Below are 56,727 nucleotides of genomic sequence, written 5' to 3'. Positions count from 1 at the left end.
CTGCTGCAGCATCTTCACGGCGGCGTCGAACTCCTTGTCGTCGAGCCCTGCCTCCAGTTCTTCGAGACCGCCGCGCGAGGCCGCGATGAACTCGCGCGCCACCGAACCGCCGGACAGCGCGCCCGGCTTCTCGTCGATCAGCTTGCGAATGCGCTGCTGATAACTCGGCGACGAACTGCCCTGACCCGTGTAAGCCTGCCGAAACACCGCCTGCAGATCGGAGAAACCGGAAAAACCGAAGCGCTGCGCAAAACGCACCACGGCGGACGGATGCACGCCGCAACTCGCGGCGATGTCGCTGGTGCGATCCACCATCACGCTGGAGCGATGCTGCTCGATATAGGTCGCGACATTCTTCAACTGACGCGGCAACGCGTCGTAGTTTTCCGCGATGCGCTGCATCAATTCTTCGACGCTAGGCAATTCCTCGGTGCTCTCTTCCGCCATGGCTCTCTCTCGGGTGCTTTATTGCAGTGCCGCAGACGCTCCGAACGCCCGCCGCACGGCCTCCTGACGCTGCCGATTATAGGCAGGCGCCCCGTCAAATGGAACGTATTTTCTATTTTTATTTGTAATGAAATTTTCATTGCAACGACTTGGAAGATCGCCTAATCTTGGTCGTGAGCGATGGTGCTTTGGTGGCAACACCCGGGTTGGCCAGACGCTCCCTTCAAAAACGACATACCGAGAAAGGTGGAGACAATGAGACTTTGCAAGGGCAAGGCTACGCTCAGGATTCTGGTGACGGCACTGACGTTGGCGACGGGATTCGGCGCGGCCTCGGCCGCCCGCGCGGCTGACGCTCACTTCGTGCTGATCAGCCACGCGCCGGATTCGGATTCGTGGTGGAACACCATCAAGAACGCCATCAAACAGGCCGACGAGGACTTCAACGTCGAGACCGACTACCGCAATCCGCCGAACGGCGACATCGCCGACATGTCGCGTCTGATCGAGCAGGCGGCCGCGCGCAACTACGACGGCGTGATCGTCACCATCGCCGATTTCGACGTGCTGAAAAGCTCGATCAACAAGGTGACCGCGAAGAAGATTCCGCTCGTCACGATCAATTCGGGCACGGAGGAACAGAGCGCGCAGCTCGGCGCGATCATGCATGTCGGTCAACCCGAATACGTCGCGGGCAAAGCGGCCGGCGAGAAAGCCAAGGCCGCGGGCGTGAAGTCGTTCCTGTGCGTGAACCACATCGCCACCAATACGGTGTCGTTCGACCGTTGCCGTGGTTTCGCCGAAGCGCTCGGCGTCGACTACAAGGCTTCCACTATCGACTCCGGCCAGGATCCGACCGAGATTCAATCGAAGGTCAGCGCGTATTTGCGCAACCACCCGAACACCGGTGCGATCCTGACGCTCGGACCGACCCCGGCTTCGGCCACGCTGAAAGCGGTCACGCAGATGGGTCTGGCGGGCAAGATCTACTTCTGCACGTTCGACTTCTCCGACGACATCGCCAAGGCGATCCAGAACGGCACGATCCAGTTCGCCATCGACCAGCAGCCGTACCTGCAGGGCTACATCCCCGTGGCGGTGCTGGCGATCGTGAAGAAAGAGCACACCACCGACCCCGCGAAGATCCGCCAGATTCTCGAAGCCAATCCGAAGTTCAAGGAACGGCTCGCAACCTATGGCCTCGCACCGTCTTATGGGCCGAAGAACATTCGCTCGGGCCCGGGCTTCATCACCAAGGAAAACCTCGACAAGGTTATCAAGTACGCAGGTCAGTACCGCTGATTCTTTACGCTAGTTAGTCACGCGCACGGCGGGCACCGCTTCGATACAGGCGGGCCGCCCGCCGCCACCGCGCATTTCACCGGCTGTTGTTCTCGCCGCGCATCCTCGCGTGCGAGTCGCACACGGCCGGGCTCCAAGGAGACATCATGGGTGTAGCCGGCAAACACTTCCCACCGCACGTCAAGACGAATTCCGGCGAGGCAGCGCCCTCGGTGCCCGATTCGGATGAACGGCTGCGCAAGGAATCCAGGTTCGGCCATGTGCTGAACCGCCCCGAATTCGCCGCGATTTCCGGCGCGGTACTGGTGTTTCTCGTCTTCGCGCTGACGGCCGGCAACTCCGGCATGTTCAATCTCGACGGCGTGATGAACTGGTCGCAGGTCTCGGCGTATCTCGGCATCCTCGCCGTGGGCGCCTGCCTGTTGATGATCGCCGGTGAGTTCGATCTGTCCATCGGCTCGATGATCGGTTTCGCGGGCATGATGGTCGCGATTCCCTCGGTGTATTTTCACTGGCCGATTTCGCTCGCGATCCTCTTCGCGTTCGCCGGCTCCATGCTGCTCGGCGCGCTGAACGGCTATCTGGTGATGCGAACGCGCCTGCCTTCGTTCATCGTCACGCTCGCGTTTCTGTTCATCTTGCGCGGCCTCACGCTCGCGCTCTCGATCATGTTCGCGGACCGCACGATCGTCTCCGGCGTCGGCGACCTTGCGCAGCAGGACTGGCTCGCGGATACGCTGTTTCACGGCGTCGCGCTGAACGGTCTCTTCACGATGCTCGCCCGCCATGGCATCGGCACCATGCTCGATAACGGGCACGCGCTCGTGCCGGGCATTCCCAAGGTGATTCTGTGGTGGCTCGGACTCGCCGCAGTCTGCGCGTTCGTGCTGGCAAAGACGCGGGCGGGCAACTGGATTCTCGCCGTCGGTGGCGACGCCAACGCGGCCAAGAACGTCGGCGTGCCGGTGCGTCGCGTGAAGATTTCGCTGTTCGTGCTGACTGCGTTCTGCTCGTGCCTTTTCGCGGTGCTGCAAGTGTGCGACATCGGCTCGGCCGCGGCCGACCGCGGTCTGCAGAAGGAATTCGAAGCGATCATCGCCGCGGTGATCGGCGGCACCTTGCTGACGGGTGGTTATGGTTCAGTGGTCGGCGCGTGTTTCGGGGCGTTGATCTTCGGTGTCGTGCAGATCGGCATTACCTACACCAACGTCAGTTCCGACTGGTTCCGCGTGTTCCTCGGCGTGATGCTGCTGATCGCCGTGCTGTTCAATCACTATGTGCGCCGCCGCGTCGCGCAATCGTAACGAGGAGACGACCATGTCAGATACGAATACCGCAGCGAATGGCGTCGACGGCTCGAACACCAACGCGAGCGCCCCGCAGGAAGACGTGATCCTCGCTCTCGAGAACGTCAACAAATACTTCGGCAAGGTAATCGCATTGAGCGGCGTGACCTTGCGCCTGAAACGCGGCGAAGTGCATTGTCTGCTCGGCGACAACGGCGCAGGCAAATCGACGCTGATCAAGACCCTCGCAGGCGTGCATCAGCCCTCTTCCGGCCAGTATCTGGTGGATGGCAAACCGGTGCTGTTCGAATCGCCGAAAGACGCGCTCGACCTCGGCATCGCCACCGTGTATCAGGATCTCGCGCTGGTGCCGCTGCTCTCGGTGGCGCGCAACTTCTTCATGGGACGCGAGCCGCAGAAGAAACTGTTCGGCTTCCTGAGCGTGATGGACCTCGAAACCAGCGCCACCACCGCGCGCGACAAGCTCGCCGAAATGGGCATCAACGTGCGCGACGCGCATCAGCCGATCGGCACCATGTCCGGCGGCGAGAAACAGTGTCTGGCGATTGCGCGGGCGATTCACTTCGGCGCGCGCGTGCTGATTCTCGACGAGCCGACCGCCGCGCTCGGCGTAAAGCAAAGCTTCAATGTACTGAAGCTGATTCACAAGGCGCGCGCCAAGGGCATCTCGGTGATCTTCATCACGCACAACGTGCATCACGCGTATCCGATCGGCGATTCGTTCACGGTGCTCAATCGCGGCAAATCGCTCGGCACGTTCACCAAGGAAACCATCAGCAAGGACGAGGTGCTCGACATGATGGCCGGCGGCGCCGAGATGCAGAAGATGATCGGCGAACTCGAAGGCGCGACGATCTGATTCATTCGCGCGACGGTTTTGGCGCAGCCGCGCCGGCCGACGCGCCCAGCTATTCAGGAAACTTCATGAATCACTCCAGCACATCCAGCGGGACCCCGTCCGCTTCGGCGCCGGCGAGCGGCAGCCGTTTCGCGCCGGGCCGCAGCCGCGACATCGTCTGCCTCGGCCGCCTCGCCGTCGATCTGTACGCGCAGCAAGTCGGCGCGCGGCTCGAAGACGTGTCGAGCTTCGCGAAGTATCTCGGCGGGTCGTCGGCGAATATCGCGTTCGGCTGTGCGCGGCTCGGCCTCGCGTCGTCGATGCTGGCGCGCGTCGGCAACGATCATATGGGCCGCTTTCTCACCGAGACGCTCACCAGAGAAGGCTGCGACGTCAGCCACGTGCGCATCGATCAGGAGCGTCTGACCGCGCTCGTGCTGCTCGGCCTGAAAGACCGCGATACTTTCCCGCTGATCTTCTATCGCGAGAACTGCGCCGACATGGCGGTCGATGAAGCGGATTTCGACGAGGCCTTCATTGCGTCGTCGAAAGCGCTGCTGATCACCGGCACGCACTTTTCCACCGAACAGGTGAACCGTACGAGCCGCCGCGCGTTGGATTACGCGCGCCGCAACCAGGTGCGCACGGTGCTCGATATCGACTATCGCCCGGTGTTGTGGGGTCTTACCGGCAAGGCGGACGGTGAAACGCGCTTCGTCGCGAGCGAAGGCGTCACCGCGCATTTGCAGCGCATTCTGCCGCTGATCGATCTGGTGATCGGCACCGAAGAGGAATTCCGCATTGCCGGCGGCAAGACCGAACTGGTCGACGCGCTCGCGATGGTACGCGCCGTCACACCGGCCACGCTGGTGCTCAAGCGCGGACCGCTCGGCTGCCAGATCATCGACGGCCAGGTGCCCGCCTCGCTCGACGACGTGCCGATTCACGGCGGCGTGGAAGTCGAAGTGCTGAACGTGCTCGGCGCAGGCGACGCGTTCGCCTCGGGCTTTCTCTCCGGCTGGCTGCGCGATCAGCCTCTCGAAGCGTGCGCGCGCGCCGCGAACGCAAGCGGCGCGCTGGTCGTCTCACGGCACGGCTGCGCGCCGGCCATGCCGACGCCCGCCGAACTCGACTACTTCCTGCGCGAAGCGAAAGCCGATCCGCAGCGCATGCGCCGCCCGGATCGCGACGCGACGCTCGCACGGCTGCATCGTGTCTCGCCGGCCCGCAAACAATGGGACGAAGTACTCGGCTTCGCGTTCGACCATCGCAACCAGTTCTTCGAACTCGCGCAGCAAACCGGCGCCGACGAAGCGCGCATTGCGCGCCTGAAGGGCTTGTTCGTCGAAGCCGTCGCGCAGACTGAAAGCGCGTTGGGTTTGCAGAACCGCATCGGCGTGCTGATCGACGACCGTTACGGACAGGACGCGCTGAACGCGGCCACCGGGCGCGGCTGGTGGATCGGCCGGCCAGTGGAACTGCCGGGCTCGGTGCCGCTCGTGTTCGATCATGGCCGTTCGATCGGGACCACGCTGATCCCGTGGCCGCAGGAGCATATCGTCAAGTGCCTCGTGCAGTTCCATCCCGACGAACCCATCGAGCAGCGCCTCGAACAGGAAGCGCAACTGCGCGCGCTCTATGACGCGACGCAAGCAAGCGGCCACGAATTGCTGCTCGAAGTGATTCCGCCGAAACACGCGCATCTGCCGCAGGCGCCGGACACCGTGTATCGCGCGTTGAAGCGCCTGTACAACATCGGCATCTATCCCGAGTGGTGGAAGCTCGAACCGATGGACGCCGCGCAATGGCGCAACGTCGACGCCCTGATCGCCGAGCGCGATCCGTATTGCCGGGGCGTGGTGCTGCTCGGTTTGTCGGCGGCCGTCGAGCAACTGGACGAAGGCTTCCGCGCGGCGGCGCAATCAGCGACGTGCCGCGGCTTCACGGTCGGGCGCACGATCTTCCACGAACCGAGCCATGCGTGGCTCGCCGGAGAAATCGGCGACGACGAACTGATCGCGCGCGTGCGCCGCACCTTCGAAACGCTGATCGCTTCGTGGCGCGCAACACGTGGCGCGAGTGCCGCGCAGGCCAGCGCGCCGAACCATGTCCATCAGGAGCAAGCCGCATGAATCAGCGCGTATTGCATCACGACGCGGCGTCCGCCAACGACGCCAGCCACGCTCGCGCGGGCTCGGGCGGCACGGTGCGCCTGACGACCGCGCAGGCGCTGGTCCGCTATCTCGCCGCGCAACGCGTCGCGACCGAGGACGGCCAGGGCACCGAGCCGCTATTCGGCGGCGTGTTCGCCATCTTCGGTCACGGCAACGTGGCGGGGATCGGCGAGGCGCTGTATCAGCACCGCGACGAACTGCCGACGCTGCGCGCCCACAATGAACAGGCGATGGCGCATAGCGCGATCGCCTATGCGAAGGCGCATTTCCGCCGCCGCATGATGGCCGTCACGACGTCGATCGGACCGGGCGCCACCAACCTCCTAACCGCGGCGGCGCTCGCCCACGTGAACCGTTTGCCGGTGCTGCTGCTGCCCGGCGACATCTTCGTCTCGCGCGCACCGGACCCCGTGTTGCAGCAGGTCGAAGACTTCCACGACGGCGGTGTCTCCGCCAACGACGCGTTCAAGCCGGTGTCGCGCTACTTCGACCGCATCGTGCATCCGGCGCAGTTGCTGAACGCGCTGCCGCGCGCCGTGCGTGTGCTGACCGACGCCGCCCTGTGCGGACCCGTCACGCTCGCGTTGCCGCAAGACGTGCAGGCGCAGGCGTGGGATTTCCCCGTCGATTTCTTCAAGCCGCGCGTCGTCACGTTTTACTCGCCCGCGCCGCGCGTCGATGAAATCGAGGCCGCGGTTGCGTGTCTGCGGCATGCGAAGCGGCCGTTGATGGTCGCGGGCGGCGGTGTGCTATACGGCCGCGCCACCGATGCGCTGCACCGTTTCTCGACCACGCACGGTATTCCGGTCGCGGAAACGCAGGCCGGCAAAGGCGCGCTTGCCTGGAACGATCCGCTGAACGCGGGTGCGCTCGGCGTGACCGGCTCGCCCGCCGCGAACGCGCTCGCGCACGACGCCGATTGCGTGCTGGCCATCGGCACCCGCTTGCAGGACTTCACCACCGGCTCGAACACCTTGTTCACGCAGGCCGATGTGATCGCGATCAACGCCAATGCGTTCGACGGCCTCAAGCATCGCGCGCAGGTAGTCGAAGCCGACGCGCGTCTTGCGCTCGACGCGCTCGCCGAACCGCTGCAAGGCTGGCATGCGGATCGCACATGGACCGCGCGCGCGCACAAACTCGCGGCGAGCTGGCGCGATACGGTGAGCACGCTCACGCATGCGCCGCAGCGCGACACCGTGCTGCCCTACGAGGGCGATGTGATCGGCGCCGTACAACGTTCGAGCGCCAGTTCGCCTGCGAACGATATCGTCGTCTGCGCGGCCGGCACGCTGCCCGCCGAATTGCACAAGCTGTGGCGCGCCGGCAAGCCGGGCGCGTATCACGTCGAGTACGGCTATTCGTGCATGGGCTACGAGATTGCCGGCGGACTCGGCGTGAAGCTCGCCCGGCCCGCGCGTGAAGTGATCGTGATGGTCGGCGACGGCAGTTACCTGATGATGAACAGCGAGATCGCCACCTCGGTGATGATCGGCGCGAAGCTGATCGTCGTGGTGCTCGACAATCGCGGCTATGGCTGCATCAACCGCTTACAGCAGGCCTGCGGCGGTGCGCCATTCAACAACCTGCTCGAAAATTGCGTGCAAGGACCGCTCGGCGCACCGAAGATCGATTTCGCCGCGCATGCGCGTGCTCTCGGCGCGCAGGCCGAACACGCGGCGAATATCGCCGAATTCGAAGCCGCAATGGAACGCGCCCGCGCGGCGGATCGTACGTATGTCATCAGCATCGACACCGATCCGGCCCGCACCACTGATGACGGCGGCTGGTGGTGGGAAGTGGCGGTGCCGGAAGTGTCGGCGCGCCCCGCTGTGCGCGACGCGCGTGCGAAATACGAAACGCAACTCGCGGCCCGCTCGGAGCCGGCGAGTTCCGCGCAAAACACCGGCCCCACCGACAACGAATGAGGACGCCCGCATGACTGCTTTCGACGTACGTATCGGCATCAATCCGCTCTCGTGGATGAACGACGATCTGCCTTCGCTCGGCGGCGAGACGCCACTCGAGGTGGCGCTGACGGAAGGCCGCGCGATCGGCTATCAAGGCTTCGAACTCGGCAACAAGTTTCCGCGCGAACCCCAGGCATTGAAGACGCTGCTCGCGCAATACGATCTCGCGCTGGTCTCCGGCTGGTATTCCGGACGCCTCGCGCGACGCAGCGTGGAAGAGGAAATCGCCTCCGTCGGTCCGCATCTCGAGCTACTCGCGCAAAACGGCGCGACGGCGATGGTGTATGGCGAGGTCGCCGATTCGATTCAGGGCGCGTCGCAACCGCTTTACCAACGTCCGCGTTTTTTCAGCGACGCACAATGGGCCGAGTACGCGGCGCGCGTCGACGAATTCGCGCGTTATACGTTAAGCCGTGGCGTGCGGCTCGCCTATCATCATCACATGGGCGCTTATGTCGAGACGCCAGCCGATGTCGATCAACTGATGTCGCGCACCGGCGACGCCGTCGGCCTGCTGTTCGACGCGGGACATATCACGTTTGCCGGCGGCGATCCATTGGCCGTGCTCGACAAACATATCGGGCGCGTTTGCCACGTGCATTGCAAGGACGTGCGCCCCGCCGTGATGAAGCTCGCGCGCAACCGAAACTGGAGTTTTCTCGACGCGGTCATCGCCGGCGCCTTCACGGTGCCGGGCGACGGCGCGGTGAATTTCCCCGCGATCATCGAGCGCTTGAAGCGGCACGGTTATTGCGGCTGGCTGGTGGTGGAAGCGGAACAGGATCCGGTCGTGGCGCCGTCGTTCGAATATGCGCAGAAAGGCTACAGGACATTACGCACGCTGGTCGATGCGCCGCTGGGCGGCGCCGGCGGCTCTGAGCAGGAGGCAGCATGAGTTTATTGGTGAAGGCGCAGCGCGAAGGCCAGACGATCGCGCGAGTGACACCCGAGTCGGCGTGCTGGCGGTATGTCGGTTTTGCCGCTTACCGGCTGGGTGAGAACGAGGTCGTGCACGTATTCGAACCGTCGCGTGAAGTGTGCATCGTCGTGCTCACGGGTGCGGTGGATATCGAAACCGCGGACACTAAATGGAGTTCGCTGGGTTCGCGCGACAGCGTGTTCGAGGACGCCGCACCGTACGCGGTGTATTTGCCGCCGAACGTGCGGGTGACGGTTCGCGCTTGCCGCGACGCCGAAATCGGCGTGGCGAGTGCACCGGCCAAAGGCGAATTCCCGGCGAGGTTGATCGAGCCTGGTTCGATGAAGCGCTCGACCCGCGGCAAAGGACTGAATACGCGACACGTCTGCGATATTCTTCCTCAGACCGAGCCTGCGGAGTCACTGTTGGTGGTGGAAGTCAGGACGCCTGGTGGACACGCTTCGAGCTACCCGCCGCACAAGCACGACACCGACAATGTCCCGCACGAGAGTTCGCTCGAAGAGACTTACTATCACCGGCTCGATCCGCCGCAAGGGTTTGCGTTTCAGCGCGTGTACACCGATATGCGCGACATCGACGAATCGATGGCCGTCGAGAATCACGACGTCGTGATGGTGCCGCGCGGCTATCATCCGGTGATCGTGCCGTACGGGTATGACTCGTATTATCTGAACGTGATGGCGGGTGGGCAACGAGTCTGGCATTTCCGCAATGATCCGGCGCACGAGTGGATCATCAATAAGGACGCTTGATCTTGCAGCCTGCGCGGCGCTTTCCAAAAGCACCGCGCAGGCTACTGTCTAACGGCCAGATCGACCTCGAGGCCGCCGTCCTCGCCCATCTTCACCGTTCCCTTCGAGACGTCCTTGCGATAGCCGTACAGATCGAACTTCATCACGCCGGGGTTCGAACTGTCCTTGATGAACGTGCGCGTATTCGTCACCAGCGAGTTGAACATCTTCACGTCGCCGGACTCGATCCAGACGAAGCTCTTCGCTGCGGCAAGTGAGTGGAAAGCCGCGTGCACGGGGCGTGAGCGGCGTGTCGACTAATGAGATTCAAACGCCATGATTGGCGCAATTTGGGCGCAGAGCGCGGGGCACGCGACTCTGCCGACGCATGCGGGATTTACCTGGACAGCAAATCGATCAGCAAGCCGCCACGCCGCACCGCAATAGAACGTCGTGCGTTCGCTCAACCGACGCCGAGCCATTCCCGCATCACGTCGGTCCGCTGCAAGAACGACGCGAGCGCACCGTCGAACACGATTTTGCCGTGCCCCATCACCGCGACGCGGCTGGCGATGTCCTCCGCGATCACCAGACGCTGCTCGATCAGCAGCATCGCCACGCCGCGATCGCGCAGCGTCCGCAAGCATCGGGCGACCTGCTCCATCACCAGACTCGCGAGACCCTCGCCGGGTTCGTCGATGACGAGCAGATCGGGGTCGCCGAGCAGCGCGCGGGCAAGCGTCAACATCTGCTGCTCGCCGCCCGACAGCGCACCCGCGCGCGTGCGCTTCCGTTCGCGCAGCACGGGGAAAAGCGCGTACGCATCGTCGATGGTGAAGCGCGGCGCGCGGCCGCGATCCTGTGGCGCGACACCGAGTTGCAGATTCTCGTGCACGCTCAGCGTCGGAAAAACGTCGCGATGCTCGGGCACATAGCCGAGGCCGAGGCGCGCGATCTCGAAGGTGCGCAGGCCACCGAGCGCGTGTCCCGCGAACCGCAACTCGCCTTCGCTCCGTACGAGACCCATGATCGCGCGCGCGAGCGTCGAGCGGCCCGAACCGTTACGGCCGACCAGTGCCAGCACTTCGCCCGCCTGGATGCTGAGCGTGACGCCGTGCAGCGCCTGGCTCGCGCCGTACCACGCGTTCAGCGCGCGAATGTCCAGCAGGGCGCTCATGAGCCGAACCCTTCGCCGAGATACGCGGCGCGCACCGCTGCGTCCGCGCGAATCGCCGCCGGCGTGCCGCTCGCGATGATGCGTCCTTGCACGAGCACCGAAATGCGATCGGCGATCGCGAAGACCGCGTCCATGTCGTGCTCGACCATTAGCAGCGTGCGGCCCGCCGTGGTCTCGCGAATCAGTTCGATGGCGCGCGCCGCTTCCGCGCGATTCATGCCGGCCGTCGGCTCGTCTAGCAGCAAGGTATGCGCGCCGCCCGCGAGCGCGATGCCGAGATCGAGCGCGCGCTGCTCGGCATAGCTGAGCGTGCCGGCCTGAACGTGGCGGCGTTCGCTCAAGCCCACCGCGTCGAGCACTTGTGAGGCGCGCGCGTCGACCGTGCGCGAGCCGCTGAAACGCTGCCACCAGCGCGTGCGGTCACGCTCGGCCAGCATCGCCGCACAGCGGAGGTTGTCGAACACGGAGAGGCGCGTGAACACGCTGGTGCTCTGGAAGCTGCGCGCGAGGCCGCGACGCGTGATCGCGGCCGGCGCGAGGCGCGTGATCTCCGCGCCGAAAAGATCGATGCGCCCCGCGTTCGGCCGCGCGCCGCCTGCGATCAGATTGAAGAGCGTCGATTTGCCCGCGCCGTTCGGACCGATCAGCGCGTGACGCTCGCCGGGTTGAATCGCAAGATCAACGCCGCGCAGAATCTGCGTGGCGCCGAAGCGTTTTTCGACGCCGTAGAGCGCGAGCGCGGGGATCATTGCGAGGCTCCGGTGGTGTGCGTGGTGTTCGAGCGTGTGGCCGCGAGAAGCGTTTGCGCGCGAATCACAAGCGTCGGGATCATTGCGAGGCTCCGGTGGTGTGCGTGGTGTTCGAGCGCATGGCTGCAAGAAGCGTTTGCGCGCGAATAGCGTAATGCGCGGAGAGTCCTCCCAACACGGCCAACACAAAGATTGTGGCGCCGAAGTAAAGCGGAGACGCGTTGATCCATGAGGGCACGCCGGGCACGTTGAACACCGCGCCGTCGTCCGCACCGAATTGCGCCGCGTAGGCCCATTGCACGGCGAGCACAGCGGCCACAGTCCACAACAATGCGGCAGCCATGCCCCACACGTACGCCGCGCGGCACCGGCGCCAGCCGTGCGCGGCCACACTCGCCGTAAAACGCCCCATGAAGCCCGCCAATCCATCTGGCGAAATCACCACGACCACGATGAAGAACAGCCCCAGATAGAACAGCCAGGCCCGAGTCACGCTCGCCACCGCGACACTGAAAAACGTCAGAACGACCGCGCCCGCGACCGGCCCGAAGAACGCCGCCGTCCCGCCTATCACCGTGGCGATCAACACCGCGCCCGAGCGCATCATGCCGACGCTCTCCGTCGACACCAGTTCCACATTGATCAGCGCCAACGTCCCCGCGATACCCGCGAAAAACGCCGACATCACCACTACGCCACAGCGAATGCGACGCGGGTAGCAACCGATCGCTGCAGCCCGCACCGGGTTGTCGCGTACGGCGTTGGCAAGGCGCATGAATGGCGTACGCGAAAGCACGAACATCGCCGCGCACGCGAGCAGGCACCACACGGCGATCAGCGCATAAGCCTCGCGCGCCGGGCCGAAGGTCCAGCTTCCCAGCAACGGTCCGCTCGCGCGATCGATCGCCACGCCCGCTTCGCCGCCGAACCAGTCCGGCAGCGTCCACGCGGCGGCCGCCACGAGTTCGCCGAGACCGAGCGTGATCATCGCGAAGGCCGTGCCGGCGCGCCGCGTCGAGATGAAACCGAACAGCACGCCGCACAGCGCGCCGCCGATCCCGCCGACCAGCGGCAGCAGCACGAGCGGTACGCCGATCCGGTTGAACACCTGCGCGGCCAGCAGCGCGCCGAGGCCGGAGTAAGCGGCATGGCCGAACGACAGCAGTCCCGTCTCGCCGAGCAGCAGGTTGTATGAAAGGGCGAACACGATCATCGTCGCGGTCTGCGCGAGGTAGGCGAGCAACCAGCTTTGCGGCCAGATGAAAGGCGGCACCGCGAGCAACAGAATGAGCGCAAGCCACGGCGCAAGCATGCGCCACAGCGCGCGCGGCGCGGTCACGGACGGCGCTGGCGATTCGTCGGCCTCACGCATGGTCGTCGCGCCGCCCGAAAAGCCCGCGCGGGCGCAGCGCCAGCATCGCCACCAGCAGCAGATACGGAATCAGCGGCGCGAGTTGCGCGAGCGTCAGTGCGTCCCATTCGACGGGCAGCGTGGCGTCGAATATCGACAGCACGTCGCCCAGCGACACGCTGCTCGCCACGGCCAGCGTCTGCACGCAACCGACCAGCAGCGACGCCACCAGCGCTCCGCTCAGCGAACCCAGTCCGCCGATCACGACCACCACGAACACGATCGAGCCGAGCGACTCCGCCATCCCCGGTTCGATCACGAAGAGCGGCGCGCCGATCACGCCGGCCAGCGCGGCGAGCGCCGTGCCCGCCGCGAATACGCCGGTGAACACGCGCGGCACGTTGTGGCCGAGCGCTTCGACGGCGCTCGCGTGCGTCAGCGCGGCGCGCACGATCAGGCCCGCCTTCGACACGCGCAACACCGCGAACAGCACGCCCAGCATGGCGAGCGACACCGCCATCATGAACGCCCGGTAGCGTGCGAACGCCGCGCCGTAGACGGTGAAGAGCGGCCCGTCGAGCACGGCGGGCACGGTCGCGGACAGCGGGTTCAAGCCCCACCCGAGCTTGACCAGTTCGCCGAGCAGATACGCGGCGCCGAACGTCAGCAGCAACTCGGCAAGATGGCCGTGCCCACGCACGCGCCGCAACAGCCACCGCTCCAGGGCCGCACCGATCAGTCCGACGACAAGCGGCGCCACGACCAGCGCGCTCCAGAACCCCGCGCGCGCCGCCACCGATAACCCGACGTAAGCGCCGAGCATGTAGAAGCTCGCGTGCGCGAAATTCAGCACCCCGAGCATGCTGAAAATCAGCGTCAAGCCCGCCGACAGCATGAACAGCAGCAGGCCGTAACTGATGCCGTTCAGCAGGTTGATGACGAACGACTGCACGCGCCTAGTCCGGCTGTTCTGCGACGCTCAACGGTTCGAGCGCCGCGCGCAATTCGGCGGGCAGATTCACCGGGCGCCTTGTGACACGATTCACATACACATGCACGAAGTGTCCTTGCGCGGCGGGTTGATCCTCGCCTTCCTTGAAGAGACCGACCTGATAGCGCACGCTCGACGTGCCGAGCCGTATGACGCGCAGGCCCGCGTCGATCCGGTCGGGAAACACCAGCGGCGCGAAGTAGTTGCATTGCGTCTCGACCACGAGACCGATCGTCTCGCCCTGCTCGAAATCGAGCACGCCGGTGCGGATCAGATACTCGTTCACCACGGTGTCGAAGTAGCTGTAGTAGACGACGTTGTTCACGTGACCGTAGACGTCGTTGTCCATCCAGCGGGTGGGAATCGTCAGGAAATGCGGGTAGGCGCTGCGCAAGGCGGATGCGGGTTTGTTCATGCTGGTGTGGTTGTCTCGGGCGTGGTTGTCTCGGGCGTTATCGTGAACGTTGTGTGGCCGGTTGTTTTGGTCAATGCCACTCGGTCAGCATGCGGCACGAGCGCCTTTGCTACCGGCGCACGGTCGGACAGGAAATATAAGCCATGCCGCGCTCCTCGCTGAGCGTGGGTTCATCGCACCGCTCATCGACGTGTTTGTCGGCTGGCTCACTGCCCCGGTCTTTCGACGAACTCGAACGGCAGGCCGCGCCGCCGCATCCATTCGCCGAGCGCCTGGCCGGTGCCCGCGCGCCAAGGCCGCAGCTTGGCCGGCTCGACCAGCCGGTACTCCAGCAATTCCGGCGACAACGCAATCGTTCCGTAAGTCTTCACGTGATACGCAATGATCAGTTCGTTCTTGCGGATGAATTCGTACACGCCGATCAACTCGACCGTCTCCGCGTGCAACGAGGTTTCCTCGAGCACCTCGCGGGCAATGCCCTCTTCCGGCGTCTCGCCGTTTTCGAGGAAGCCCGTGATCAGCGCGAACATGCCCTCCGCCCAGGCGGCATTGCGCGCCAGCAGAATCTTGCCTTCGTACTCGACGATCGCCGCCACGACCGGCAGCGGGTTGTTCCAGTGGACGTAGCCGCACGCCGGATCGGGACAGGTCTGGCGGATGCGGCCGCCTTCGTGTTCGGCGTCGGCGCGCTGGGTCAAAGGCGTGGCGCAACGTGGGCAAAATCGGTATTCGGTCATGGCGAAGGGGACGTTCCGTTTGTCTTGTGTGATGGCTTGCAGCTTCTGGGTGTGACGCTTGGTTTGCGGTGCCGTTTTAGTCGGCGCGCCCAATGGTGCGCAGGGTCGCGTTCAGGCCGGTGCTCGGGTTGGCGCTCAGGTTAGCGCGCGATCTCGACGCGCTCATGGCCCGGCACTTCAGCGCCTCCGGTCCAACACGGCCTCACGCCGCGCACAACTCGCGCACCTCGGCGGCGAACCGCTCGACCGTTTCCGGTTGCGTATCCCACGCGCACATCAGCCGGCATCCGCCCGCGCCGATGAATTCGTAAAACTTCCAGCCGCGCGCGCGCATGGCCTTGGCGGCTTGCGCGGGCAATTGCGCGAAGACCGCGTTCGATTCTCCGGGAAACATGATGCTCACGCCCGGAATTTCCTGCAACCGCGTTTGCAACAGTTGCGCCATCGCGTTCGCGTGACGCGCGTTGCGCAACCACACGTCGTTATCGAGCAGGCCGAGCCACGGTGCTGAAATGAAGCGCATCTTCGAAGCCAGTTGGCCGGCCTGCTTCAGGCGGTAGGCGAAATCGTCGGCGAGCGCGCGGTCGAAGAACACTACCGCTTCACCGACCGGCAAGCCGTTCTTGGTGCCGCCGAAGCACAGCACGTCGACGCCCGCGCGCCACGTGATCTCCGACGGATGCACGTCCAGCGCGGCGACCGCGTTGGCGAAACGCGCGCCGTCCATATGCACTTTCAGATGACGCCGTTTGGCGATCGCCGCGATCGCCCGCACTTCCTCGACGCTGTAGACCGTGCCGACTTCCGTCGATTGGGTCAGCGTGACGACTTTCGGCTTCGGGTAATGGATGTCGGCGCGGCGCGTGACCACCGCTTCGATCGCGTCTGGCGTGAGCTTGCCGCCAATGCCCGGCGCCGTCAGCAGCTTCGAACCGTTCGAGAAGAACTCCGGGCCGCCGCATTCGTCGGTTTCGATATGCGCGAGTTCGTGGCAAATCACCGAGTGATACGACTGGCACAGCGACGCGAGCGCCAGCGAATTGGCCGCCGTGCCGTTGAACACGAAGAACACTTCGCAGTCGGTCTGGAACAGTTCGCGCAGACGGTCGCACACCTGGTTGGTCCAGGAATCGTCGCCGTAGGCCGGCTCGTGGCCGCTGTTGTTGGCGGCGATCAGCGCGTCGAGCGCTTCGGGACAGATGCCGGCGTAGTTGTCGGACGCGAAATGTTGCATGGCTGGCGGCGCGTCCGGCGATGGACGCGCTGGGATGACGGGAAAGCGGTCATTTTAGTGCGCCCTTCGGTTATTTGTTTTCCGGCTATGGGATTGGCTGGTACGCCTGCATCCACGCGCTTTCAATGGCAGCCGCATTCGGGCATGCGGCCCCGGCCACGCGGCATGCGCGCGACGACGATCAGCCCGGCCGCGCCCAGCAGCAACACGCCCGCTGCCAGCCACAAGGCCGGCGAAAACGATCCGGTCTGCTCGGCGATCGGCGCGGCGAAGAGTGGGCCGATGATCTGACCGACGCCATAGGCCGCCGTCGCGTAGCCCATCAGACCGGCAGCGTCGTCGCCGCGCAGACGCCGCGCCTCGCGCATCGCGAACAGCGTGATCGCGGTGAACGGCAAGCCGATCAGGATGCTGCCGAATGAGAAGCCGCCCGCCGTCGGCCAGACGATACCGAGGGCGATGCCGCACGCCTGCAGCACATAGCAGCCGGCAAGCAGCGTGCGGTTGTCCCAATGCACCGGCAAACGCGCCGCCAGCAGTGCGCCGACGATCAGCGCCGCGCCGAACATCGGCCAGAACAGGTCGGGCCATGCTGAGCCAGGCAATGCGTGACGCGCGATGACGGGCAGGAACGTCGCGGTGATGATGTAGCCGAAACCGGGGACGCCGTAGAGAAGGATGAGCCAGAGGGCGTCGGCGTGGTGATGGGTGGCGTGGTGGTCGGTGCTGGTCGTGGTGGGTTGGGCGGCGGGGCGTTGGATTGGTGTTGCTTGGGTTGCTGCGCGTTGGAATTCAGCGCCGAAGGTTCCGGCGCTTTGAGCTGCAGCGCCGTGAACTGCCGCGCGTTGAGTTCCAGCGCCCTGAAGTTGAGCGCCATAGGTTCCAACGCCATCGATTCCCGCGCCTTGACCTGCGGCGCGTTCCGTCGCGCCGAATTCACCGGTGTCACGTTGGCTCATCGCGCCAACACTCGTCTGATCGCCACGACCAGAACCAACCATGCGAGCGCGCAGATTTATTTCTCCACTGCCGGACGCCGCGCCAAACACCGGCCAAACCACAACCGACAGAGCCGCCGCAATCAACCCGAACCCGAGCCACCCCACCGTGGCCCCATACCCACCCGCCACGCTGACCAGCAGGCCCGTACCGACGATGCCCATGCCCGGCCCCGTGTAGATCACCCCGCCCCATCCATGCGCACCGAGCTCGGCGAGCCGCCGCAAGCCCCACTGGGACGCGAATACGAACGTCCAGGCACTGACCGCGCCCGCGATGAACCGCACCACCGCCCAGATCCAGAACTGGCTCGCCACACCCATCGTCAGCGTCAGCAGCACCGTCGCGACGAGCCCCCAACGCACCATGCGCGCCGGCTCGATCCGCAGCGCCGCGCACGTGACCGCGCCGAGGAAATACCCCGCGTAATTGAACGACGCCAGCCAGCCGCCATGCTGAATATCGAGCTGCGGCTGACCGAACGCGTCGCCGTGAAGCATCAGCGGCAAGAGCGGCGTGAATGCAAATCGCCCGATACCGAGCGCGACGGCCAGCGTGACCATGCAGGCAAGCGCCGCGCGGCGGGCGGGGTGGCGTCCGGCGAAGCTGCCGTGCGTGGTGGAGGCGAGATTGTTCATGAGCGGGCGACGATACGTGCGGTCAATCGATCAGATGGCTTACATCCATAGTAGCTTGACCTTTCAATCACGAAAAATGAATAATTCGGATACCACCCATCGCCTAGAGAGAATCATGGATCTGGCCGCTTTGACCATTTTTCGTGCCGTCGTGCGGGAAAACGGCGTGACGCGCGCTGCTGCCAAGCTCAATCGCGTGCAATCGAACGTCACTACGCGCATCAAGCAGCTCGAAGAGCAACTGGGCACCGACCTGTTCATCCGCGACGGCCGCCGTCTCGTCCTGACGCCCGCCGGCGAGACGCTGCTGCCCTACGCCGAACGCCTGCTCGCGCTCGCCGACGAGGCGCGTCATGCGGTGCGCGAGGACCGTCCGAGCGGGCGGCTGCGTTTGGGCACGATGGAAAGTGTCGCCGCGACGCGTCTCCCCGCGCTGCTCGCGCGTTATCACCAGCAGTGGCCCGCCGTCGCGCTGGAACTCGAGATCGGCACGACCGGCAAGCTGATCGAGCGGGTGCGTGAATTCGAAGTGGATGCCGCGTTGGTGGCGACGCCGTTGGACCCGGCTGCGCTCGGCGAATTATTCGAGTCGGTGCCGGTGTTCAGGGAAGAACTGGTGATGCTGACGCCGCGCGGGCATCGACCGATTCGGGACGTCCGGGACATTGCGCTGTCGACGCTGATTGCGTTCGAGCGTGGCTGTGCTTACCGGTCTTATATCGAGAAGTGGTATCTGGAGCACGGCGTGAGGCCGGCGCGCGTGCTGGAGCTGGGCTCCTACCACGCGATCGTGGCATGCGTGGCCGCTGGTGCAGGGGTGGCGGTGGCCCCCCGGTCGGTGCTGAATTTGCAGACCGATGCCAGCAATATCGCGGTGCATGAGCTGCCCGACATCGGAGTGATCGAGACACTGCTGGTGTGGCGACGCGGGCATTTTTCGTCCGCACTGAATGCGTTGAAACAGGCGCTGGTGATGCGGCAGGATGCGGTGAGCTTGCCCGAGACTGTGACTGCTGCGGAAGGGGCGTCCTGATTTTTTGACTGCACGGTTGCGGCGCTTCGCGCCAGACGCTCAAAAAAACTTAGGCCACGCGACACGCCCAACCTCCCGGCGCTCCGCGTGGCCCAATCACATCAGAATCAAAGCTGGCCTTCGACCCAACCCTTCACGCCGGCCAGTGCCGCCGGCAGATTCGCCGGCTCGGTGCCGCCAGCCTGTGCCATATCCGGACGGCCGCCGCCCTTACCGCCGACTTGCTGCGCCACGAAGTTGACCAGCTCACCCGCCTTGACCTTCTTGCTGGCGTCCGCCGTGACGCCGGCGATCAGGCTCACCTTGCCACCTTCGACCGAAGCCAGCACGATCGCCGCGCTCTTCAGCTTGTCCTTCAGCTTGTCGACGGTTTCGCGCAGCGTCTTGACATCCGCGCCTTCGAGCGTAGCCGCCAGCACGTGCACGCCGCCGACTTCGATCGCCTGACCGGCCAGTTCGTCGCCCTGGCTCGACGCCATCTTCGACTTCAGCGCGCTCAGTTCCTTCTCCAGCGACTTCACCTGGTCCTGCACCTGCGTGATCCGCTGCGTCAGTTCCGACGGTTGCGCCTTCAACACAGCCGCAGCCGCATTGATGCGCGCGTCGAGATCCTGCACGAAGCGCACGGCGTTGTCGCCCGTAATCGCTTCCACGCGACGGATGCCCGCCGCCACGCCGCCTTCCATGACGATCTTGAAGAAGCCGATGTCGCCGGTGCGATGCACGTGCGTGCCGCCGCACAATTCACGCGAGAAGCCCAGGTCGAGCACGCGCACTTCGTCGCCGTACTTTTCGCCGAACAGCGCCATCGCGCCGCCTTTCACCGCTTCGTCGAACGGCATGACGCGCACGATGCCCGGCGCGTTCGCCAGCACCTCGGCGTTGACGATTTCCTCGACACGGCGGATCTGCTCGTCCGTCATCGGCGCGTTGTGCGCGAAGTCGAAACGGGTCTTGTCGGCGTCGACGAGCGAGCCCTTCTGCTGCACGTGCGAACCGAGCACTTCACGCAGCGCCTTGTGCATCAGGTGCGTGGCCGAGTGGTTGCGTTGCGTGCGGGCGCGGCGCACCGCGTCGATTTCCGCCTTGACGACGTCGCCGACCTTCAGCGTGCCCTGCTCGAGCGTGCCGTGATGACCGACCACGTCGGCCTGCACCTTCAGCGTATCGCTCACCGCGAAGCGCACGCTCGCGTTGGCCAGCACGCCCTGGTCGCCGACCTGGCCGCCCGATTCCGCGTAGAACGGCGTGTGGTCCAGCACGACGACAGCCTGCTGGCCGTGGCTCACTTGCTGCACCGAGGCGCCGTCCACATACAACGCGACAACCTTCGCGTCGTCGAAGACGATTTCTTCGTAACCGTGGAACGTGGTTTTCGCGCCCGAGTATTCGAGGCCTTGCGCCATCTTGAACTTGCCCGCCGCGCGAGCCTGCTCGCGTTGACGCGCCATGGCTTCGTCGAAGGCGGCTTCGTCGACCGTCACTTCGCGCTCGCGGCACACGTCCGCCGTCAGATCGAGCGGGAAGCCGTACGTGTCGTGCAGCTTGAATGCGAGTTCCCCGTCGAGCGTCTTGCCGCCCTTGGCTTCGAGGTCGGCCAGCGCGCCCTCGAGAATCGACATGCCGTGCTCGATGGTCTCGAAGAAGCGCTCTTCTTCCTGACGCAGCACGTCGGTGACGCGTTGTTCCGCTTCCTTCAGTTCCGGGTACGCGCCGCCCATCTGCGCGACGAGGTCCGCCACCATGCGATGGAAGAACGAACCCTTCTTACCCAGCTTGTAGCCGTGGCGGATCGCACGGCGCACGATCCGGCGCAGCACGTAGCCGCGGCCCTCGTTGCCCGGAATCACGCCGTCGACGATCAGGAACGAGCACGCGCGGATGTGGTCGGCGATCACCTTCAGCGAATTGTTGGTCAGATCGCTCACGCCGGTTTCACGCGCAGCGGCCTGGATGAGCGCCTGGAACAGGTCGATCTCATAGTTGCTGTGCACGTGCTGCAGCACGGCGGCGATACGCTCCAGACCCATGCCGGTATCGACGCACTGCTTGGGCAGCGGCGTCATGTTGCCTTGCGCGTCGCGGCTGAATTGCATGAACACGAGATTCCAGATCTCGATGTAGCGGTCGCCGTCTTCCTCGGGCGATCCCGGCGGGCCACCCCACACGTCCGGGCCGTGGTCGTAGAAAATTTCCGAGCACGGGCCGCACGGACCGACGTCGGCCATTTGCCAGAAGTTGTCCGACGCGTAACGCGCGCCCTTGTTGTCGCCGATGCGGATGATGCGCTCGACCGGCACGCCCACTTCCTTCGCCCAGATGTCGTGCGCTTCGTCGTCTTCGTGATAGACGGTGACCCACAGCTTGTCTTTCGGCAACTGGTACACGCCTGTCAGCAGTTCCCACGCGTAGTGGATCGCGTCGCGCTTGAAGTAGTCGCCGAACGAGAAGTTGCCCAGCATTTCGAAGAACGTGTGGTGACGCGCGGTGTAGCCGACGTTTTCCAGGTCGTTGTGCTTGCCGCCGGCGCGCACGCTGCGCTGCGCGGTCGTGGCGCGCGAATACGGGCGCGATTCCGCGCCGAGGAACACATCTTTGAACTGCACCATTCCCGAATTGGTGAAGAGCAGTGTCGGGTCGTTGCCGGGCACAAGGCTCGACGAGCGAACGATCGTATGGCCCTTCGATTCGAAGAACTTGAGGAATTTCTCGCGGATTTCGGCGGCTTTCATAGCGGGCGGGGGACGGGTTTGCCAGTTCCCTGGCTGTTACCGGCGGCATCGTGGGATGCGCCAACTGTTTGTTTCTTAAACGACTGATTATACGGGATCGGCGCCCGTGCGCGGCAGCGCGGCCTGCATGGTTGGCCGTTCGGCCAGGTTTGAGCGGGCAACGTAGGACATCGCGGGACTTTGTGGCGCGTGTCATTCGTCCTATGCCGTTCGGCCGACTGCGCCTGCGCGCGGGAATCGCTTAAGATTGCCCCCATTCGCGGCGCCTTGCGCGCCGCTTGGCCACAAAGGAGACATTGACCAATATGGGCGCTCTCAGTCATATCCGCGTGCTGGATCTCACACGCGTGCTCGCCGGACCCTGGTGCGCGCAGACTCTCGCCGATTTCGGCGCCGACGTGATCAAGATCGAACGCCCCGAAGTCGGCGACGACACCCGCCACTGGGGGCCGCCGTACCTCAAGACGCCGGAAGGCGAAGACACGCGCGAGGCCGCGTATTACCTCGCGGCGAACCGCAACAAGCGCTCGGTCACCGTCGACATCGCCTCGCCCGAAGGCCAGCGGATCATCCGTGAATTAGCCGCGCAGAGCGACGTGGTGCTGGAGAACTACAAGGTCGGCCAGTTGAAGAAGTACGGTCTGGACTACGCGTCGCTCAAGGAAGTGAAGCCCGACCTCATCTACTGCTCGGTGACCGGCTTCGGGCAGACCGGCCCGTATGCGCAGCGCGCCGGCTACGATTTCATCGTGCAAGGCATCGGCGGCTTCATGAGCATCACCGGCGAACGCGACGGCCAGCCGGGCGGCGGCCCGCAGAAGGCCGGCGTCGCGATTGCCGACCTCATGACCGGCATGTACTCGACCATTGCTGTGCTCACCGCCCTCACCCACCGTGACCGGACGGGCGAAGGCCAGTACATCGACATGGCGCTGCTCGACGTGCAGGTGGCGATGCTCGCCAACATGAATTCGAACTACCTGGCAAGCGGCCAGCCGCCGGTGCGCTGGGGCAATGCGCATCCGAACATCGTGCCGTACCAGACCTTCCAGACGAGCGACGGCTGGATCATCGTCGCGGTCGGCAACGACGGGCAGTTCCGCAAGTTCGTCGAAGCGGGCGGCCGCCCGGAACTGGCGGACGACGAACGTTTTGCCACCAACCCGGCGCGTGTGCGCAACCGCGAGATCCTCGTGCCGATTCTCGCGGACATGGTCCGCCTGCAAGGCAAGCAGCAATGGATCGCCACCCTCGAAGCCACTGGTGTGCCATGTGGGCCCATCAACGATCTTGGCGAGGTGTTCGAGAATGAGCAGGTGGTGGCGCGCGGGCTACAGGTGGATCTGCCGCATCCGTCGGGCGGCACGGTCAAGCTGGTGCGCAATCCGATCAATATGACCGGTACGCCGCCTGAAGCGCTTGCGCATCCGCCTACGCTCGGGGAACACACCGAGACCATTTTGCGCGACGTGCTCGGGTATGACGAAGCGAGGATTGCGGCGTTGCGGGGGCAGTCGGTGATTTGATTCTGGTGGGCGCGCGGTGGGCGCGTTCAGCGCGGGCGTTACTTAGCGACAGTTTGGCGCGCCAAACGACCCCAGCCACTCGCGCCCTTCGTTCCAATCGCCGAGCCCGCTGTCCGCGTTGATATGGCCGCGCGGGCCGATGTCGATCCAGCGGCTGCCCCACGCGTTCGCACAGGTCTTCGAAAACGGCACGCCGCCGTAGGGATCATCGCTGCTGGCCACGACGATCGACGGAAACGGCAGCCGCTTGAGCGGCACCGGTGCGAAACCGGTCGCGTCCCGCGGAAAATGCGCCTCGGCGGGATCGGGCAGCGCGACCAGCAGTGCGCCCGCCACCTTCGCTAGCTGCGCGGCGCTCGCGTATTGCGACGCCCAGAAAGCCGTCGTCAGGCAACCGAGGCTGTGCGCGGCGAACACCACGGGCGCGTCGGCGGCGGCCACCGCGGCGTCGAGCGTGCGGCACCAGGCGTCGCGCTGAGGGTGCTCCCAATCCGGCATCTGTACGCGCACAAATGCCGGGCTCAATGCTTCCCAGCGTGTCTGCCAGTGGCCGGCGCCGGAGTTCTGGTAGCCTGGCAGCACCAGCGTGTCAGGTTGTTTTTGTCCGCTCATCGCGTTCCCCGTCGTTGATCGTTGTTCGCAGTTTATTGTTTTTGCCCGCGCCGCCGCCAGGCCGCGTCAATGCATCACGCGCCCCACACCCACGCCGCGCGGATCTGCCGCCGGCTCGGGCGTCGTGCCCTCGATGCGGATCAACTGCACGTCGCCGTTGAACGACTGCCCTTCGAGCGTGTAGCCCTTGGCTTGCAATTGCTCGGCCAGCTCACCTGTGATCGGACGATACGGCTCGAAATAGATCGTCTTCTGCGGCAGCAACTGATGGTGGAAACGCATGGCGGCGAGCGCGTCGGTGGGTGACATGTTGAAGTCGTACAGATCGGTCATCACCTGGAAAATCGACGTCAGAATGCGCGAGCCGCCGGGCGTGCCGATCACCAGCGACACCTTGTTGTCCTTCAGCAGAATGGTCGGCGTCATCGACGACAGCGGCCGACGTCCGGGCGCCACCGTATTCACTTCGGCGCTGCTTGCGCCGGACGCGCTTGCGGCAGCGGGCTTGGTGACGAAGTCATCCATGGCGTCGTTCAGCAGGAAGCCGCTGCCGTCCACCACCACGCCTGAACCGAAGTCCCCGTTCAGCGTGTAGGTGTTCGACACGGCATTGCCCCACTTGTCGACCACCGAGAAATGCGTGGTTTGCGCTTTCTCCGGGGCCGTGTCGCCGAGGCCCGGCTTCACCGGCGCCGCGCCCGGCACTTCGTCGGGCTTGACTTCGTCGGCGCGCTGCGCGAGGTAGGCGTCGTCGATCAATTTGCCGGTCGGCACCTTGTACGCATCCGGATCGCCCAGGTATTGCTGGCGATCAGCGAACACGCGGTCCTCGATCTGCGCGATCAGATGGATATACGGCACGGAGTTCAGCTCGAGGCCGTCGAACGCCTGCTTCAGATCGGCTTTCATCTTCAGCATCTGGATCAGCCCAATGCCGCCTGAACTCGGCGGCGGCGCGGTCACGACCTGATAGCCGTTCCAGTCGGCGGTAAGCGGCTGGCGCCACACGGCCTTGTATTGAATCAGATCCTGTTTCGTGACCAGACCGTGGCCGTACATCTGCTGGGCGATCAGATCCGCGGTGCGGCCCTCGTAGAACTCGCGCCCGCCGTCGCTCGCAATGCGCGACAGCGTCTGCGCAAGTTCCGGCTGGCGGTACGTCACGCCCGCCTTGAGATTCGAAAAGTAGGCGTCGAAATTGGTCTTGCCGGCGAAGGTCTTCGCCGCCGCGTCGTGGCGTTGCTGCAACCACGGCTCGACCTGGAAACCGTCGGTGGCGTAGCGGATCGCGGGCGCCAGCACCTGCTTCCACTTTAGCTTGCCGAAACGCTGCTGCGCCTCCCACATCCCCTCGACCGTGCCCGGCACGCCCACTGCGCGATGCCCGACGGCGCTCATGCCAGGCAGCAGGTTGCCCTTGTCGTCGAGGTACATTTCGCGGGTCGCCTGTTGCGGCGCGCGCTCGCGATAGTCGAGAAAGTACGGCTTGCCGTCCATGAACACGGTCATGAACCCGCCGCCGCCGAGGTTGCCCGCATCCGGCGCGGTCACGGCCAGCGTGAAGGCGATGGCGACGGCGGCATCCACCGCGTTGCCGCCGGCGGCGAAGATCTGCTGCGCCGTGTCCGCGCTGTAGCGGTCCGGCACGGCCACCGCCGATGCGTCGAACACGGCCTTCGGCGGCGGCGTTTTTGCCAGCGCGGGCACGGGCGCGACGACGCCGCCGGTGAACGCGGCGAGCATGGCCGACACCGTCAGGATCCGGGCCAGAGAAAGCGAGGTGAAAGGCGCGCGAGGCGCGCCGTGCGTCGGGACAGACATCCGAGAAACTCCGGCAACTAAGGGCGCCATGGTGCACGAACGGCAAGAATTCGTGCAAGGCGACAAAGGGCGGTGCGGCCTGCGTGGACGGCTGCGACGAGTGCACGCGCTGCGCGTCATGGCGCAAGCTGCACTGCCCCGGGAAATGATCGGGCGGCGGGCATGTGGGGCGAGGCGGGACGGCTGATGCGCCTTGCTATACGCGGTGATTTCCCGCCCGCGCGCTCAGGTTGCGAGAAAAGCGGCCTGATGCTGCGCGATGCGGCCTGAACGCGGGCGCACAACGCCTATTGCGGCGTCCGGAAAACCCACGCGGACCTACCATGCGGCCCTCGCGGACGAACCCGCGCCGCTGGCATCCTAAGGCGGCGGCGGGCGCGCGAACAAAACGTTTTACCTCCTGTTACAGCGCCGGCCTGCCCCCTGAATTGCCGCCAAAACCGCTCAAACGTTGGCTGCACGCCGCACTCGCCTGCTGCGACGGGACTCGTCAGGTAGAATTGTCGGATAAGTGGACGCATTGCGCGCCCCCGACAGACTTTCACCTTCTCGCATGAATACCGAACGCAACGACGCGCCAGCGGCATCCAATTTCATCCGCAACATCATTGACGACGACAACCGCACCGGCAAGTGGGGGCAGCGTGTCGAAACGCGCTTTCCGCCCGAGCCGAACGGCTATCTGCATATCGGTCACGCCAAGAGCATCTGCCTGAACTTCGGCGTGGCGCGCAGCTACGGCGGCGTGTGCCATCTGCGCTTTGACGATACCAATCCGGAAAAGGAAAGCGTCGAATACGTCGACTCGATCATCGACGCCGTGCGCTGGCTCGGCTTCGAGTGGGAAAAAGGCGGCAAGGAAGAGCTCTACTACGCGAGCGACTACTACGACAAGCTGTACGAATTCGCCGAACTGCTGATCGAACGCGGCAAGGCCTACGTGGACAGCCAGTCGGCAGAAGAAATGCGCGCGAACCGCGGCTCGGCCACGGAAGTCGGCACGCCGTCGCCCTTCCGCGAGCGTTCGGTGCAGGAGAATCTCGACCTGTTTCGCCGCATGAAGGCCGGCGAGTTCCAGGAAGGCGAGCACGTGCTGCGCGCGAAGATCGACATGTCGTCGCCGAACTTTAATATGCGCGATCCGGTGATCTACCGGATTCGCTTCGCGCATCACTACCGCACCGGCGACAAATGGTGCGTGTACCCGATGTACGACTACACGCACTGCATCTCGGACGCGTTGGAAAACATCACGCATTCGCTGTGCACGCTGGAGTTCGAGGACCATCGTCCGCTGTATGACTGGATCCTGAACGAACTCGCCGAGGCCGGCATTTTTACGCGCCCGCTGCCGCAACAAATCGAATTTTCGCGCCTGAACCTGACCTACGCGATCACCAGCAAGCGCAAGCTGCTGCAACTCGTGACCGAAGGCCATGTGGACGGCTGGGACGATCCGCGTATGCCGACCATTGTCGGCGTGCGCCGGCGCGGCTTCACGCCGGAAGCGATCCAGCTGTTCTGCGAGCGCATCGGCGTGACCAAGGTCGATTCGTGGATCGACATGAGCGTGTTCGAAGGCGCGCTGCGCGACGATCTGGACGACAAGTCGCCGCGCACGGCCGCGGTGCTCGATCCGGTGAAGCTGATCATCGACAACTTCCCCGAAGGCGTGACCGAGCCATGCAATGCGCCGGTCCATCCGCATCACCCGGAAATGGGCATGCGCGAGTTTCCGATTTCGCGCGAACTGTGGATCGAACGCGACGACTACAACGAAACGCCGCCGAAGGGCTACTTCCGCCTGTTCCCGGGCAACAAGGTACGTCTGCGCTACGGCTACGTGATCGAATGCGTCGGCGCGGACAAGGACGAGAACGGCAACATCGTCGCGGTCCATTGCAACTACTTCCCGGACAGCAAATCAGGCACCGAAGGCGCGAACAGCTACAAGGTCAAGGGCAACATCCACTGGGTCAGCGCGGCAGCCGCGTGCCCGGCCGAAGTGCGTATCTACGACCGCCTGTTCAAGGAACCGCAGCCGGACGCCGGCGGCCGCGATTTCCTTGAAGCGCTGAATCCGGATTCGAAGCGCGTGGTCAACGCCTACCTGGAACCGGGCGCGCGCGAAGCGCTGCCGGAGCAACGCTATCAGTTCGAGCGTCATGGCTATTTCGTCGCCGACCGAGTCGATTCCAAGCCGGGTAAGCCCGTATTCAATCGCATCGTCAGTCTGCGCGACAGTTGGGGCAAGCCGGCGTAAGCTGGAACGCACCCTCTTGCAGCGCATCTGAAGTTGGATATGGCGTGCGTCTTGATAGAAAGATGCACGCCGTTTTGTCGCATCATGTTCCATCGACAGCGACGGCGCGGCATCCGCCAACGCCAGTCCGGGAGGTCCGATGAAAGTTGCAGCCCGCCGCAGGGCGAGTACCCGGCGCACAACGGGAAGCACGGCGCGCGCGGCGCGTTTCGTTCAGGGCGCGCGCTGCGCGCTCATGGCGCTGACCACGTTCGGCGCGGCGTCGCTCGCCTGCTCCGCTCAAACGGATGAACTCACCGGCACGCTGAAAAAAATTCACGACGACGGCGTGGTCGTGCTCGGCGTGCGTGAAGCGTCGATTCCTTTCTCCTACTTCGACGGCAAAGGCACGGTCGGCTATTCGCAGACCATCGCACTGCAGATCGTCGACGAGATCAAGAAGACGTTGGGCATGCCGCAACTGAAGGTGCACGAGATCACCGTGACCTCGTCGAACCGTACGCCGATGCTGTTGAACAATCAGATCGATCTGGAATGCGGCTCGACCACACACACAGTGGAACGCGAAAACGTGGCCGCGTTCTCGAACAGTTTTTTCCAGTACGCCGTGCGCATGATCGCGCGCAAGAACAGCGGCATCACGGATTTTTCCGACCTGGCCGGCAAAGCGGTCGTGACGACCGCGGGCACCTCGGATGAACGCCTGCTGCGCCGCCTGAACACCGACAAGCACCTGAACATGCGCATCACCAGCGCGCGCGATCATTCCGAGGCATTTTCCGCGCTCAAGGACGACCACGCCGTGGCCTTCGTGATGGACGAGCCGATCGTGTACGGTTTCAAATCGACCGATCCGCGTCCCGACGATTTCGTCGTGACCGGCACGCCGCTTGGCTATGAAGTCTACGCGTGCATGTTCCGCAAAGGCGATGAACCGTTCCGCACACTCGTCAATGGCGTGATCACGCGCAGCCAGACTTCCGGCGAAGCGGAGCGTCTGTACAAGCAGTGGTTCACGCAACCTATTCCGCCGCACGGCATCAATCTGAACTATCCGCTGTCGGAGCAGAACCGCGCTTTGTTCGCGCATCCGAACGACCGCGCACTCGACTGAAGCCTCGGGCGGCGAACGCAGTGCTGGCCTCGCCGCTATAACGACCGATGCAATTCCGCGAGCGACAGCGTGGTCTGAAAGAGCCGCGTGAGACTGCGGCTCGCATACTTGTCCACTTCGTCAGGCGCGGCCCAGCGGTAGGCATCCATTTCGGGAATCAGCGTGCCGTCGGAGCGGCGCGGAAAGAGCGACGTGCAGGTGCACACGCTCAGATCGAGTTCGTCGACGGTGGCACGCGCGCCGAACAGATGCAGGTCCTTGTCGCGCCGATAGACGAATAGGCCGAGGTCTTTCAGACGCTCGGGCTCGATGGCGATACCGGTCTCCTCGACCATCTCGCGCAGCGCCGTGACGTGCGGCGCCTCGCCTTCTTCGCCATGTCCTTTGGGAATATCCCAGTGCGACGTTTCAGTAGCGTGCGCGAGCAGCACGCGGCCGTCCGGGTCGAGCAAGACGATACCGCACGAGACAATCCGTGTGCTCATTGCCACACCATTTCAAGCGAACGCAACGATCCATCGACACGCACATGCATGGCTTCGAGCCGCGCCGGCTGCCAACCGGCGCGCGCCGCCATCAAGGCCCGCATGCTCAGTGCTTTTTCTGCAATTGCCAGTTGCCGCTGCCGTGCTTGCAGAACTGCGGGCGCAGGTTCATCGATTGCCCTTTGGCGCTCAGCACGACGCCGACGTCGCGGCAGGTGCGGTCGCCGTCCTTGGCCGTGCTGGCCATCGTGATCGCGGCGTCGATCTTCACGCTGTTGCCCGTGCCTTCGTTGACCCAGTTCATGGTTTCGCCGTCCTGCTTGTCGTTCAGTGCGGAGAAGACCGCCTTCTTGACGGAGTCGATGTCGCGTTGCTTCATGTAGCTGATCGGCGTGTCGTTCAGAAAACCAAGATTCGCAGCTTGCGCGCCGATCGCAGCACCCAGCAACAGGCTACCGGCAGTCAGTTGAGACAGGACACGGGTTCGCATCGACATGAAGGGTTCTCCTCGAAAGTGTTCGGCGGTCTCGAGCGCGCGGGGCGCATCGTGATCTGGACCCCAAAAGCATAGCATGTCCCCCTCGAAGGGACCGCGAGAAACTGCCGGGCTCTCAGCCGAACAGGGCGGCCGCCAGCGGAATATGCGGCGCGATCTATTGCTTGAATCACGCGCCACCGGACACAACGAGCGCCGCTAATTTTAGGACAGCTCCCATTCCTAGCAGTAGGACGACTTCTTAAGATTGATTGATTGCGTATCCGCGCCAATCAGAATCTGAAGATGCTCTGCCATGCACACCCTCTCCGCCCTCAAAACTTTTGCTATCGCACTTGCGCTGCTGTGTGTCGCGCTCGTACCGGTTGCGATCAGACGCGATCCCGGACTCGCGCGGCGCGTCGTGCGGATGGACGCGTTGCCTCGCGCTCGCTGGCCGAATCTGCTGACGCGCGTTGGCGTCGCCTGCCTGTTGCTGTCCTTCGCCATGCTGGTCGTCGGCTGCTATTACATGCTGGCGAGCGTCGGCAACTAATCCTGGTCTGAGCGGCCGGCTACGCCAGCAGCCATCGCGTCACCTTCCTCACTTCGCGGCCACTGAGTCGGCCGCCCCGCTTCCCGCCTTGTACCCGTCTGTCAGCGTATTCAAAAACGCGACGACGTCCTTGATGTCAGCCTCGTCGAGCGCCGGCTTGTCACCTGGCTTGCGATCGAATGGTGGATCAGTATTCAGATTGGCCCAGTACTGCTGGGGCAGATCGTCGAACTTCCGCACTTTGCCTTTCGCGACCGGATAGAACTTCTCCGGGTTCGTGTCGCGCTCGGCATAGAAGCGCACCACCTGATCGAGCGAATGATAGATGCCGTTGTGGAAGAAGCTCTTCTTCAGCGCCACATTGCGCAGCGTCGGCGTGCGGAAGATGCCGCAAAACTCGGCGCGACCCTTCAGATCGGTGCGCTCCGGGCCGCAGGCGCCGAGGTCATAGAAATGCGGATCGCGATTCACCGACAGCGCGCGATTGCGCGGCACGCCGATCGCGATCAGACCGAAATCGCTGAACTGCGGCGGCGCACCGTCCATGGTGCGCTGGCTGATGTGGCAGCTCGCGCAATTGCCTTTTTTCTCGTCGTTGAACAGTTGCAGGCCGCGCAGTTCGGCTTGCGTCAACTGAGCCTTACCCGCCAGATAGGCGTCGTACTTGCTGGTGTACGGATAGAAAGTTTCCGGCGTCTGCTCGAAGGTTTCGAGCGCTTGCAACACGGCTTTGAAGGTGGCGTCGTCGCTATCGAAAATATGTGCGCCGAAGGCCGCGCGGAAAGCGTCGGCGTAGGGCGCAGCCTTGAGCGCCGCAGTGACTTTGGCCGGCGTGCTGCCCATTTCAAACGACGACAGCAGCGGAATGCGCGCCTGGTCGCCACCGCGGTCGACGCGGCCATCCCAGGTCAAGCCGCCGGTCGGGCCGGCATCAACGCTTTCGTCGCCTTCGTCGTCCGACTCGTGGTAGTGCTCGGCGAATGCGGGCACCGATTGCAGATACTTCAGCGTCGGCGCGGCGCGCATACCGGTGCGGTGCATGTCGTTGCCGCCGAGTTGCACCGACAACGCATTGGCCGGCGAAAACCCATGGTCCGGACTGTGGCACGACGCGCAAGCGAGCTTGCCCGAGCCGGAGAGCGACGCGTCGAAAAATAACTGCTTGCCGAGCGCCGTCATCTGCCGCACGGATTCGTAGACTTGCGCACGGGACTGCCCCGCTTCATGGGCGGCCACCTGCACGGCCGACGCCGCCACCGGCGCGGACGAAGCCGAACCGCCCGCGACCGTGCTCGCCGCGCCACTCGCGACGGCAGCCGTCCCCGGCGCACCCGCATCGCACGCGGCAAGCATCAAGGTCATGGCTGTCAGCGCGAACGCCGTCGCTTGCCGCACGCGCATCGTCGCGAGACCGGCGCCACGCCGCGCCTCGACCCGAGCCATTATTTTCCGAATCCCCGTCAGACCTGGCCGCATAAGAAAGATGTGAGTTTGCGATAGTGAAGTCCGCGAGCGTATTTCATTCCCATGTCTTTTAAATGACATACAGCCGACGGTATTTTCATATCAGAAGCAATTCGTAATTAATTACATCTTTCTGTCAAATTGCCTTGCCAAACTTTCGCCCGCGGTCATCCGTGTAAGGAGTGCAGGTGACCCGTCCCCAACGCGAGAGAGAGAAACCACATCAAATGAACAAGAAACTGATCTGCGCGACGCCTATCGCGATCGCAGCAGCGTTGAGCCTGTATGCGTGCGGCGGTGACAAAGTCAACGAACCGGACATCACCTCGATCAAGAATGTCGTGGTGATCTACGCGGAAAACCGCAGCTTCGACAACCTGTACGGCAACTTTCCGGGCGCCAACGGTTTGCAGAACGTGACGGCGGCGAGCGCCACGCAGGTGGACCGCAACGGCACGACGCTCGCGACGCTGCCGCAGGTGTGGAACGGCCTGACGCAAACCGGCGTCACGCCGGTGGTCACGCAGGCCATGACGGCAAACCTGCCGAACAGCCCGTTCGCCATCGACGACCCGAAGGGTTTCAACACGCCGATCACGGCGACGACGCGTGACCTGTATCACCGCTTCTACGAGAACCAGATGCAGATCAACGGCGGCAAGAACGACAAGTTCGCCGCGTGGGCGGATTCGGGCGGCCTCGTGATGGGCCACTACACGCTCAACGCCGACAAGCTGCCGCTGTGGAAAATCGCCCAGCAGTACACGCTCGCCGACAACTTTTTCATGGGCGCGTTCGGCGGTTCGTTCCTGAACCACCAGTGGCTGATCTGCGCGTGCACGCCGACCTATCCGAACGCGGACAAGAGCGTGGCGGCCAGCTCGATCTCGTCGGTGGAAAGCGACGGCGTCACGCTGAAGCTCGCGTCCAACTCGCCCGCTTCGGCGTTGAGCGGTCCGCCCAAATACGTGAACTCGGGCAACCTCACGCCTGACTTCTTCGCGATCAACACGATGCAGCCGCCGTATCAACCGAGCGGCAACAAGCCGGCGACCGGCGGCGACGCGAACTTCGCCGATCCGACCCAGGCGACCACCCTGCCGGCGCAGTCGCAGCAGCACATCGGCGATCTGCTGAACAACGCGAAGGTGTCGTGGGCGTGGTACAGCGGCGCGTGGGGCGCGGCGGTGTCGGCGGCGCAAAACGGCACGTCGAACGTGATTTACGGCGCGAATCTGACGGCACCGAACTTCCAGCCGCATCATCAGCCGTTCAACTACTTCGCCGACCTCGCACCGGGCACCGCGAACCGTTCGCAGCATTTGCTCGACGGTGGTCTCGCCGGCTCGGAGTTCATCAAGGCGATCGACAACGGCACGCTGCCGCAAGTGTCGTTCTACAAGCCGCAGGGCAACCTGAACGAACACGCGGGCTACACCGATGTGGCATCGGGCGATCAACACATCGCGGACGTAATCTCGCATCTGCAGAAGAGCCCGCAGTGGAACAACATGGTGGTGGTCGTGACCTACGACGAAAACGGCGGCTTCTGGGATCACGTGTCGCCGCCGAAGGCCGACCGCTGGGGTCCGGGCACGCGTATTCCGGCACTGATCATCTCGCCGTACGCGAAGAAGGGTTTCGTCGATCACACGCAGTACGACACCACGTCGATCCTGCGCTTCATCACGCACCGCTTCTCGCTGCCGACGCTGCCGGGCATCACGGCGCGCGACGCGGCGCTGGTGAGCAACGGCAGCAAGCCGATGGGCGATCTCACGGCCGCGCTGAACATCAAGCAATGAGCGCAGGGCGAAAGGCGTTCGATTTCAGACGGACGACGTTAAGCGGTAAGCAACAGTCCGCCTGAGGGTGAGACTTTGACAGGGCAGCTTCGGCTGCCCTTTTTTATGGCTGCCGTGGAGTCCGACGCGTTTTCACGAGCGGCGTATGCTTCGACCCAGGACGCGATCGTCTCGTCGATGGCGGCTCGATATCCTCCGCAACACGTTGCAGGTTTGCCCACTCATTCAGGAGTTCGACAACATGACTGAAAAAACCATCAAGGTGCCCGGTCCCGATCATCCGATCACGGTCGAGCCGGCCAAGGCGCGCGTGGTCGTGACGGTAGCCGGCAAGGTGATCGCCGATTCGAAGAAGGCCCTCGTGCTGCGCGAAGCATCGTATCCGGAGGTGTATTACATTCCGCGCAACGACGTGGAAATGACGCTGCTGGAGCGCACCGATCACGCGACCTACTGCCCATACAAGGGCGATTGCGCGTACTACAGCATTCCGCTTGGCGGCGAGCGGACGGTGAACGCGGTGTGGACTTACGAGTCGCCGTATGCGGCGGTGAAGGAGATCGCGCAACATCTGGCGTTCTATCCGAACCGCGTGGACTCGATCGAAGTGAAACCGGCGGAGTGACAAGCGAACGTGGCGCGGCGCAAGCTATGCGCGACTCTGGCCGCGTGGTGCGGCGAGCGCGCGCGCCAACATGAGAAGTACGGCAGGAGGGACTCGAACCCCCCACCCTCGGCTTAGAAGGCCGATGCTCTATCCAGCTGAGCTACTGCCGTATTGAAGTGAGGCGATGCAACCACGCACGACGTGCATCGCCCGCAATGAGAACCCGCTTTCGGGCATTGGAACCTGTGCACCTGCAAGCCACAGGATTCGTCGAATACCGAAATTCTAACTGACCGTGCCGTAGACGGGAAATCCACTCCGGCGCCTCGCAGACATTCCGCGCGCCACAGCGGCCGTTGCCAGTCACAAAACAAACGGGCCCGGCAGGTTGAGCCGGGCCCGGATTATAACCGATCGTTCCCTGCCCGCCAGCACGCGCTAGCGGACATGGCGAACTGAATCACACCGGCTGCGGATGCAGCATGAACCAGCCGAGGAACACGACGCCGGCGATCACGCAATACACGCCGAACGAAGCCAGACGTCCGCGGCCTTCGAAATAGCGCATCAGGAAACGCACGCTGAGATAGGCGGCGATCGCGGTCAGCACGCCGCCGAGCAACGCGTCGGCGAGTTGGCCTGGCGCATGAAACAGCTTCGGCAACTCGAGCACGCCGGCCGCGAAGATGATCGGCGTGCCGAGCAGGAACGAGAACTCCGCCGACTTCTCCGCCGTCAGGCCCGCCGCATTGCCGGCGATCATCGTCAGACCGCTGCGCGAGAAACCCGGAATCAACGCGCCGATCTGCGCGAGACCGACGAAAAACGCCTGGCCGAAAGTCAGCTTCTCCGGCGCCTGATGCGCACGCGTACGCTGCAGGCGATCACCGAACCACAGCAGCACGCCGTTGACGATCAGCGCGATCGCGACGATCCGCAGGTCGTGAAAAAGCCGTTCGAGCCGCTTTTCCAGCAGCAGACCGACCAGACCCGCCGGAATCGTGCCGATGATGAGCGCCCACATCATGTGCGCGTCGTCGTTGCGGCGGCCGCCGAACGACGCGAAGAAGCCGCGCACCAGCGCGCACCAGCGCTTACGGAAGTACCACAACAGCGCGAGCGCCGTGCCGAGATGCAACGCGACGAGGAACGGCAGCAATTGCGGCGCGTGTTTGTCGATATGCATGCCGAACAGTGCGGGCACGAGCAACGTATGGCCGAGGCTGCTCACCGGAAACAGTTCGGTGACGCCTTGCAGCACGCTCAGGAAAATGAGAAACGACAGGTTCACGCGGGGCGTCCTTGTAAGGAAAATGTCGGGGAAAGGCGCACCGGATAAGGAATCCACGGCCGCCTCAAAGCGCACCGATTATGCCTGGCTGCAATGTCAGCGCCAAGCGTTTGGACCGCATTCAGGGAAATTTTGTGCGTTGCGTCACAACTCGAAACCGTTGTTACGGCGCAGAAAAAGAAACGGGCCGCCGTGAATGGCCGCCCTGTGGATCAGCAGAATGATGTGAAGCGAACTACGTGGTGCTCGACAGAAGAATCATCCACGGGACCGGATGCCCTTTGACGAGCTGAGCAAGACGATGCGAATGCCCGGATCAGCGTTCGAGCTTGTAAAAGAAGTAGACCGTGCTTGCCGCGAACATGCCGAACAAAGTCACAGCCATTGCCATTGCGAGATCCATACAGCCTCCTGAGGCAGTCTCGCCCGGTCGTCGAAGTTACCGAGCAGTCAGACGAATTATCAGCAAGGATGGCCTTGCGGCGACACCCGCAATTTCCCGAGAAGGGTTTCCCCGTAGCGGAAAGCAGCGCAAAATCATTCTCTCGCGCGGCGCCGCGCGGCAAATTCCGACGCTCGCATGCGAGGATTGCGCCGCTTCCGGGCCGCCTCGCTTCTGCCTTCAACCTCTTACTCATCAGTCCATCGACCATGCCCCTCTCCCCGCAACCGGACATTCTCGAGATCGCCCAGGATGCCTCCGTGCTCCGTTTCGCGCCGCAAGCCGGCGGCCGTCTGATGTCGTGGACGATCGACGGCGAAGAAGTCATCCATTGGCCGGAGCATGCCGACTGGAGCCAGCCCGCGCGGATTCGCGGCGGCAATCCGTTGCTGTTCCCGTTTCTCGGCCGGCATCGTGTCGACGGCAAGATCGGCTACTGGCGTGATGCCCAGGGCAAGGTGCGCGAGCTGCCGATGCACGGCTTCGCCCGCGACCTGCCGTTCGAAGCCCACGCGGACGTGCATGGCGCCGGCCTGCGCATGGTCCTGACCGACAGCGAGGCGACCCGTGGCGGCTATCCGTTCGGCTTCCGTTTCGAGGCCGCCTACGACCTCGCGGATGCGCACACGCTCGACGTCACATTCACCACCACCAATACCGGCAACGCGCGGCTGCCCTACTACGCCGGCCATCACTTCTATTTCACGCTGCCGCACACGCAGCGTGGCGAGACCTCGCTGGAGTTGCCACGCACGCAGCGGTGCTATCAGCAGGAGGACGGTTCGATCAGCGCCGCCGAGCCGGGCGAAGCGCGCTACACACTCGACGAGGCGCGCATCCATGACCGCTTCCATTGCCTCGTCGGCACGCCGGATCAACCGGTGCGGCTCGTCGCGCCGGGTCTCGACCGGCTCGTCACGATCGACCTGCGACGGCCGGGCTCGGTGCCCTGGTACGCCGTCACCACGTGGACCGAAGCCGCGGAGTCGGACTTCTACTGTGTCGAACCGTGGCTCGGGCTGCCGGACGCGATTCACAACGGCAGGGGTCTGCGCTGGCTCGAACCGGGGCAGACCGAAGTCGCCGCGCTGCGAATCAGCGTCGCCAAACTGGGTTGATTGCGGGATTGCGGACCGAGTCGCGCGGTCGGCTTTGAGGCGGGATTTGGAGCGAGGTTTCGCCAAAAATTTCGCTGCACTTTGTCGCATTCCGCACCGCACGAGCCTGCCGCGTTGCCCGCTTTTCGCGTGTTGCAGCGCAAAACCGTTAGAATCGAGCGCTTTGTATCCACCTGCCGCGTGATCGGGATCGGCGCGCGGCAGCGCTTTGCGAGGTCCAATGCGTAACACAACAAGAATGATGAAACGGCTCGCCTGCGCGTCGTTGGTGGCACTGCTCGCCGCGTGCGGGTCGGCGCCGGTGGGGCCGGGGTTTTATCGGGTGGAACGGGGCGATACGCTGTCGAAGATCGCACGCAGTAGCCGGCAATCGGTGCAAAGCATCGTGCGCTGGAACAATCTGACCAATGCGGACAGCATCGAGGTCGGCCAGGTGCTGCGCGTCGCGCCGCCGGGCGGCACGGCATCGACCAGTGGCGCGGTACGCAGCAGTGGAAGCGGCAGCGCTTCGGCCACGCCGCGTCCGGCGCCCGCCGATAGCGCGCCGTCCGCCGCGCCGGCTTCGACGATCTCGCTGGTATGGCCGGCCGACGGCACGGTCATCCGGCGTTTTGACGGCGGCAATTCGAAGGGCATCGATATTTCGTCGGCGGCGGGCACGCCCGTCATCGCTGCGGCGCCCGGCACGGTGGTGTACGCCGGCAACGGCTTGCGCGGCTACGGCAATCTGCTGATTCTCAAACACAACGCCGAGTATCTGACCGCCTATGCCCACAATCGCGTGCTGCTGGTGAAGGAAGGCCAGTCGGTCACGCGCGGCGAGAAAATTGCCGAGATGGGCGACACGGATACCGACCGTGTGATGCTGCACTTCGAACTGCGCTATCAGGGCCGTTCAATCGATCCGTCGCGGGCGCTGCCGCCCCGTTAGGGCTTGGCCTGGGGCACGGGCACTGGCTGCCGTCAGCGGGCGCTCTCGGTTCGCCCTGCGCGGTCCGTGTGCTTTCCCGCCGCTCGCGCCGCCTGTCACCGGGCACGCGCCCTGCAACCGCAGCCGAGGGAACCCGGCGTGTTATAAAACGCTCAATCAGGACACGACGTGGCTTCGCGTCACGTCTTCCTCCGTCAATCTGTAAGGAATTTGTATGAAGAGCGCATTTGCGTCCGTCGCAACGGCCGCGGCGATCGGTCTCGGCCTGCTGGCACTCGGCAGCCTCGGCGGCTGCTCCAGCACCACCACCATGACCTACCTGCCGAACGGCGACACCGGCTTTGCAATCAACTGCAGTGGCAGCGACGCAAGCTCGAGCTGGGCCGAGTGCTACAAACGTGCGGGCGAAGTCTGCGGTAACTACGGCTACGACGTGGTGTCGAAAGACGTCGACAACGGCGCGACCTCGGGTGGAACGGTCGGCGGTATTTTCGGCGCGAACGTGAAGAACCGGTCGATGGTGGTTCGCTGCAAGCAATAACGACGACGCCCGCGCACCGCCGCTCGGACTAGCGGCGGCGCCAGCGTCCCGAGCGCGGATCGATGCGCGCGGAGAAGGCGATCAGCACGCCGAGCGCAACCGGGCAGATGCCGAGAAAAATGATTAACGCGCTCATGCTCTGGAAAGGGGAAGTAAGTTTTCATGATCCACTACACATGTGAATCCGCAGTGACTCGGACGTGACTCGACGATGAGCGCGGCGAAAAAAAAGCCCGGCACGAGGCCGGGCTAACGGGGGTTCGGCGCATATCGGCAAAGGACCGGTTCACCATGCGCCAGAACGAAATCTAACAACCCCCTTTTACAAGCGCAATATATTAATTTCGCAGTCAATGTGATGCGGCGTACTGATTCCGCGTTACGTGAAGCGGAAAAGTCGGAAATAAACAGGCTAAATTCGCCCACCGCTTCACATTAAGCGCTTCAAAATGGCCCGGCTCGAAACTTAGATATTGCCCGCCGGACCGCGCAACGCAAGGGTCCGCCTGAAATCACCCGGAAAAGGCCTGAGGAAAGGGCGCTGGCCGATTTCGGCTAACCCATCCAGCATGATTCGGACGCTTTGCGTCCTGCGTAGCTTTAGTGCGCCACCGCACTCTTTCGCATTATTAACCGATATTGACGGCTCAATTAAAAGCAGTGATTTCTTCACAAGAAATTCGCGAATAGCGAAAATATTAAAGAGATTCAAATCCGCCGACAAATTCCTGCACTGAAAATCGAGCGGCTTATTGATTCGACCAATCGAATGATAAACATCGGCATCCAATCGTTCAAGCTGGGCGAATCGCTAAAAATCGGCCAGCCTGAAGCCGCGCTCACATGACCCGCAAACCGAGTTCGGTGACGAGCACGGCCGCCTGGGCATGGGAGATCGTCGCGCCCTTGAAGAGCGCCGCGTCCACCAGCCGCACGCCGCTCAGGTCGGCATCGCGCAGATCCGCGCCGTCGAAGCGCGCGCCCTTCAGATGGGCGTCCTTCAGGCTGCCGCCGTCGAAGATTGCTTCACGGAAGTCGACACCGGCGAGATCGGCATCGGAGAAGTCCAGTTGTTGCAGCGTGGCCTTGCGAAACGACAGGCCGCGCAAGTGCGCGCCGACCAGCAGCGTTTCGACGAAGCTCAAACCCAGCGCCGTGCACGCTTCGAAATTGGCACCGGTCAGCTTGCAGCTATGAAACGACGCCGAAGCCAGCTTGGCGCGCCGCCAGTTGGTGTTGTTCAGGTCGCTCGACTGAAACTCCGCGTCGACCAGGTCGGCCGATGCGAAATCCGCCTCGCGGCCACGGCAACGGACCCAGCGGGTATGCGAGAGCATCGTGCCGAAAAACGAGGTCTCGGCGATCGTGCAGCGATGAAACTCGGCGCCGCGCAGATCGAGTCGCGACAGGTCGGCGCCTTCGAAATCGCAGTCGGTGAAATGCAGCGGCGCTTTATTGCCGGCGAGGCTCGCCGCGATGAGTCGCTCCACCTCGGCGCGCGTGAGCGCGGCATCGGTCACGACGTGAGCTTGCGCGCCCGAAGCCGGCGCCGTTGAATCCAGTGACATGAAGGTTCAGAATGATTTTCGAAGGACCCATAGCCTACCGGAACGCGCGCCGCGCTGGCGGGCCGCCCCGATGGTTTATAGTAACGGCCCCGTCAGAACCCGCTTACGATGACTTCCAACGACGCCACCCATAGCCCGCTGTACGCCAAGCTGCTCGCCGAAACCGCCAAGATCGGCTGGCCCGAACTCGAACGCTTCTTCGCACGCGGGATGCTGCTGCGCGTCGCGCGCGACCTCGATCTGGTGAGCGTCGCCGAAGCGATCGCCAGCGACGACACCACGCAGGTCACGCAATGGCTGTCCTCGGGGCTTGTCGAGCGCGTGCAGGCGGAAACCGCCGCCGACTTCGCCGCGCGCGACCCGGATCTCTGGGCCGTCGTCGTCTCGCCCTGGGTGTGCGTGCAGGAACGCAATTGAGCGAAGCCGCGCGCGACGCGGACCCGTCGGCCGCGGCACCCGCCGTCCCTGTGCACTGGCACCGTCGGGTGCTCGCGCTGGCGTTTCCCATCGTTCTCGCCAATCTGACGCAGCCGATTCTCGGCGCGGTCGACACCGCCGTCGCCGGCCATCTGGATGGCGCGTCGTATCTCGGCGGCGTGGCGCTCGGCGGCCTGTTCTTCAACTTCGTGTTCTGGGGCTTCGGCTTCCTGCGCATGGGCACGACGGGTCTCGTCGCGCAATCGCACGGCGCGGACGACCACGCCGAGTTGCGCAACAACGTCGTACGCGCGCTGTTGCTGGCGGCCGCGATCGGCGCCGTAGTGCTGGCGCTGCAAATGCCATTGATCGATTACGCACTGCGCGTGATCGGCGGCAGCGACGCGGTGCAACGCAACGCGCGGCTTTACTGTCATGCGCGCATCTGGGCCGCCCCGCTCGCCCTCGGCAACTATGTCGTGCTCGGCTGGCTGCTCGGCACGCAGCAGGTGCGGCTCGCGCTGCTCTCGCAGGTGTTCATCAACAGCGTGAACATCGCGGCCGTGCTGCTGTATGTGTACGGATTCAATTGGGGCGTGGCCGGCATCGGCGCGGCTACGGCCACCGCCGATGCGCTCGGCTTCGTGCTCGGCGCCGCCCTGCTATGGCAGGGCAGGCCACGTGGCCTGCCCACGCTGAACCGCGCCGCTTTGTTCGACGCGGCGGCGCTCAAGCGGCTCGTCGTACTCAATCGCGACATCTTCGTGCGCACCTTGTGCCTGCTCTCGTCGTTCGGCTGGTTCGCGCATCTGGGCGCGAAGCAAGGCGACGCCACGCTCGCCGCCAACGCGCTGCTGCTCAATTTTCAGACCTTCATGGCCTACGGACTCGACGGCTTCGCGCACGCCGCCGAAGCGCTGGTCGGCGCGGCGATCGGCGCGCGCGACCGGCACGCGTTCACGCAGGCGATCAAGGTGACGGCATTGTGGTCCACGCTCGGTGCGCTGGGGTTCTCGCTGGTGTATTGGGGCGCGGGCTCGTGGATCGTCGAACGTTTGACGGATCAGGCCGCGGTGCGCGCCACCGCTGAAATGTATCTGCCGTGGGCCGCGCTCTCGCCGGTGGTTTCCGTGTGGGGCTTTCTGCTCGACGGCGTCTTCATTGGCGCGACCCGCACGCGCGAACTCATGATGTCGATGGTGGTGTCGTTCGCGCTGTTCGTGGCCGCGTCGTGGGCTTTGCTGGCGCTGTACGGCAATCACGGCTTGTGGGCCGCGATGCTGCTCTTCATGGCGCTGCGTGGTCTCACGCTTGCGCGCTATTTGCCGGGCGTCGTGCGCGGCATGGAGGGCGCGGCTGCTTAGGCGCCGTTTCGCCATGCGCGTGTGCTACTTATCCCGCCCAGCGCACCTATTGCACCAAAACCTCTAAGCGCGCCGACGTATCTGGTGCACCGCGCTTCCCAGGGCAACCCGGGCACGAACCACCGCACATCCATTTCGCATCGCGGGACCCGGTTACGGCTTGAAACAAGCGCACACATATCGCACGCGGCGCTCGCCCTAGAATGACCTCAGCCCGCGCTTTCCGCGCCAAAAGTCTGCGCGGGTCAGAAGCGCCGGCGTGCCCGCGCCGGAGCTTCGCTTTTGCTGTTCACCCCGTTGCCGAATCCGTTATCAGCCGACGCTCAGGGCGTGACCGGCGCAGGCACCATGGCGGGCGGACGGCTGTCGGTGGGCACGCCGTGATAGTCGGCGGGATCTTGCGGCGGCGGGCCGCCGTGATGGCCGGACGGACCATTCGCGCAACCGGCAACGCCGGCAACCAGCAGCAACGCAAGCATCGAAACGCGGATCATAAACAGGAGTCTCTCGGAGCAGAATGAAAGAGCGGCTGCCCGGCGGTGACCGGGCAAGCGCGAGCGCCGAGAGTCTACCTGCAAAGCGCATTCCACGACGCCGCTGCGAGCAGTGGGCCCCCCTCCCATTTCGTTACGCGTGAGCTACTATGAAGTCACAGCCGCATCTCACAGGAGACTGCCATGGACGCTGAAACGATCGCGGGTCTGATCGGACTCGGAATAGGTCTGCTCGTGCTGCTCGTGTTGTCGATTTACGAATCGAGAACCTATCGGCGCGAACACAACGGCGAAGGCATGGTGCATCACTGGCTGACTCATCAGCACATGCCGCACTGGATGCGTCGCCGGCACTGAACGGAAAACCGGCTGCCGGCTGCGCCTCCGGCGGTTCCGGCTGATTCAACGGTTGATACGCTGCACCGCACGTGCGAGCCCGCGCTCGCACGTCGACTGCTGGCGCGGCGATGGCGGTCGCGCACCCGCCATCAGCGCGCAAGTTTTTCCTGCCTGCCATTTCCCCTGACGCATCACCGCGCCACGGCTAAAGCACGCAGCCGCCCGCCCTCTCCCCTCTGAACTTGCTTTCCGTTCAGGCACATGCCTTGCTGCATGTAAGCCTGCAAGGAGCGCGCAGATTGCGCGTCGAGCGTCCCGGCGCGAATGCGCCGAACCAACAGACCAAATGGCTCAGGCCAGACAGGGAGAACTCGAATGACCATCGGAACCATACTGCTTATCGTGCTCATTCTTCTGCTGATCGGCGCATTGCCGAGCTGGCCGTACAGCAGCGGCTGGGGCTATCGGCCGACCGGCGTGCTCGGGGTCGTGCTGATCATCGTGATCGTCTTGCTGCTGATGGGACGCATATAACGCGGCCGAATCGCGCATTCGAGCCTCCGTTTCGCACCGGCGCAATTCGTGATTGACTCTGGCACCCAATGCCACGTAGAATCTCGGATTCGTCGGAGCGTAGCGCAGCCTGGTAGCGCATCTGATTTGGGATCAGAGGGTCGAAGGTTCGAATCCTTTCGCTCCGACCACGAAAAGCAACACGAAACCCGCGTAGCCTCCGGCTTCGCGGGTTTTTGCTTTTTGGGTTTTCAGGCTCGTGCTTGCGATATACCGGAACGCTTATACGGTCAGCCTGAGCCATCGCCTTGCGGCCTGGCGAGCCCGCGTGCGACAGTGACTGAAACCTGGCGCACGCCTGATCAGGCTCAAGCGCCGCAACCAGAGTCAAGGAGACACCCATGGATCTGATTCTCTGGCGTCACGCCGAAGCCGAAGACATCGCCAGCACCGACCTCGCGCGCGCGCTCACCACCCGCGGCCGCAAGCAGGCGCAAAACGTCGCCAAATGGCTGCGCACGCGGCTGCCCGACGACGCCGTGGTGCTCGCAAGCCCTGCCGTACGCACCATCCAGACCGCCGAGACCCTGAGCGATCAATATCGCGTCGTGCGCGAACTCGCGCCCAACGCGAGCGCGGACGACGTGCTCAACGCCGCCGGTTGGCCCAAGGGCATCGCGCAGACGGTGGTGATCGTCGGCCATCAACCGACGCTCGGTCACGTCGCCGCGCGTCTGCTCGGCAACAGCGCCGCGAGCTGGCCGCTGAAGAAAGCCGGCGTGTGGTGGATTGCGAGCCGTGAGCGCGACGGCGACGACCAGGCCGTGCTGCGAGCCGCCATGAGTCCTGATCTGGTCTGATTCGGATTCGCGTCTCAACCTAACCGGCGGTCCATAAAATCCCACGCGGCGCACGAGCGCCGCCGCTCTGCCCGCATCGATCACACACTTCACCCACGTCGCCGGGATGGCACCGTCCCGGCGCTCGAAGCGCGCCCACCCATTCCTCGACCCCACGTTTCGCACGGAAACAACACTCGCCGCTCCCCCTAGCGACATTACAAGCCGCGCGCAAGCAGCTTACGGGCAGTCATCCAATCGTCATGGGTTTGCCATGCGAGCGTCACCAGGCGTTACTACATTGGCGAAAAAAGAAATCTCCCTTTTTTCGACCAGGACCCCCCATGCGAGAACTGCCGACGCCTACCCTGCCCCTCGCTTCGATCTTCGAGTCGCGCCGCCTGCCGCGCGCCGAGGAAACGGTCACCGCCCAGCATCGCCTGCAAGTCACATGGGCTCGCACCGACGAAGAGCTGCGCGAAGCCCAGCGTCTGCGCTACCGCGTATTTGCCGACGAAATGGGTGCACGCCTGACGGGCCCCGCGGGTCTCGACGTCGATTCGTTCGACTCCTACTGCGATCACTTGCTGGTGCGCGATCTCGACACGCTGAAGGTGGTCGGCACGTATCGCGCGTTGCCGCCGCATCAGGCCGCGCGTATCGGCCGCCTGTATGCGGAAAGCGAATTCGACGTGTCGCGTCTGACGCACCTGCGCGCCAAGATGGTCGAAGTGGGCCGTTCGTGCGTGCATCCCGACTATCGCAGCGGCTCGGTGATCATGTCGCTGTGGGCGGGTCTCGCCGCCTACATGAAGCACAACGGCTACGAGACGATGCTCGGCTGCGCGAGCGTGGCGATGGTCGACGGTGGCCACTACGCGGCGAATCTGTATTGCTCGCTGCGCGACAACGCGCTGACCGCGCCGGAATATCGCGCGTTTCCGCACACGCCGCTGCCGGTCGATGAACTGCAGACGGGCGCCGAGGTAGCGCCGCCGCCGCTGGTGAAGGGTTATCTGCGTCTTGGCGCGAAGATTTGCGGCGCGCCGGCATGGGATCCCGATTTCAATACCGCGGATTTTCTGACGCTGTTCCGTTTGTCCGATATCAACGCGCGTTACGCTCGCCACTTCCTCGGCGATGCGCTGCCGCGCTGAGCGGACTCGTTCGCGCGACGCGCTTTGATGCGCGTCGGCGAAACAAAACACGCTGCGACAAAAAAAGCCCGGCAATTGCCGGGCTTTCTCATTCATGCGCAGTGCGCGGGCAAGACCTCAATCGTCCGTATAGACCACGCGATACGGAATGCCGACCTTCTCCCACTCCGCGGCCTCCTGAATCAGGCTGTAGTCGGTCAACGGATTGTTGGCGACCCACTCGTTCGGCAAGCGCACCTCGTAACCGCCATTGACTTGCGCCACCGAGATGCCCGGCAAGCCGACGTCCGCTCGCCGCCGGCACAGCAGCGCCGCAAGTCGCAGACAGAACAGCAGCGGCCACTCCACTTCCCGCGTTTGCGACAGCTTGCCGAGCTTGCCCGCGTGACCGAGCACGAGCGCGGCGAGCCGCGCCTGATCGGTACGCGAAAAGCCCGGCATGTCCGCGTTGCTCGCGATATAGGCCGAATGCTTGTGATACGCGCTGTGCGAGATGGACAGCCCGATTTCGTGCAGCGCAGCGGCCCAACCGAGGAACATGCGGTTTTCCGCGCGGCGTTCTTCGTCGGGTTCCGCGAACTGGTCGTAGAAGCGCACCGCGAGTTCGCCGATGCGCCCCGCCTGCGCGCGATCCACGCCATAGCGGCGCATGAAGCCTTCCACCGTCACCGTGCGCATGTCCTCGTGCTGCGAACGGCCCAGCAGGTCGTACAGCACGCCGAGGCGCAGCGCGCCGTCCGTGGTATCGACATAGTCGACGCCGAGTTCGTCGAACACCGCGATCATGATCGACAGGCCACCGGCCAGCACCGGAACGCGATCGCCCTTCAACGCGACGAGCTTCAGCCGATTGACGTTCTCCGCCTTGATCAGCGCGCGCTTGAGCCGTTCGAGCCCACCGCGCGAGATGCCATGCGTGACGCCTGGATCGTTGAAGCCGTTCGCCTCGACCAGTTCGGCCAATGCGCGCGCGGTGCCCGACGAGCCGATCGCCTGCTCCCAGCCGGTTTTCTTGTACTCGGCGGAAATGATCTGGATTTCGCGGCCCGCGGCGAGTTCGGCCTGGCGCATCGTGTATTCGTCGACGTTGCCGGCCGGGAAAAACGCACGGCTATGGCTCACGCAACCGATATACAGGCTCTCCATCTTGATCGGCGTGTAATGCGAGCCGATGATGAATTCCGTCGAGCCGCCGCCGATGTCGACCACAAGACGTTTGCCCGGGCTCGCGGGCACGGAGTGTGCTGCCCCCGCGTAGATCAGGCGCGCTTCTTCGCGCCCGGCAATCACTTCGATCGGGAAACCGAGCGCGGCTTGCGCCTCGCCGAGAAATTCGCCGGCATTCTTGGCGATGCGCAACGTGTTGGTGGCGACCGCGCGAACGTGATCGGGATGGAAGTCGCGAAGACGCTCGCCGAAACGCTTGAGTGCGTCCCAGCCGCGCACCTGCGAAGCACGGTCGAGCATCTTGTCGCGTGACAGACCGGCGGCAAGGCGCACCGGCTCGCGCAAGGCATCGACCTGATAAATCTGGCTGCCCGCGTCGGTTTCCTCGACCCGGCCCACGATCAGCCGGAAGCTGTTCGAGCCGAGATCGACGGCAGCGAGGAGTTGCGGAGTATTGACCATCGGGTAAGCGTGCTCCATGCGCGCGAGCGCGGCAGCGTTGGATGCAGAGGGCGCCGCATATCCATTGGGTGCCTTGGGCGCCTTATGGCCGGCCGCGCTGTTCAAAGACGCCATTCTAAGCGTACCGGGCCTCACGATGTCACCTCGCAGCAATGGGGGTGCCCCATGGTCCCATACACACTGCGTCATATTGACGACACGCGGCGAATACGGCGTAGAATTTAAAACATCGAGAATGTCATAACAACGTCATCATACTGTGAGAATTTCCGAGCGTCTTTCCGCCTCCCTTCCTGACATTCCATTCTCGCTGCCGATGTCCATCCGCTACCCCTTATTGAATCGCGAGCTGGGCATTCTGGGTTTCAACGAGCGTGTGTTGGCACAAGCTGCCGACCCGGCCGTCCCTTTGCTCGAACGCCTGCGTTTCATCTGCATCACCAGTAGCAATCTCGACGAATTCTTCGAAGTCCGCATGGCCGGACTGCAGGAACAGATGCGCGACAACCCCGGCGCACTGTCGCCGGACGGCATGTCGCTGCAGCACGTGTACGACCTCGTGGTCGAACGCGCGCAGAAGCTCGTACATCGTCAATACACCATGTTGCACGACACGGTGCTCACCGCGCTCGAAACAGAAGGCATCTATTTTCACGGCACGGAAGCGTGGAACGAAGCGCAGACCGAATGGGCGCGCAACTATTTCTTCGACGAACTTTTGCCCGTGCTCACGCCGATCGGACTCGATCCGGCGCACCCGTTTCCACGCGTGCTCAACAAGAGCCTGAACTTCGTCGTCGAACTGGAAGGCAAGGACGCGTTCGGCCGTCAGGCCATGATGGGCATCGTGCAGGCGCCCCGCGCGCTGCCGCGGCTCGTGCGCATGCCGCAAGACCTGTCGGGCTATCCGCATGGCTTCGTGCTGCTGAGCTCGCTATTGCAACGCTTTGTCGGCGAGCTGTTTCCGAACCTCGTGGTGCGCAGCTGCAATCAGTTTCGCATCACGCGCAACAGTGAACTGTTCGTCGACGAAGATGAAATCACCAACCTGCGTGTCGCGTTGCAGGGCGAATTGCCGGCGCGACATCTGGGCAACGCGGTGCGGCTCGAAGTGTCGGCGGAAACGCCCACGCATGTCGTGCGGCGCCTGCTCGACGAAAGCGGCCTGTCCAACAAGGATTGCTATTACGCCGACGGCCCCGTCAATCTCGTGCGGCTGATGCAATTGCCGGAGATGGTGGACCGCCCCGATCTGAAGTTCGTGCCGCACATTCCCGCGATTCCGCCGCAGATCGCCAACAGCGCCAACATGTTCGACGTGATCGATCAGGGCGACGTGCTGCTGCACCATCCGTACGAGAGCTTTCAGCCGGTGCTCGAACTGTTGCTGCAGGCGGCCAAAGATCCGAACGTGGTCGCGATCAAGCAGACCATCTATCGCACCGGCACCGATTCGCCGCTGATGGACGCGCTGATGCAAGCCGCGCGCAACGGCAAGGAAGTCACGGTGGTGGTCGAATTGCTCGCGCGCTTCGACGAAGAAACCAACATCAATTGGGCCTCGCAGCTCGAAGCGGTCGGCGCGCACGTGGTGTACGGCGTGGTGGGCCACAAGTGCCACGCGAAGATGATGCTGATCGTGCGGCGCGTGTCGGTGGGCGGCAAGGCCACGCTCAAGCGCTATGTGCACCTCGGCACCGGCAACTACCATCCGCGCACGGCACGCCTTTACACCGATTTCGGCCTGATGACCGCCGATCAGAAAATCTGCGAAGACGTGCATCACGTGTTCCAGCAGCTGACCGGCATCGGCGGCGAACTGAAGCTGCACGAGTTATGGCAATCGCCGTTCACGCTGCATCCGAAACTGGTCGAAGCGATTCGCGCCGAAGCCGAGCATGCTCGCGCCGGCAAGAAAGCACGCATCGTCGCGAAGATGAACGCGCTGCTCGAACCCACGGTGATCGCCGAGTTGTATGAAGCCGCGAAGGCCGGCGTGAAGATCGATCTGATCGTGCGTGGCGTGTGTTCGTTGCAGCCGGGTGTGGCGGGGCTTTCGGAGAACATCACCGTGCGCTCGATCGTCGGGCGCTTTCTCGAACACCATCGCATTTTCTACTTCTACGACGGCGGCAAGGAGCAGGTCTACCTGTCGAGCGCCGACTGGATGGACCGCAATTTCTTCCGGCGCGTGGAAGTGGCGTTCCCGGTCAACAACCGCCGTTTGAAGCGGCGCGTGATCGCCGAAGGTCTGTCGGCATTTCTCGGCGACAATCAGTCCGCGTGGCTCATGCAAAGCGACGGGCATTATCGGCGCCGCCGGCCGGGCAAGTCCTCGCGCAACGCGCAGATGAGCCTGCTGGGGAAATTCTGTTCGTAACGTTAGTGATTACACTCGCTTCGGCGAGCTAGCGACAGACACGCGAAAAAAACCCGCAACATGCGGGCTTTTTTTCAGGTCGATGCATTTACGTTCAAGCCGGCGCAGGTTGCCGGCGCGCCGTGCGATACACCGGGAAGCGCACGGTGAACGTGCTGCCACGTCCCTCTTCGCTCTTCACATCGAGTTGCGCATCGTGACGTTGCAGCACGTGCTTGACGATCGCGAGGCCGAGGCCCGTACCGCCGGTGTCGCGTGAACGGCTGCGATCGACGCGATAGAAACGCTCGGTCAACCGCGGAATGTCCGCAGAGGGAATGCCGAGTCCGCTGTCCGTCACGGAAAACACCGCATTGCCGCCTTGCGCGTGCCAAGCCACTTTGATCGCGCCGCCGTCCGGCGTGTAACGGATCGCGTTCGTGACGAGATTGCCGAACGCACTGAGAATTTCCGTTTCGACGCCGGTGACGGTGAGCCCTTCGTCGGCATCGAACACGATCTTGTGATGATCGCTCGACAGGTTTTCCGCGTCGTCGCGCAGATGCCGCAACACCGCGCGCATATCGATCATCTGATCGCTCGGCGGCTTGTTGTCGCCTTCGAGTTTGGCGAGCACCAGCAGATCGCTGACGATATGGCGCATGCGCGAAGCCTGCTGCTCCATCAGTTCGAGATAGCGCGAACGCTCGCCTTCGCTCAACGGCAACTCGCGCATGGTTTCCAGAAAACCCGAGAGCACCGTGAGCGGCGTCTTCAGTTCATGCGAAACATTGGCCACGAAGTCGCGCCGCATGGCGTCGGTCCGCTCGAGTTCGGTAATGTCTTGCGAGAGCACCAGCTTGCGATTCTCGCCGTACGGAAACACCTGCACCGACAGCACGTTCTGGCGCTTGTCGCCCATGCCGCGCATGATCAGCATTTCTTCGTAGTGGGACGAATTCAGATAGCGAACGAAGTCCGGCTGACGCACCAGATGCGTGATGTGCTGGCGCAGATCGCGCTTCGCATCCAGCCCGAAATGGAGTTCGGAGATCGCGTTGCACCACTCGATCTGATCGTGATCGTCGAGCATCGCCACGCCGTTGGGCGAGGCCTGGATCGCCTGGATGAAGCGCGAATGCTGCTGCTCGACCTGGCGCACCTGGGCGTGCCAGCGCTTCGCGAGCTTGTGCAGACGGTAGTAGATTTCGCCCCAGATGCCGGGGGCGCTCGGCACTTCGCCGTAAACCGGCGCGTCGAGCAAACGCCACAGACGCTGTTTATGAAAGGTGCTGAAAAGGCTCTGCGCGAGCAGCATGACAATCGCGAGGACGAGTGCTGCCTTGACGTTCACGAGTGCGCCGACCACCACGCACAGAACAGCCAGCAGCACGACCGACACGATGGAGCGCGCCCAGATGATGTTCATGGTCTAGCGATCGAAGAGAAAGGCCTATGCGCCGTGATGGGAACCGCGGCGCCTATCGTTGCGAAGATGACGTATCCGAAGCGGGCTCGAACAGCGCCACTGCTGAGCGAGCGTCAGGCGCTCTTCGCAAGCCGGTAGCCGCTGCCGCGCACCGTCTCAATCATAGCATCGCATCCAGCAGGCTTGAGCGCCGCGCGCAGACGCTTGATATGCACGTCCACCGTGCGCTCTTCGACGAACACGTGGTCGCCCCACACCTGATCGAGCAGTTGCGTGCGGCTGTGCACGCGCTCCGGGTGCGTCATGAAAAAGTGCAGCAGACGGAATTCCGTCGGGCCGAGATCGAGCTTGATCTCGCTGCCTTCGGCATGCGCGGCCACGCGGTGGGTTGCCGGATCGAGCTTGAGGCCGTTGATCGCGACCACGTCTTCGGTCAACTGCGGCGCACGGCGGCGCAACACCGCCTTGATGCGCGCCATCAGTTCTTTCGGCGAGAACGGCTTGGTGACGTAGTCGTCGGCGCCGATTTCGAGGCCGAGCACCTTGTCCTGCTCGTCGCCACGCGCGGTCAGCATGATGATCGGAATATGCTTCGTGCGCTCGTTGTTGCGCAGATCGCGAGCGAAGGCGATGCCCGATTTTCCCGGCAACATCCAGTCGAGCAGGACGAGGTCGGGCAGTACGTCGCTGATCAGGTTCTGCGCCTGTTCCGCGTTGTACGCGCGAATCGGGCAGTGACCGGCGTGTTGAAGATTGACCGAAATCAGTTCGGAAATGGCGGGCTCATCTTCAATGACGAGAATGCTGCTAGGCATCGGCACCTCTGGTCCTTATATCTGGATTAACTGAGTGCTTCGCGTTCGAGCGCGTCGCGCGACTTGTGCCGCACGTCCGTGCCCTTGACGATGTAGATGATGAATTCGGCGATGTTCTTCGCGTGGTCGCCGATACGCTCGATCGCCTTGGCGATGAAGAGGAAGTCGAGGCCCACCGAGATCGAACGCGGATCTTCCGTCATGTACGAAATCAGCTTGCGCACGAAAGCGCGGAATTCTTCGTCGATCGCTTTATCGTCGCGCACGATCTGCGCGGCGGCGACCGTGTCGAGGCGCGCGAAGGCGTCGAGCGCGCGGCGCAGAATCGACACCGCCATTTCACCCGACAACTTGATCTCGGCGATATTGATGGTGCGCGAGGCGCCGTCTTCCATCAAACGCTTGGTGCGCTTGGCGATTTTTTCGGCTTCGTCGCCGGCGCGCTCGAGATTCGTGATGGTCTTCGAAATCGCGATCAGCAGGCGCAGGTCACGCGCGGCCGGCTGACGGCGCGCGATGATGTTGCTGCACTCTTCGTCGATTTCCACTTCCATCTTGTTCAGGCGCTCTTCCGCGGCGATCACCTGTTCGGCGATGTCGAGATCGAATTCGTTGAGCGCCTGCATGGCCTTGACGATCTGCGATTCGACCAGGCCGCCCATTTCGAGCACCTTGGAGGAAACCAGGTTCAGGTCGGCGTCGAACTGGCTGGACAGGTGTTTGTCGGACATGTCGTACTCCCTTGTTTTGCTCGGCGTTTTAACCGAAGCGGCCAGTGATGTAATCCTCGGTTTCCTTGCGGACCGGCTTGATGAAGATCTTTTCGGTATCGCCGAATTCGATCAACTCGCCGAGGTACATGTAGGCAGTGTAGTCCGAACAGCGAGCCGCCTGTTGCATGTTGTGCGTGACGATCACCACCGTGTAATCGCTCTTCAGTTCGGCGATCAACTCTTCGATACGGCCCGTCGAAATCGGGTCCAGCGCCGAGCACGGCTCGTCGAGCAGGAGCACTTCCGGACGAATCGCGATACCGCGCGCAATGCACAGACGCTGCTGCTGGCCGCCCGACAGACCGTAGCCGCTCTGGCCGAGCTTGTCCTTCACTTCGTTCCACAGCGCGGCCTTGGTCAGCGCCCATTCCACGCGGTCGTCCATTTCCGAGCGCGGCAGCGTTTCGAACATCTTCACGCCGAACGCGATGTTGTCGTAGATCGACATCGGAAACGGCGTCGGCTTCTGAAACACCATGCCGATCCGCGCGCGCAAGAGCGAGATATCGCGCTTGGAAGTCAGCAGGTTTTCGCCGTCCATCAAGATCTCGCCTTCGGCGCGCTGTTCCGGATAGAGCGCATACATCTTGTTCAGCGTACGCAGCAGCGTGGACTTGCCGCAGCCCGACGGGCCGATGAACGCGGTCACCTTGCCTTCGGGAATCTGCAGATTGATGTTCTTCAGCGCGTGATACTTGCCGTAGAAGAAGTTCAGGTCGTTGATCTCGATCTTCGGGCGCGACGACGCCTGCGACTGGCCACTCTGGGCGGGATCGAAACCGGCGGGCGCAGTGGGACGCGCGATCGGATTGAGTTGAGTTTCTGCCATATTCATCGGATTACACTCCGCCCTTACTTGTTCGAGAAGATCGTGCGCGCGAGGATGTTCAGTCCCAGCACCGCGAGCGTGATCAGGAAGACGCCGGCCCACGCGAGCGATTGCCACTGCGCGAACGGGCTCATCGCAAACTTGTAGATCGTGACCGGCAGGTTCGCGACCGGCTGGCCCATGTCCATCGAGAAGAACTGATTCGACAGCGCCGTGAAGAGCAGCGGCGCGGTTTCGCCTGCGATACGCGCCACGCCGAGCAACACGCCGGTGACGATACCCGCGATCGACGCCTTCAGCGTGATCGACAGCACCATCTTCCACTTCGGCGTGCCGAGTGCGAAAGCCGCTTCACGCAGCGCGTTCGGCACCAGTTTCAGCATGTTTTCCGTGGTGCGGATCACGATCGGAATCTGCAGCAAGGCGAGCGCGAATACGCCGGCCCAGCCGCTGAAGTGGCCCATCTTCGCGACGACCAGCGCGTAGACGAACAGACCCACCACGATCGAGGGCGCCGACAACAGAATGTCGTTGATGAAGCGCGTGAAACTCGCGAGCCAACCCTTCTGACCGTATTCGGCAAGATAGACGCCCGCCAGAATACCGATCGGCGTGCCGACGAAAGTCGCGAGTCCGACCAGCATCAGGCTGCCGACGATCGCGTTGGCGAGACCACCGCCGTCGGTGTTCGGCGGCGGCGTCGATTGCGTGAACAACTCGACCGACAAGCCACCGATACCGAGGCGCAAGGTCGTGTACAGAATCCAGATCAGCCAGATCAGGCCGAACGCCATCGCGGCGAGCGACATGGTCAGCGCAACCGCGTTCTTCATGCGGCGGCGGCCTTGCAGACGCACGCGCATCGCTTCGAGCGCGACCGCGTCGTTCGAACCCGGCATATTCAAAGTGGGCTGGCTCATTTCGCGCCCTCCCCTTTTTCGAGGCGAAGCAGCATGACCTTGGAGATCGCCAGCACGATGAAGGTAATCACGAACAGGATGAGGCCGAGTTCCATCAACGCCGACGTATGCAGACCCGGATCCGCTTCGGCGAATTCGTTGGCGAGCGCCGACGTAATGCTGTTGCCCGGCGAAAACAGCGACACGTTGTCGAGCAGATTGGTGTTGCCGATCACGAACGTGACAGCCATGGTCTCGCCGAGCGCGCGGCCCAGACCCAGCATCACGCCGCCGATCACGCCGCTCTTGGTGAAGGGCAGCACGATCTTCCACATCACTTCCCACGTCGTGCAGCCGATGCCGTACGCCGATTCCTTCAGCAAGACCGGCGTGACTTCGAACACGTCGCGCATCACCGAGGCGATGTACGGAATGATCATGATCGCGAGAATCACACCCGCGCACAGGATGCCGATGCCGATCGGCGCGCCCTGAAACAGCGCCCCAACCACCGGAATGCCGCCGAGCACTGCGCCGAGCGGCTTTTCGAACCACGTCGCGAAGATCGGCGCGAACACCAGCAGACCCCACATGCCGTACACGATCGACGGAATCGCGGCGAGCAGTTCGATCGCGATGCCAAGCGGGCGGCGCAGCCACGCGGGCGCGAGTTCAGTCAGGAAAAGCGCGATGCCGAAGCTGACGGGCACCGCGATGATGAGTGCAATGATCGACGTGGCGATCGTGCCGTAGATCGGCACCAGAGCGCCGAATTGCTTGCTGGGTGGATCCCAGTCGGCGGTCCACAGGAAGCTGAGGCCGAATTGCTTGATCGACGGCAAGGACGCGACGATCAGCGAAACGATGATGCCGCCGAGCAGCAACAAGGTGATGATGGCGGCGAGGCGCGCGAGACCGCCGAAGATCACGTCGCCGGCGCGGCTAGGCGCTTTCTGCTGCGACGCGCTGCCGGGCGGGGTCGACCTGCTCGAGCCGGACGCTAATTGGATATCGGACATGAGAGCCTGATGGACCTGTTTCCAGTTGCCGTATGACACGTGTCGTGCGGCCGGTAGTGCCGGTGGTTAAAGCCATTGGCCGTCCTCGCATGAGGACGGCCAACGTGTTACGTACTACGGATGCTGAGCGCTGTGCTCATTGCCTCTTTTACTCGGCGATTGCCTTGCCCGAAGCGTCCTTCACCTTCGACTTCCACTGCGTGCGGATTTCCGACACGACCGAATCCGGCAACGAGATGTAGTCCAGATCGTTTGCGGCTTGCGTGCCGTTCTTGAATGCCCAGTCGAAGAACTTCAGCGTTTCGGTGCCTTGCGGCGCCTTGTCCTGCGTCGTGTGAACCAGCACGAACGTCGCGCCGACGATCGGCCATGCGTTCTTGCCCGGCTCGTTCGTCAGGATCTGGTAGAACGACTTCGACCAGTCCGCGCCTGCTGCCGCTGCCTTGAAGGTGTCCGTCTTCGGCTCGACCACTGCGCCCGACGAATTCTTCAACGCCACATACGTCATGTGGTTCTGTTTCGCGTACGCCCATTCCACGTAGCCGATTGCGCCCGGCAGACGTTGCACGAAGGCCGCGACGCCGTCGTTACCCTTGCCGCCCGTGCCCGTCGGCCAGTTGACCGTCGAACCTTCACCGACCTTCGACTTCCAGTCTGCGTTGACCTTCGACAGATAGTTCGTCCAGATGAAGCTGGTGCCCGAACCATCGGCGCGGCGAACCACGGCGATGTCGGTATCCGGCAGCTTGACCTTCGGGTTCAGCGCAACGATCGCCGGATCGTTCCACTTCTTGATCTTGCCCAGATAGATGTCGCCGAGCACTTCGCCCGACAGCGTCAGTTCAGCCGGCTTCACGCCCGGCACGTTGACGACCGGCACCACGCCGCCGACCACCGTCGGGAACTGGAACAGGCCTTCCTTGGCGAGTTCGTCGTCCTTCAACGGAGCGTCCGAACCGGCGAAGTCGACGGTCTTCGCGACGATTTGCTTCACGCCGCCCGACGAACCGATGCCTTGATAGTTAACCTTGCCGCCGCCGGACTTCTGATACGAGTCGGCCCACTTCGTGTAAATCGGTGCTGCGAAGGTGCTGCCCGCGCCGGTGATGTCTGCGGCTTGCGCTGCGATCGCGAAAAGCGCGCCAGCGACGCCAGCGAACACGGTTTGCATCAATTTCATGAGACCTCCAAAGGTGTGAGCGGTGTGAGCGTGTAAGACGAACACCGCGAAGCTTAGGGTCTCTTTGTGACAGTAACGTGACTGACCGTGAAACGGATGTGACAGTGGGATTACAGGCCTGAAAGGCGCTTGAACGGAGAAATTGCCGGTTTCGCGACGATCGGGGCGTCGCTCTACAGATTAGGCGAAAAAGATGGGGCGCGAACGTTTGCGGGTGCGTGTTCGGGGGAAGAGGAGTGAGGCTGGGTGGTGCGGGGTTTGGTGCCGGGTTACCGGTGGCGGGTTGCC

General features: G+C 63.6%; 51 protein-coding genes, 2 tRNA genes and 1 pseudogene (1 of these 54 only partly in view). 25 read left to right on the top strand and 29 right to left on the bottom strand.

What is annotated here, in order from left to right; all coding sequences use genetic code 11:
- Positions 1 to 447 carry the 5' portion of a MurR/RpiR family transcriptional regulator gene (locus tag P0D96_RS27985; RefSeq protein ID WP_132373667.1) on the bottom strand. 435 nt of this gene lie to the left of the window's left edge, so 447 of the gene's 882 nt are visible here — the first part of the coding sequence; its start codon is at positions 445 to 447; its stop codon lies off the left edge, out of view.
- Positions 448 to 702: 255 nt separating this feature from the next.
- Here P0D96_RS27985 and P0D96_RS27980 point away from each other — a divergent pair, with 255 nt between their 5' ends.
- From P0D96_RS27980 to iolB, 7 genes are all read left to right on the top strand, one after another.
- Positions 703 to 1,749: a sugar ABC transporter substrate-binding protein gene (locus P0D96_RS27980; RefSeq protein ID WP_106283663.1), complete on the top strand. Its 1,047-nt coding sequence runs from the start codon at positions 703 to 705 to the stop codon at positions 1,747 to 1,749.
- Between the two features lie 146 nt (positions 1,750 to 1,895).
- Positions 1,896 to 3,053 (top strand): ABC transporter permease, encoded by a 1,158-nt coding sequence (locus tag P0D96_RS27975; RefSeq protein WP_132373666.1) that lies wholly within the window; start codon positions 1,896 to 1,898, stop codon positions 3,051 to 3,053.
- Between the two features lie 13 nt (positions 3,054 to 3,066).
- Entirely contained in the window at positions 3,067 to 3,915 is an 849-nt protein-coding gene (locus tag P0D96_RS27970) for an ATP-binding cassette domain-containing protein (RefSeq protein WP_243658100.1), read from the top strand.
- A 65-nt stretch (positions 3,916 to 3,980) separates the two neighbouring features.
- The gene (locus P0D96_RS27965; RefSeq protein WP_408316670.1) at positions 3,981 to 6,026 is read left to right on the top strand and encodes a bifunctional 5-dehydro-2-deoxygluconokinase/5-dehydro-2-deoxyphosphogluconate aldolase; all 2,046 of its coding nucleotides are present in this window, start codon (positions 3,981 to 3,983) and stop codon (positions 6,024 to 6,026) included.
- Complete coding sequence (iolD, locus tag P0D96_RS27960; protein ID WP_408316668.1) at positions 6,023 to 7,996, top strand: 3D-(3,5/4)-trihydroxycyclohexane-1,2-dione acylhydrolase (decyclizing); 1,974 nt, start codon at positions 6,023 to 6,025, stop codon at positions 7,994 to 7,996. Before P0D96_RS27965 ends, iolD begins: the two co-directional genes overlap by 4 nt.
- Positions 7,997 to 8,006: 10 nt before the next feature.
- Positions 8,007 to 8,933 carry a myo-inosose-2 dehydratase gene (gene iolE, locus P0D96_RS27955; protein ID WP_408316666.1) on the top strand — a complete coding sequence of 309 codons (927 nt, stop codon included), beginning with the start codon at positions 8,007 to 8,009 and terminating at the stop codon, positions 8,931 to 8,933.
- A complete protein-coding gene (iolB, locus tag P0D96_RS27950; protein WP_408316664.1) occupies positions 8,930 to 9,730 on the top strand; it encodes a 5-deoxy-glucuronate isomerase in 801 nt (266 codons plus the stop codon). The genes iolE and iolB overlap by 4 nt, the downstream gene beginning before the upstream one ends.
- Positions 9,731 to 9,771: 41 nt before the next feature.
- Here iolB and P0D96_RS27945 read toward each other — a convergent pair.
- From P0D96_RS27945 to P0D96_RS27905, 9 genes and pseudogenes are all read right to left on the bottom strand, one after another.
- Positions 9,772 to 9,978: pseudogene (locus P0D96_RS27945) on the bottom strand (hypothetical protein); the annotation flags it as partial.
- 194 nt (positions 9,979 to 10,172) lie between these two features.
- Positions 10,173 to 10,886 carry an ABC transporter ATP-binding protein gene (locus tag P0D96_RS27940; protein WP_408316662.1) on the bottom strand — a complete coding sequence of 238 codons (714 nt, stop codon included), beginning with the start codon at positions 10,884 to 10,886 and terminating at the stop codon, positions 10,173 to 10,175.
- On the bottom strand, positions 10,883 to 11,635 hold the full coding sequence (locus tag P0D96_RS27935; protein ID WP_408180632.1) for an ABC transporter ATP-binding protein: 753 nt from the start codon (positions 11,633 to 11,635) through the stop codon (positions 10,883 to 10,885). Before P0D96_RS27935 ends, P0D96_RS27940 begins: the two co-directional genes overlap by 4 nt.
- 79 nt (positions 11,636 to 11,714) lie before the next feature.
- Entirely contained in the window at positions 11,715 to 13,007 is a 1,293-nt protein-coding gene (locus P0D96_RS27930) for a branched-chain amino acid ABC transporter permease (protein WP_408291111.1), read from the bottom strand.
- Complete coding sequence (locus P0D96_RS27925) at positions 13,000 to 13,938, bottom strand: branched-chain amino acid ABC transporter permease (RefSeq protein ID WP_408316660.1); 939 nt, start codon at positions 13,936 to 13,938, stop codon at positions 13,000 to 13,002. Before P0D96_RS27925 ends, P0D96_RS27930 begins: the two co-directional genes overlap by 8 nt.
- A 4-nt stretch (positions 13,939 to 13,942) precedes the next feature.
- Complete coding sequence (locus P0D96_RS27920) at positions 13,943 to 14,392, bottom strand: acyl-CoA thioesterase (protein ID WP_132373658.1); 450 nt, start codon at positions 14,390 to 14,392, stop codon at positions 13,943 to 13,945.
- Between the two features lie 206 nt (positions 14,393 to 14,598).
- Complete coding sequence (locus P0D96_RS27915) at positions 14,599 to 15,129, bottom strand: NUDIX domain-containing protein (protein WP_408180635.1); 531 nt, start codon at positions 15,127 to 15,129, stop codon at positions 14,599 to 14,601.
- Between the two features lie 202 nt (positions 15,130 to 15,331).
- A complete protein-coding gene (locus P0D96_RS27910) occupies positions 15,332 to 16,363 on the bottom strand; it encodes a threonine aldolase family protein (RefSeq protein WP_012433803.1) in 1,032 nt (343 codons plus the stop codon).
- Between the two features lie 122 nt (positions 16,364 to 16,485).
- On the bottom strand, positions 16,486 to 18,000 hold the full coding sequence (locus P0D96_RS27905; RefSeq protein WP_408316657.1) for a YbfB/YjiJ family MFS transporter: 1,515 nt from the start codon (positions 17,998 to 18,000) through the stop codon (positions 16,486 to 16,488).
- Between the two features lie 115 nt (positions 18,001 to 18,115).
- On the opposite strand from P0D96_RS27905, the gene P0D96_RS27900 reads away from it, so the two are divergent.
- A complete protein-coding gene (locus tag P0D96_RS27900; protein WP_408291120.1) occupies positions 18,116 to 19,033 on the top strand; it encodes a LysR family transcriptional regulator in 918 nt (305 codons plus the stop codon).
- Positions 19,034 to 19,140: 107 nt separating this feature from the next.
- Here P0D96_RS27900 and alaS read toward each other — a convergent pair whose 3' ends face one another.
- Positions 19,141 to 21,765 carry an alanine--tRNA ligase gene (alaS, locus tag P0D96_RS27895; protein WP_408291122.1) on the bottom strand — a complete coding sequence of 875 codons (2,625 nt, stop codon included), beginning with the start codon at positions 21,763 to 21,765 and terminating at the stop codon, positions 19,141 to 19,143.
- A gap of 305 nt (positions 21,766 to 22,070) precedes the next feature.
- Between alaS and P0D96_RS27890 the strand changes: the two genes are divergently transcribed.
- Positions 22,071 to 23,291, top strand: coding sequence for a CaiB/BaiF CoA transferase family protein (locus tag P0D96_RS27890; RefSeq protein ID WP_408180639.1), 1,221 nt, complete (start codon positions 22,071 to 22,073; stop codon positions 23,289 to 23,291).
- Between the two features lie 42 nt (positions 23,292 to 23,333).
- Here the strand turns inward: P0D96_RS27890 and P0D96_RS27885 are convergent, their stop codons facing one another.
- Positions 23,334 to 23,903, bottom strand: a complete 570-nt coding sequence (locus P0D96_RS27885) for an RBBP9/YdeN family alpha/beta hydrolase (protein WP_408291125.1) — start codon at positions 23,901 to 23,903, stop codon at positions 23,334 to 23,336.
- Positions 23,904 to 23,969: 66 nt separating this feature from the next.
- The gene (ggt, locus tag P0D96_RS27880; protein WP_408291127.1) at positions 23,970 to 25,724 is read right to left on the bottom strand and encodes a gamma-glutamyltransferase; all 1,755 of its coding nucleotides are present in this window, start codon (positions 25,722 to 25,724) and stop codon (positions 23,970 to 23,972) included.
- Between the two features lie 553 nt (positions 25,725 to 26,277).
- On the opposite strand from ggt, the gene P0D96_RS27875 reads away from it, so the two are divergent.
- Together P0D96_RS27875 and P0D96_RS27870 are read left to right on the top strand one after the other, a co-directional pair.
- A complete protein-coding gene (locus P0D96_RS27875; protein WP_408316655.1) occupies positions 26,278 to 27,987 on the top strand; it encodes a glutamine--tRNA ligase/YqeY domain fusion protein in 1,710 nt (569 codons plus the stop codon).
- A 139-nt stretch (positions 27,988 to 28,126) separates the two neighbouring features.
- Positions 28,127 to 29,101, top strand: a complete 975-nt coding sequence (locus P0D96_RS27870) for a transporter substrate-binding domain-containing protein (protein WP_408180643.1) — start codon at positions 28,127 to 28,129, stop codon at positions 29,099 to 29,101.
- Between the two features lie 35 nt (positions 29,102 to 29,136).
- On the opposite strand, the gene P0D96_RS27865 is transcribed toward P0D96_RS27870, so the two are convergent.
- Together P0D96_RS27865 and P0D96_RS27860 are read right to left on the bottom strand one after the other, a co-directional pair.
- Positions 29,137 to 29,586 carry an NUDIX hydrolase gene (locus tag P0D96_RS27865; RefSeq protein ID WP_408316653.1) on the bottom strand — a complete coding sequence of 150 codons (450 nt, stop codon included), beginning with the start codon at positions 29,584 to 29,586 and terminating at the stop codon, positions 29,137 to 29,139.
- Between the two features lie 106 nt (positions 29,587 to 29,692).
- Positions 29,693 to 30,082: an RT0821/Lpp0805 family surface protein gene (locus P0D96_RS27860; protein WP_408180645.1), complete on the bottom strand. Its 390-nt coding sequence runs from the start codon at positions 30,080 to 30,082 to the stop codon at positions 29,693 to 29,695.
- 295 nt (positions 30,083 to 30,377) lie between these two features.
- On the opposite strand from P0D96_RS27860, the gene P0D96_RS27855 reads away from it, so the two are divergent.
- Positions 30,378 to 30,617, top strand: a complete 240-nt coding sequence (locus P0D96_RS27855) for a hypothetical protein (protein ID WP_408291134.1) — start codon at positions 30,378 to 30,380, stop codon at positions 30,615 to 30,617.
- A 48-nt stretch (positions 30,618 to 30,665) separates the two neighbouring features.
- On the opposite strand, the gene P0D96_RS27850 is transcribed toward P0D96_RS27855, so the two are convergent.
- Positions 30,666 to 32,060, bottom strand: coding sequence for a cytochrome-c peroxidase (locus tag P0D96_RS27850; protein ID WP_408316651.1), 1,395 nt, complete (start codon positions 32,058 to 32,060; stop codon positions 30,666 to 30,668).
- 248 nt (positions 32,061 to 32,308) lie between these two features.
- Here P0D96_RS27850 and P0D96_RS27845 point away from each other — a divergent pair, with 248 nt between their 5' ends.
- A complete protein-coding gene (locus P0D96_RS27845; RefSeq protein ID WP_408316649.1) occupies positions 32,309 to 33,886 on the top strand; it encodes an acid phosphatase in 1,578 nt (525 codons plus the stop codon).
- Between the two features lie 241 nt (positions 33,887 to 34,127).
- Positions 34,128 to 34,511, top strand: a complete 384-nt coding sequence (locus tag P0D96_RS27840) for a DUF427 domain-containing protein (RefSeq protein WP_132373644.1) — start codon at positions 34,128 to 34,130, stop codon at positions 34,509 to 34,511.
- Between the two features lie 78 nt (positions 34,512 to 34,589).
- Here P0D96_RS27840 and P0D96_RS27835 read toward each other — a convergent pair.
- Both P0D96_RS27835 and P0D96_RS27830 read right to left on the bottom strand, forming a co-directional pair.
- Positions 34,590 to 34,663 (bottom strand) — tRNA-Arg (locus tag P0D96_RS27835).
- Between the two features lie 290 nt (positions 34,664 to 34,953).
- Entirely contained in the window at positions 34,954 to 35,784 is an 831-nt protein-coding gene (locus P0D96_RS27830; protein ID WP_408180648.1) for an undecaprenyl-diphosphate phosphatase, read from the bottom strand.
- Between the two features lie 651 nt (positions 35,785 to 36,435).
- On the opposite strand from P0D96_RS27830, the gene P0D96_RS27825 reads away from it, so the two are divergent.
- From P0D96_RS27825 to P0D96_RS27815, 3 genes are all read left to right on the top strand, one after another.
- Positions 36,436 to 37,344 carry an aldose epimerase family protein gene (locus P0D96_RS27825; RefSeq protein ID WP_408316646.1) on the top strand — a complete coding sequence of 303 codons (909 nt, stop codon included), beginning with the start codon at positions 36,436 to 36,438 and terminating at the stop codon, positions 37,342 to 37,344.
- A 220-nt stretch (positions 37,345 to 37,564) separates the two neighbouring features.
- Entirely contained in the window at positions 37,565 to 38,275 is a 711-nt protein-coding gene (locus P0D96_RS27820) for a peptidoglycan DD-metalloendopeptidase family protein (RefSeq protein WP_132373628.1), read from the top strand.
- 214 nt (positions 38,276 to 38,489) lie between these two features.
- Positions 38,490 to 38,816: a hypothetical protein gene (locus P0D96_RS27815; RefSeq protein ID WP_132373627.1), complete on the top strand. Its 327-nt coding sequence runs from the start codon at positions 38,490 to 38,492 to the stop codon at positions 38,814 to 38,816.
- A 466-nt stretch (positions 38,817 to 39,282) separates the two neighbouring features.
- On the opposite strand, the gene P0D96_RS27810 is transcribed toward P0D96_RS27815, so the two are convergent.
- Both P0D96_RS27810 and P0D96_RS27805 read right to left on the bottom strand, forming a co-directional pair.
- A complete protein-coding gene (locus tag P0D96_RS27810; RefSeq protein WP_408180651.1) occupies positions 39,283 to 39,606 on the bottom strand; it encodes a hypothetical protein in 324 nt (107 codons plus the stop codon).
- A 49-nt stretch (positions 39,607 to 39,655) separates the two neighbouring features.
- The gene (locus P0D96_RS27805) at positions 39,656 to 40,384 is read right to left on the bottom strand and encodes a pentapeptide repeat-containing protein (protein WP_408316644.1); all 729 of its coding nucleotides are present in this window, start codon (positions 40,382 to 40,384) and stop codon (positions 39,656 to 39,658) included.
- Positions 40,385 to 40,492: 108 nt separating this feature from the next.
- Here P0D96_RS27805 and P0D96_RS27800 point away from each other — a divergent pair, with 108 nt between their 5' ends.
- Positions 40,493 to 40,801, top strand: a complete 309-nt coding sequence (locus tag P0D96_RS27800; protein ID WP_310814376.1) for a DUF2288 domain-containing protein — start codon at positions 40,493 to 40,495, stop codon at positions 40,799 to 40,801.
- Positions 40,798 to 42,165, top strand: coding sequence for an MATE family efflux transporter (locus tag P0D96_RS27795; RefSeq protein WP_408316642.1), 1,368 nt, complete (start codon positions 40,798 to 40,800; stop codon positions 42,163 to 42,165). Before P0D96_RS27800 ends, P0D96_RS27795 begins: the two co-directional genes overlap by 4 nt.
- Positions 42,166 to 42,488: 323 nt before the next feature.
- Here P0D96_RS27795 and P0D96_RS27790 read toward each other — a convergent pair whose 3' ends face one another.
- Positions 42,489 to 42,659: a hypothetical protein gene (locus tag P0D96_RS27790; protein WP_168794759.1), complete on the bottom strand. Its 171-nt coding sequence runs from the start codon at positions 42,657 to 42,659 to the stop codon at positions 42,489 to 42,491.
- A 183-nt stretch (positions 42,660 to 42,842) separates the two neighbouring features.
- Here P0D96_RS27790 and P0D96_RS27785 point away from each other — a divergent pair, with 183 nt between their 5' ends.
- From P0D96_RS27785 to P0D96_RS27765, 5 genes are all read left to right on the top strand, one after another.
- Entirely contained in the window at positions 42,843 to 43,016 is a 174-nt protein-coding gene (locus P0D96_RS27785) for a hypothetical protein (protein ID WP_165923803.1), read from the top strand.
- Positions 43,017 to 43,373: 357 nt separating this feature from the next.
- Entirely contained in the window at positions 43,374 to 43,532 is a 159-nt protein-coding gene (locus P0D96_RS27780) for a DUF3309 family protein (protein ID WP_007181032.1), read from the top strand.
- 93 nt (positions 43,533 to 43,625) lie between these two features.
- Positions 43,626 to 43,702 (top strand) — tRNA-Pro (locus tag P0D96_RS27775).
- A gap of 210 nt (positions 43,703 to 43,912) precedes the next feature.
- Positions 43,913 to 44,371 (top strand): phosphohistidine phosphatase SixA, encoded by a 459-nt coding sequence (sixA, locus tag P0D96_RS27770; protein ID WP_132373622.1) that lies wholly within the window; start codon positions 43,913 to 43,915, stop codon positions 44,369 to 44,371.
- 323 nt (positions 44,372 to 44,694) lie between these two features.
- Positions 44,695 to 45,507 (top strand): GNAT family N-acetyltransferase, encoded by an 813-nt coding sequence (locus tag P0D96_RS27765; protein ID WP_132373621.1) that lies wholly within the window; start codon positions 44,695 to 44,697, stop codon positions 45,505 to 45,507.
- A gap of 117 nt (positions 45,508 to 45,624) precedes the next feature.
- Here the strand turns inward: P0D96_RS27765 and ppx are convergent, their stop codons facing one another.
- The gene (gene ppx / locus P0D96_RS27760; protein ID WP_408291179.1) at positions 45,625 to 47,250 is read right to left on the bottom strand and encodes an exopolyphosphatase; all 1,626 of its coding nucleotides are present in this window, start codon (positions 47,248 to 47,250) and stop codon (positions 45,625 to 45,627) included.
- Positions 47,251 to 47,452: 202 nt separating this feature from the next.
- On the opposite strand from ppx, the gene ppk1 reads away from it, so the two are divergent.
- Complete coding sequence (ppk1, locus tag P0D96_RS27755) at positions 47,453 to 49,516, top strand: polyphosphate kinase 1 (RefSeq protein WP_132373619.1); 2,064 nt, start codon at positions 47,453 to 47,455, stop codon at positions 49,514 to 49,516.
- A gap of 94 nt (positions 49,517 to 49,610) precedes the next feature.
- On the opposite strand, the gene phoR is transcribed toward ppk1, so the two are convergent.
- From phoR to pstS, 7 genes are all read right to left on the bottom strand, one after another.
- Positions 49,611 to 50,924, bottom strand: a complete 1,314-nt coding sequence (gene phoR, locus P0D96_RS27750) for a phosphate regulon sensor histidine kinase PhoR (protein ID WP_408316639.1) — start codon at positions 50,922 to 50,924, stop codon at positions 49,611 to 49,613.
- A gap of 113 nt (positions 50,925 to 51,037) precedes the next feature.
- A complete protein-coding gene (gene phoB / locus P0D96_RS27745) occupies positions 51,038 to 51,739 on the bottom strand; it encodes a phosphate regulon transcriptional regulator PhoB (RefSeq protein WP_006051991.1) in 702 nt (233 codons plus the stop codon).
- A gap of 26 nt (positions 51,740 to 51,765) precedes the next feature.
- Positions 51,766 to 52,470, bottom strand: coding sequence for a phosphate signaling complex protein PhoU (phoU, locus tag P0D96_RS27740; RefSeq protein ID WP_091792610.1), 705 nt, complete (start codon positions 52,468 to 52,470; stop codon positions 51,766 to 51,768).
- A 28-nt stretch (positions 52,471 to 52,498) separates the two neighbouring features.
- On the bottom strand, positions 52,499 to 53,347 hold the full coding sequence (gene pstB, locus P0D96_RS27735; protein WP_132373617.1) for a phosphate ABC transporter ATP-binding protein PstB: 849 nt from the start codon (positions 53,345 to 53,347) through the stop codon (positions 52,499 to 52,501).
- A gap of 17 nt (positions 53,348 to 53,364) precedes the next feature.
- Positions 53,365 to 54,261, bottom strand: coding sequence for a phosphate ABC transporter permease PstA (gene pstA / locus P0D96_RS27730; RefSeq protein ID WP_132373616.1), 897 nt, complete (start codon positions 54,259 to 54,261; stop codon positions 53,365 to 53,367).
- The gene (gene pstC, locus P0D96_RS27725; protein WP_408180657.1) at positions 54,258 to 55,259 is read right to left on the bottom strand and encodes a phosphate ABC transporter permease PstC; all 1,002 of its coding nucleotides are present in this window, start codon (positions 55,257 to 55,259) and stop codon (positions 54,258 to 54,260) included. The genes pstA and pstC overlap by 4 nt, the downstream gene beginning before the upstream one ends.
- A gap of 148 nt (positions 55,260 to 55,407) precedes the next feature.
- Positions 55,408 to 56,439 (bottom strand): phosphate ABC transporter substrate-binding protein PstS, encoded by a 1,032-nt coding sequence (pstS, locus tag P0D96_RS27720; RefSeq protein WP_132373614.1) that lies wholly within the window; start codon positions 56,437 to 56,439, stop codon positions 55,408 to 55,410.
- Between the last annotated feature and the right edge of the window lie 288 nt (positions 56,440 to 56,727).

Source organism: Paraburkholderia sp. RL17-347-BIC-D (assembly GCF_046027915.1).
Lineage (GTDB): Bacteria > Pseudomonadota > Gammaproteobacteria > Burkholderiales > Burkholderiaceae > Paraburkholderia.
The sequence above is the reverse complement of the archived record's forward strand: the minus strand, read 5'-3'. Positions and strand labels throughout refer to the sequence as shown.

Excerpts from the sequence above, each read along its gene's own strand:
- P0D96_RS27980 (WP_106283663.1), top strand. The coding sequence starts at position 703 with ATGAGACTTTGCAAGGGCAAGGCTACGCTCAGGATTCTGGTGACGGCA.
- P0D96_RS27975 (WP_132373666.1), top strand. The coding sequence starts at position 1,896 with ATGGGTGTAGCCGGCAAACACTTCCCACCGCACGTCAAGACGAATTCC.
- P0D96_RS27970 (WP_243658100.1), top strand. The coding sequence starts at position 3,067 with ATGTCAGATACGAATACCGCAGCGAATGGCGTCGACGGCTCGAACACC.
- P0D96_RS27965 (WP_408316670.1), top strand. The coding sequence starts at position 3,981 with ATGAATCACTCCAGCACATCCAGCGGGACCCCGTCCGCTTCGGCGCCG.
- iolD (WP_408316668.1), top strand. The coding sequence starts at position 6,023 with ATGAATCAGCGCGTATTGCATCACGACGCGGCGTCCGCCAACGACGCC.
- iolE (WP_408316666.1), top strand. The coding sequence starts at position 8,007 with ATGACTGCTTTCGACGTACGTATCGGCATCAATCCGCTCTCGTGGATG.
- iolB (WP_408316664.1), top strand. The coding sequence starts at position 8,930 with ATGAGTTTATTGGTGAAGGCGCAGCGCGAAGGCCAGACGATCGCGCGA.
- P0D96_RS27940 (WP_408316662.1), bottom strand. The coding sequence starts at position 10,886 with ATGAGCGCCCTGCTGGACATTCGCGCGCTGAACGCGTGGTACGGCGCG.
- P0D96_RS27935 (WP_408180632.1), bottom strand. The coding sequence starts at position 11,635 with ATGATCCCCGCGCTCGCGCTCTACGGCGTCGAAAAACGCTTCGGCGCC.
- P0D96_RS27930 (WP_408291111.1), bottom strand. The coding sequence starts at position 13,007 with ATGCGTGAGGCCGACGAATCGCCAGCGCCGTCCGTGACCGCGCCGCGC.
- P0D96_RS27920 (WP_132373658.1), bottom strand. The coding sequence starts at position 14,392 with ATGAACAAACCCGCATCCGCCTTGCGCAGCGCCTACCCGCATTTCCTG.
- P0D96_RS27915 (WP_408180635.1), bottom strand. The coding sequence starts at position 15,129 with ATGACCGAATACCGATTTTGCCCACGTTGCGCCACGCCTTTGACCCAG.
- P0D96_RS27910 (WP_012433803.1), bottom strand. The coding sequence starts at position 16,363 with ATGCAACATTTCGCGTCCGACAACTACGCCGGCATCTGTCCCGAAGCG.
- P0D96_RS27905 (WP_408316657.1), bottom strand. The coding sequence starts at position 18,000 with ATGAACAATCTCGCCTCCACCACGCACGGCAGCTTCGCCGGACGCCAC.
- P0D96_RS27900 (WP_408291120.1), top strand. The coding sequence starts at position 18,116 with ATGGATCTGGCCGCTTTGACCATTTTTCGTGCCGTCGTGCGGGAAAAC.
- alaS (WP_408291122.1), bottom strand. The coding sequence starts at position 21,765 with ATGAAAGCCGCCGAAATCCGCGAGAAATTCCTCAAGTTCTTCGAATCG.
- P0D96_RS27890 (WP_408180639.1), top strand. The coding sequence starts at position 22,071 with ATGGGCGCTCTCAGTCATATCCGCGTGCTGGATCTCACACGCGTGCTC.
- P0D96_RS27885 (WP_408291125.1), bottom strand. The coding sequence starts at position 23,903 with ATGAGCGGACAAAAACAACCTGACACGCTGGTGCTGCCAGGCTACCAG.
- ggt (WP_408291127.1), bottom strand. The coding sequence starts at position 25,724 with ATGTCTGTCCCGACGCACGGCGCGCCTCGCGCGCCTTTCACCTCGCTT.
- P0D96_RS27875 (WP_408316655.1), top strand. The coding sequence starts at position 26,278 with ATGAATACCGAACGCAACGACGCGCCAGCGGCATCCAATTTCATCCGC.
- P0D96_RS27870 (WP_408180643.1), top strand. The coding sequence starts at position 28,127 with ATGAAAGTTGCAGCCCGCCGCAGGGCGAGTACCCGGCGCACAACGGGA.
- P0D96_RS27865 (WP_408316653.1), bottom strand. The coding sequence starts at position 29,586 with ATGAGCACACGGATTGTCTCGTGCGGTATCGTCTTGCTCGACCCGGAC.
- P0D96_RS27860 (WP_408180645.1), bottom strand. The coding sequence starts at position 30,082 with ATGTCGATGCGAACCCGTGTCCTGTCTCAACTGACTGCCGGTAGCCTG.
- P0D96_RS27855 (WP_408291134.1), top strand. The coding sequence starts at position 30,378 with ATGCACACCCTCTCCGCCCTCAAAACTTTTGCTATCGCACTTGCGCTG.
- P0D96_RS27850 (WP_408316651.1), bottom strand. The coding sequence starts at position 32,060 with ATGGCTCGGGTCGAGGCGCGGCGTGGCGCCGGTCTCGCGACGATGCGC.
- P0D96_RS27845 (WP_408316649.1), top strand. The coding sequence starts at position 32,309 with ATGAACAAGAAACTGATCTGCGCGACGCCTATCGCGATCGCAGCAGCG.
- P0D96_RS27840 (WP_132373644.1), top strand. The coding sequence starts at position 34,128 with ATGACTGAAAAAACCATCAAGGTGCCCGGTCCCGATCATCCGATCACG.
- P0D96_RS27825 (WP_408316646.1), top strand. The coding sequence starts at position 36,436 with ATGCCCCTCTCCCCGCAACCGGACATTCTCGAGATCGCCCAGGATGCC.
- P0D96_RS27820 (WP_132373628.1), top strand. The coding sequence starts at position 37,565 with ATGCGTAACACAACAAGAATGATGAAACGGCTCGCCTGCGCGTCGTTG.
- P0D96_RS27815 (WP_132373627.1), top strand. The coding sequence starts at position 38,490 with ATGAAGAGCGCATTTGCGTCCGTCGCAACGGCCGCGGCGATCGGTCTC.
- P0D96_RS27805 (WP_408316644.1), bottom strand. The coding sequence starts at position 40,384 with ATGTCACTGGATTCAACGGCGCCGGCTTCGGGCGCGCAAGCTCACGTC.
- P0D96_RS27800 (WP_310814376.1), top strand. The coding sequence starts at position 40,493 with ATGACTTCCAACGACGCCACCCATAGCCCGCTGTACGCCAAGCTGCTC.
- P0D96_RS27790 (WP_168794759.1), bottom strand. The coding sequence starts at position 42,659 with ATGATCCGCGTTTCGATGCTTGCGTTGCTGCTGGTTGCCGGCGTTGCC.
- P0D96_RS27785 (WP_165923803.1), top strand. The coding sequence starts at position 42,843 with ATGGACGCTGAAACGATCGCGGGTCTGATCGGACTCGGAATAGGTCTG.
- P0D96_RS27780 (WP_007181032.1), top strand. The coding sequence starts at position 43,374 with ATGACCATCGGAACCATACTGCTTATCGTGCTCATTCTTCTGCTGATC.
- sixA (WP_132373622.1), top strand. The coding sequence starts at position 43,913 with ATGGATCTGATTCTCTGGCGTCACGCCGAAGCCGAAGACATCGCCAGC.
- P0D96_RS27765 (WP_132373621.1), top strand. The coding sequence starts at position 44,695 with ATGCGAGAACTGCCGACGCCTACCCTGCCCCTCGCTTCGATCTTCGAG.
- ppx (WP_408291179.1), bottom strand. The coding sequence starts at position 47,250 with ATGGCGTCTTTGAACAGCGCGGCCGGCCATAAGGCGCCCAAGGCACCC.
- ppk1 (WP_132373619.1), top strand. The coding sequence starts at position 47,453 with ATGTCCATCCGCTACCCCTTATTGAATCGCGAGCTGGGCATTCTGGGT.
- phoR (WP_408316639.1), bottom strand. The coding sequence starts at position 50,924 with ATGAACATCATCTGGGCGCGCTCCATCGTGTCGGTCGTGCTGCTGGCT.
- phoB (WP_006051991.1), bottom strand. The coding sequence starts at position 51,739 with ATGCCTAGCAGCATTCTCGTCATTGAAGATGAGCCCGCCATTTCCGAA.
- phoU (WP_091792610.1), bottom strand. The coding sequence starts at position 52,470 with ATGTCCGACAAACACCTGTCCAGCCAGTTCGACGCCGACCTGAACCTG.
- pstB (WP_132373617.1), bottom strand. The coding sequence starts at position 53,347 with ATGAATATGGCAGAAACTCAACTCAATCCGATCGCGCGTCCCACTGCG.
- pstA (WP_132373616.1), bottom strand. The coding sequence starts at position 54,261 with ATGAGCCAGCCCACTTTGAATATGCCGGGTTCGAACGACGCGGTCGCG.
- pstC (WP_408180657.1), bottom strand. The coding sequence starts at position 55,259 with ATGTCCGATATCCAATTAGCGTCCGGCTCGAGCAGGTCGACCCCGCCC.
- pstS (WP_132373614.1), bottom strand. The coding sequence starts at position 56,439 with ATGAAATTGATGCAAACCGTGTTCGCTGGCGTCGCTGGCGCGCTTTTC.